56 protein-coding genes and 1 tRNA gene (1 of these 57 running past the window's edge) are annotated in these 57671 nt (G+C 59.9%); 38 read left to right on the top strand and 19 right to left on the bottom strand.

Features of this window, described 5'->3' with window-relative positions; translation table 11 throughout:
- On the bottom strand, positions 1-216 hold the 5' portion of the coding sequence (locus tag PH547_RS10945) for a site-specific integrase (protein WP_285168243.1). The gene continues 804 nt to the left of window position 1, outside the view; 216 of the gene's 1020 nt are visible here — the first part of the coding sequence; the start codon lies at positions 214-216; its stop codon lies beyond the left edge, outside the window.
- Positions 217-356: 140 nt separating this feature from the next.
- Between PH547_RS10945 and PH547_RS10940 the strand changes: the two genes are divergently transcribed.
- The 5 genes from PH547_RS10940 (at position 357) to PH547_RS10920 (ending at position 5797) form a co-directional block, all read left to right on the top strand.
- Entirely contained in the window at positions 357-1133 is a 777-nt protein-coding gene (locus PH547_RS10940) for an LEM-3-like GIY-YIG domain-containing protein (protein ID WP_285168242.1), read from the top strand.
- 326 nt (positions 1134-1459) lie between these two features.
- On the top strand, positions 1460-2425 hold the full coding sequence (locus tag PH547_RS10935) for an HNH endonuclease (RefSeq protein WP_285168241.1): 966 nt from the start codon (positions 1460-1462) through the stop codon (positions 2423-2425).
- 211 nt (positions 2426-2636) lie between these two features.
- Entirely contained in the window at positions 2637-2999 is a 363-nt protein-coding gene (locus tag PH547_RS10930; RefSeq protein ID WP_285168240.1) for a hypothetical protein, read from the top strand.
- A 229-nt stretch (positions 3000-3228) separates the two neighbouring features.
- Positions 3229-4917 (top strand): hypothetical protein, encoded by a 1689-nt coding sequence (locus PH547_RS10925; RefSeq protein ID WP_285168239.1) that lies wholly within the window; start codon positions 3229-3231, stop codon positions 4915-4917.
- A gap of 82 nt (positions 4918-4999) precedes the next feature.
- A complete protein-coding gene (locus tag PH547_RS10920; RefSeq protein ID WP_285168238.1) occupies positions 5000-5797 on the top strand; it encodes an NYN domain-containing protein in 798 nt (265 codons plus the stop codon).
- 117 nt (positions 5798-5914) lie between these two features.
- Here the strand turns inward: PH547_RS10920 and PH547_RS10915 are convergent.
- Positions 5915-6004 (bottom strand) — tRNA-Ser (locus tag PH547_RS10915).
- 308 nt (positions 6005-6312) lie between these two features.
- Between PH547_RS10915 and rplU the strand changes: the two genes are divergently transcribed.
- The 4 genes from rplU to PH547_RS10895 all read left to right on the top strand — a co-directional run bounded on the left by rplU (position 6313) and on the right by PH547_RS10895 (position 8281).
- The gene (gene rplU, locus PH547_RS10910; protein WP_028753733.1) at positions 6313-6630 is read left to right on the top strand and encodes a 50S ribosomal protein L21; all 318 of its coding nucleotides are present in this window, start codon (positions 6313-6315) and stop codon (positions 6628-6630) included.
- A gap of 32 nt (positions 6631-6662) precedes the next feature.
- The gene (gene rpmA / locus PH547_RS10905; protein ID WP_104824874.1) at positions 6663-6932 is read left to right on the top strand and encodes a 50S ribosomal protein L27; all 270 of its coding nucleotides are present in this window, start codon (positions 6663-6665) and stop codon (positions 6930-6932) included.
- A gap of 129 nt (positions 6933-7061) precedes the next feature.
- A complete protein-coding gene (locus PH547_RS10900; RefSeq protein WP_283048147.1) occupies positions 7062-7697 on the top strand; it encodes a GNAT family N-acetyltransferase in 636 nt (211 codons plus the stop codon).
- Entirely contained in the window at positions 7694-8281 is a 588-nt protein-coding gene (locus tag PH547_RS10895; RefSeq protein WP_285168236.1) for a GNAT family N-acetyltransferase, read from the top strand. Before PH547_RS10900 ends, PH547_RS10895 begins: the two co-directional genes overlap by 4 nt.
- A gap of 145 nt (positions 8282-8426) precedes the next feature.
- Here the strand turns inward: PH547_RS10895 and PH547_RS10890 are convergent, their stop codons facing one another.
- Entirely contained in the window at positions 8427-9278 is an 852-nt protein-coding gene (locus PH547_RS10890; RefSeq protein ID WP_285168235.1) for an endonuclease/exonuclease/phosphatase family protein, read from the bottom strand.
- A 180-nt stretch (positions 9279-9458) separates the two neighbouring features.
- Here PH547_RS10890 and obgE point away from each other — a divergent pair, with 180 nt between their 5' ends.
- The 7 genes from obgE to modC all read left to right on the top strand — a co-directional run bounded on the left by obgE (position 9459) and on the right by modC (position 16848).
- The gene (gene obgE, locus PH547_RS10885; RefSeq protein ID WP_260303240.1) at positions 9459-10553 is read left to right on the top strand and encodes a GTPase ObgE; all 1095 of its coding nucleotides are present in this window, start codon (positions 9459-9461) and stop codon (positions 10551-10553) included.
- On the top strand, positions 10550-11719 hold the full coding sequence (gene proB, locus PH547_RS10880) for a glutamate 5-kinase (RefSeq protein ID WP_283048155.1): 1170 nt from the start codon (positions 10550-10552) through the stop codon (positions 11717-11719). The genes obgE and proB overlap by 4 nt, the downstream gene beginning before the upstream one ends.
- Positions 11712-12995: a glutamate-5-semialdehyde dehydrogenase gene (locus PH547_RS10875; RefSeq protein ID WP_285168234.1), complete on the top strand. Its 1284-nt coding sequence runs from the start codon at positions 11712-11714 to the stop codon at positions 12993-12995. The genes proB and PH547_RS10875 overlap by 8 nt, the downstream gene beginning before the upstream one ends.
- A 37-nt stretch (positions 12996-13032) precedes the next feature.
- Complete coding sequence (locus PH547_RS10870; RefSeq protein ID WP_245464001.1) at positions 13033-13614, top strand: nicotinate-nucleotide adenylyltransferase; 582 nt, start codon at positions 13033-13035, stop codon at positions 13612-13614.
- A gap of 576 nt (positions 13615-14190) precedes the next feature.
- Positions 14191-14988 (top strand): molybdate ABC transporter substrate-binding protein, encoded by a 798-nt coding sequence (gene modA, locus PH547_RS10865; RefSeq protein WP_285168233.1) that lies wholly within the window; start codon positions 14191-14193, stop codon positions 14986-14988.
- 88 nt (positions 14989-15076) lie between these two features.
- The gene (gene modB / locus PH547_RS10860; RefSeq protein WP_283048160.1) at positions 15077-15778 is read left to right on the top strand and encodes a molybdate ABC transporter permease subunit; all 702 of its coding nucleotides are present in this window, start codon (positions 15077-15079) and stop codon (positions 15776-15778) included.
- Positions 15775-16848, top strand: a complete 1074-nt coding sequence (gene modC / locus PH547_RS10855) for a molybdenum ABC transporter ATP-binding protein (RefSeq protein ID WP_285168232.1) — start codon at positions 15775-15777, stop codon at positions 16846-16848. The genes modB and modC overlap by 4 nt, the downstream gene beginning before the upstream one ends.
- 6 nt (positions 16849-16854) lie before the next feature.
- On the opposite strand, the gene PH547_RS10850 is transcribed toward modC, so the two are convergent.
- The gene (locus PH547_RS10850) at positions 16855-17247 is read right to left on the bottom strand and encodes a winged helix-turn-helix domain-containing protein (protein ID WP_104824883.1); all 393 of its coding nucleotides are present in this window, start codon (positions 17245-17247) and stop codon (positions 16855-16857) included.
- 251 nt (positions 17248-17498) lie between these two features.
- Between PH547_RS10850 and rsfS the strand changes: the two genes are divergently transcribed.
- The 6 genes from rsfS to PH547_RS10820 all read left to right on the top strand — a co-directional run bounded on the left by rsfS (position 17499) and on the right by PH547_RS10820 (position 23491).
- Complete coding sequence (gene rsfS, locus PH547_RS10845) at positions 17499-17945, top strand: ribosome silencing factor (RefSeq protein WP_104825279.1); 447 nt, start codon at positions 17499-17501, stop codon at positions 17943-17945.
- Between the two features lie 116 nt (positions 17946-18061).
- Positions 18062-18544, top strand: a complete 483-nt coding sequence (gene rlmH / locus PH547_RS10840; protein ID WP_285168231.1) for a 23S rRNA (pseudouridine(1915)-N(3))-methyltransferase RlmH — start codon at positions 18062-18064, stop codon at positions 18542-18544.
- A 181-nt stretch (positions 18545-18725) separates the two neighbouring features.
- Positions 18726-20207, top strand: coding sequence for a murein hydrolase activator EnvC family protein (locus tag PH547_RS10835; protein ID WP_285168230.1), 1482 nt, complete (start codon positions 18726-18728; stop codon positions 20205-20207).
- Positions 20197-21525 (top strand): S41 family peptidase, encoded by a 1329-nt coding sequence (locus PH547_RS10830; protein WP_285168229.1) that lies wholly within the window; start codon positions 20197-20199, stop codon positions 21523-21525. The genes PH547_RS10835 and PH547_RS10830 overlap by 11 nt, the downstream gene beginning before the upstream one ends.
- Before the next feature lie 221 nt (positions 21526-21746).
- Complete coding sequence (locus PH547_RS10825) at positions 21747-22934, top strand: divergent polysaccharide deacetylase family protein (RefSeq protein ID WP_285168228.1); 1188 nt, start codon at positions 21747-21749, stop codon at positions 22932-22934.
- Positions 22935-22951: 17 nt separating this feature from the next.
- On the top strand, positions 22952-23491 hold the full coding sequence (locus PH547_RS10820) for an RNA pyrophosphohydrolase (protein ID WP_285168227.1): 540 nt from the start codon (positions 22952-22954) through the stop codon (positions 23489-23491).
- Positions 23492-23536: 45 nt separating this feature from the next.
- On the opposite strand, the gene bfr is transcribed toward PH547_RS10820, so the two are convergent.
- The 5 genes from bfr to PH547_RS10795 all read right to left on the bottom strand — a co-directional run bounded on the left by bfr (position 23537) and on the right by PH547_RS10795 (position 30270).
- Positions 23537-24022 carry a bacterioferritin gene (gene bfr / locus PH547_RS10815; RefSeq protein ID WP_028753752.1) on the bottom strand — a complete coding sequence of 162 codons (486 nt, stop codon included), beginning with the start codon at positions 24020-24022 and terminating at the stop codon, positions 23537-23539.
- Positions 23988-24299 carry a (2Fe-2S)-binding protein gene (locus PH547_RS10810; RefSeq protein ID WP_104824890.1) on the bottom strand — a complete coding sequence of 104 codons (312 nt, stop codon included), beginning with the start codon at positions 24297-24299 and terminating at the stop codon, positions 23988-23990. Before PH547_RS10810 ends, bfr begins: the two co-directional genes overlap by 35 nt.
- 142 nt (positions 24300-24441) lie before the next feature.
- On the bottom strand, positions 24442-27837 hold the full coding sequence (locus PH547_RS10805) for an error-prone DNA polymerase (RefSeq protein ID WP_285168226.1): 3396 nt from the start codon (positions 27835-27837) through the stop codon (positions 24442-24444).
- Positions 27834-29261, bottom strand: coding sequence for a Y-family DNA polymerase (locus PH547_RS10800; RefSeq protein ID WP_285168442.1), 1428 nt, complete (start codon positions 29259-29261; stop codon positions 27834-27836). Before PH547_RS10800 ends, PH547_RS10805 begins: the two co-directional genes overlap by 4 nt.
- Before the next feature lie 40 nt (positions 29262-29301).
- Positions 29302-30270, bottom strand: coding sequence for an ImuA family protein (locus tag PH547_RS10795; RefSeq protein ID WP_285168225.1), 969 nt, complete (start codon positions 30268-30270; stop codon positions 29302-29304).
- A 163-nt stretch (positions 30271-30433) separates the two neighbouring features.
- Here PH547_RS10795 and PH547_RS10790 point away from each other — a divergent pair, with 163 nt between their 5' ends.
- A complete protein-coding gene (locus PH547_RS10790) occupies positions 30434-30871 on the top strand; it encodes a metallopeptidase family protein (RefSeq protein WP_104824893.1) in 438 nt (145 codons plus the stop codon).
- A gap of 19 nt (positions 30872-30890) precedes the next feature.
- Here PH547_RS10790 and PH547_RS10785 read toward each other — a convergent pair whose 3' ends face one another.
- Positions 30891-31097, bottom strand: a complete 207-nt coding sequence (locus PH547_RS10785; protein WP_104825280.1) for a DUF1737 domain-containing protein — start codon at positions 31095-31097, stop codon at positions 30891-30893.
- A gap of 27 nt (positions 31098-31124) precedes the next feature.
- Positions 31125-32060, bottom strand: coding sequence for an HpcH/HpaI aldolase/citrate lyase family protein (locus tag PH547_RS10780; protein ID WP_285168224.1), 936 nt, complete (start codon positions 32058-32060; stop codon positions 31125-31127).
- 126 nt (positions 32061-32186) lie between these two features.
- Between PH547_RS10780 and PH547_RS10775 the strand changes: the two genes are divergently transcribed.
- Entirely contained in the window at positions 32187-32417 is a 231-nt protein-coding gene (locus tag PH547_RS10775; protein WP_104824895.1) for a hypothetical protein, read from the top strand.
- A 190-nt stretch (positions 32418-32607) separates the two neighbouring features.
- Positions 32608-33216 (top strand): 3-isopropylmalate dehydratase small subunit, encoded by a 609-nt coding sequence (gene leuD, locus PH547_RS10770; RefSeq protein ID WP_104824896.1) that lies wholly within the window; start codon positions 32608-32610, stop codon positions 33214-33216.
- A 25-nt stretch (positions 33217-33241) separates the two neighbouring features.
- On the opposite strand, the gene PH547_RS10765 is transcribed toward leuD, so the two are convergent.
- Positions 33242-33379, bottom strand: coding sequence for a hypothetical protein (locus tag PH547_RS10765; RefSeq protein ID WP_158704501.1), 138 nt, complete (start codon positions 33377-33379; stop codon positions 33242-33244).
- Between the two features lie 25 nt (positions 33380-33404).
- Here PH547_RS10765 and PH547_RS10760 point away from each other — a divergent pair, with 25 nt between their 5' ends.
- The 9 genes from PH547_RS10760 (at position 33405) to PH547_RS10715 (ending at position 42182) form a co-directional block, all read left to right on the top strand.
- Positions 33405-34223, top strand: a complete 819-nt coding sequence (locus PH547_RS10760; protein ID WP_104824897.1) for a sugar phosphate isomerase/epimerase family protein — start codon at positions 33405-33407, stop codon at positions 34221-34223.
- A 261-nt stretch (positions 34224-34484) separates the two neighbouring features.
- Entirely contained in the window at positions 34485-35597 is a 1113-nt protein-coding gene (gene leuB, locus PH547_RS10755; protein WP_104824898.1) for a 3-isopropylmalate dehydrogenase, read from the top strand.
- Positions 35598-35742: 145 nt separating this feature from the next.
- On the top strand, positions 35743-36525 hold the full coding sequence (locus tag PH547_RS10750) for a phosphatase PAP2 family protein (protein WP_285168223.1): 783 nt from the start codon (positions 35743-35745) through the stop codon (positions 36523-36525).
- 95 nt (positions 36526-36620) lie between these two features.
- Entirely contained in the window at positions 36621-37364 is a 744-nt protein-coding gene (gene lpxE / locus PH547_RS10745; RefSeq protein ID WP_104824900.1) for a lipid A 1-phosphatase LpxE, read from the top strand.
- Between the two features lie 321 nt (positions 37365-37685).
- Positions 37686-37979, top strand: a complete 294-nt coding sequence (locus tag PH547_RS10740; RefSeq protein WP_283048186.1) for a winged helix-turn-helix domain-containing protein — start codon at positions 37686-37688, stop codon at positions 37977-37979.
- Positions 37980-38141: 162 nt separating this feature from the next.
- Positions 38142-38891, top strand: coding sequence for a glucose 1-dehydrogenase (locus PH547_RS10735; protein WP_285168222.1), 750 nt, complete (start codon positions 38142-38144; stop codon positions 38889-38891).
- Between the two features lie 307 nt (positions 38892-39198).
- On the top strand, positions 39199-39708 hold the full coding sequence (locus PH547_RS10730) for a Dps family protein (protein ID WP_104824904.1): 510 nt from the start codon (positions 39199-39201) through the stop codon (positions 39706-39708).
- A 329-nt stretch (positions 39709-40037) separates the two neighbouring features.
- Positions 40038-41072 carry an aspartate-semialdehyde dehydrogenase gene (locus PH547_RS10720; protein WP_104824905.1) on the top strand — a complete coding sequence of 345 codons (1035 nt, stop codon included), beginning with the start codon at positions 40038-40040 and terminating at the stop codon, positions 41070-41072.
- A 288-nt stretch (positions 41073-41360) separates the two neighbouring features.
- A complete protein-coding gene (locus PH547_RS10715; RefSeq protein WP_104824906.1) occupies positions 41361-42182 on the top strand; it encodes a lytic murein transglycosylase in 822 nt (273 codons plus the stop codon).
- Between the two features lie 75 nt (positions 42183-42257).
- On the opposite strand, the gene PH547_RS10710 is transcribed toward PH547_RS10715, so the two are convergent.
- Both PH547_RS10710 and pdxY read right to left on the bottom strand, forming a co-directional pair.
- The gene (locus PH547_RS10710; protein WP_285168219.1) at positions 42258-42896 is read right to left on the bottom strand and encodes a carbonic anhydrase; all 639 of its coding nucleotides are present in this window, start codon (positions 42894-42896) and stop codon (positions 42258-42260) included.
- A gap of 71 nt (positions 42897-42967) precedes the next feature.
- The gene (gene pdxY, locus PH547_RS10705; protein WP_104824908.1) at positions 42968-43843 is read right to left on the bottom strand and encodes a pyridoxal kinase PdxY; all 876 of its coding nucleotides are present in this window, start codon (positions 43841-43843) and stop codon (positions 42968-42970) included.
- On the opposite strand from pdxY, the gene PH547_RS10700 reads away from it, so the two are divergent.
- The 3 genes from PH547_RS10700 to PH547_RS10690 all read left to right on the top strand — a co-directional run bounded on the left by PH547_RS10700 (position 43842) and on the right by PH547_RS10690 (position 50367).
- Positions 43842-44036, top strand: coding sequence for a hypothetical protein (locus PH547_RS10700; protein WP_158704502.1), 195 nt, complete (start codon positions 43842-43844; stop codon positions 44034-44036). The genes pdxY and PH547_RS10700 overlap by 2 nt on opposite strands.
- Positions 44037-44138: 102 nt before the next feature.
- A complete protein-coding gene (locus PH547_RS10695; protein ID WP_285168218.1) occupies positions 44139-48929 on the top strand; it encodes an NAD-glutamate dehydrogenase in 4791 nt (1596 codons plus the stop codon).
- A 49-nt stretch (positions 48930-48978) separates the two neighbouring features.
- Complete coding sequence (locus PH547_RS10690; RefSeq protein WP_285168217.1) at positions 48979-50367, top strand: MFS transporter; 1389 nt, start codon at positions 48979-48981, stop codon at positions 50365-50367.
- 184 nt (positions 50368-50551) lie between these two features.
- Here PH547_RS10690 and purH read toward each other — a convergent pair whose 3' ends face one another.
- The 4 genes from purH to htpX all read right to left on the bottom strand — a co-directional run bounded on the left by purH (position 50552) and on the right by htpX (position 56430).
- Positions 50552-52168, bottom strand: a complete 1617-nt coding sequence (gene purH, locus PH547_RS10685; RefSeq protein ID WP_285168216.1) for a bifunctional phosphoribosylaminoimidazolecarboxamide formyltransferase/IMP cyclohydrolase — start codon at positions 52166-52168, stop codon at positions 50552-50554.
- Between the two features lie 88 nt (positions 52169-52256).
- Positions 52257-53903, bottom strand: a complete 1647-nt coding sequence (locus PH547_RS10680; protein ID WP_285168215.1) for a heparinase II/III family protein — start codon at positions 53901-53903, stop codon at positions 52257-52259.
- 149 nt (positions 53904-54052) lie between these two features.
- Positions 54053-55453 (bottom strand): RsmB/NOP family class I SAM-dependent RNA methyltransferase, encoded by a 1401-nt coding sequence (locus PH547_RS10675; RefSeq protein WP_285168439.1) that lies wholly within the window; start codon positions 55451-55453, stop codon positions 54053-54055.
- A complete protein-coding gene (htpX, locus tag PH547_RS10670; protein WP_285168214.1) occupies positions 55444-56430 on the bottom strand; it encodes a zinc metalloprotease HtpX in 987 nt (328 codons plus the stop codon). Before htpX ends, PH547_RS10675 begins: the two co-directional genes overlap by 10 nt.
- Before the next feature lie 108 nt (positions 56431-56538).
- Between htpX and PH547_RS10665 the strand changes: the two genes are divergently transcribed.
- A complete protein-coding gene (locus PH547_RS10665) occupies positions 56539-56757 on the top strand; it encodes a DUF1674 domain-containing protein (RefSeq protein ID WP_285168213.1) in 219 nt (72 codons plus the stop codon).
- Positions 56758-57288: 531 nt separating this feature from the next.
- Here PH547_RS10665 and PH547_RS10660 read toward each other — a convergent pair.
- Positions 57289-57671, bottom strand: a 383-nt coding sequence (locus PH547_RS10660) for an AMP-binding enzyme (protein WP_483315539.1), incomplete at its 5' end; no start/stop codon positions are given.

Below are 57671 nucleotides of genomic sequence, written 5' to 3'. Positions count from 1 at the left end.
TACCTCTTGCTGGTAACGCTCTAGGAGCTGACCGAGCGTTGTTGTCTCGAGGATCTTTGTGTCCGGCGCGGCACCGAAGCGATCGACCTGGCTTTCCAGATCACGCGCCCACTTCTCGGCTTCGACCTTGCTATCGAATGACTTGCACCGAGGTTTCATACCACGCCGGCGCACCTGGGCTTGCCAGCGTCCTCTGAGTTTGCGGATTGTCGCCATTTGATCTCCAATCGATATTGAAGATCACGCGTAGGATACCCCTTGAGGGGCGCCAAGGATTATCCCCGCATAGACAAAGTTATTGCAACCATAGGAGGGCGCTGTCAGGTTACGTTGATCCTTTGCGGAAGGGGGCAAATTTGAACAGCTACGATAGATTTCCGGAAGAGGTTTGCCAAAAGCTTGGCAACTATGTCTACCGATTGATCGACCCCAGGAACGGCGAAACTTTTTATGTCGGAAAGGGGCGCAACAACCGGGTGTTCGACCATGCGGCAGGACTGCCGAGCGTGCTGGATGACGATACTCAACAACTTGGCGCAAAGCTGGACCGCATCCGAGCCATTAAGAACGCGGGCCTCGAAGTGATACATGTCGTCCATCGACATGAGATACCAGACGCGTCGATCTTCGAGGTCGAAGCCGCTCTCATCGATGCCTATCCCGGCCTAACAAATATCCAGGGCGGCCACGCCAGCAGTGATCGCGGCCCCATGAACCACCTAGAGCTAATCGACAAATACAGTCTTCCAGAACTCCCAGCTGTCCCCGAGCATCGGCTGGTGTTGATCAACATCAATAAGCTTGAAGAGCGCTTCGATCGCCACGCGATCTACAATCTAGTGAGATACTGCTGGCGTATATCGAAGACGCGAGCCGAACAGGCTGAGTATGTGCTCGCTGTGGTTCGCGGTGTAGTCGTTGGCGTGTTCAAACCCATCCGGTGGATGCGCGCGACGCCCGAGAACTTTCCCGATATTCCATATGCGGATGGATCAGAGTCTCATCGTCTTGGGTTCATAGGAGAAGGAGCATCGCCAGACATTTGGGAGCTATATGTCGGCGCAAGGGGCAAGAGAATCACTGATCCAGAATTGAAGCACATTCAAAATCCTATACGTTTCTGGAAGTGCTAGTGAAGTCTGACCGTCCTCCTCACCCGGGTTCAAATCATACAATCACTAGCTGAAGCCCTTTCCTGGTTTGAAAAGGAGATGAGTTGGGGCGTGAGTCCGGCGAGCTCAATCATCTCACAGGCCGCATCGGCGAGCTCTATGCAGCAATAATTACGTATGGGCAGATAGCACTGGATACCAACTAGCGCGGATGTGACCTTGTGTCCGCATCCAACGAGCGGATATCCGGGACCAAAAGTTCGACTTGAAGCAGCGCTGACCGTCCTCTATTAAAGGTTGAGTTCATACATGAATTCCACTCAACACTGAGACTCACGGGGCAAACTATGAGCATTTGGTGGGTAAACACTGGCGCGCGGTTTAAAGCACAGATGGAAGCCGGCGTGCTTTGGTGTCCCAACCGAACGGTGCGCAAAGATCAGGAACTCGGTCCACCTCAATGGCATTGGGCGACTATACAGGACGTGAGACCCGGCGAATTCGTGCTTGTGGCGAGAGATGGCTACATCGAAGGAATAGCGATCGCAAGAAGAGCCGCTATACCAGACAGTGCCCGTCCGGCCACGTTTCCGGAAACCGATACCTGGAATTCTGTAGGTTGGTCTCTCCCCATTGAGTTTGTTCGCTTTGATCATCGTGTTTCGAGAGCAAAGATGGTCGATGGGTTGTTTCGCTACAGGGCACATAAAAGCCCATTCTTCATGAATAAGGATGGCGTTCTCGAAGGCAATCAGGTCTACTTCGCGCCACTACCCGGCGCGGACGCACCAGATTTTTTTGAGCGCGTCCGCGTAGCTCTGGAAATACAGCGGCCCGGGCATCTTGACCGCGCACTAGAGAGAGCAATGACGGACGGACGCTCGTCAGAATTCCAAGGGAAAGCCACTGCAAAGGAAGCTCTCGTCAAAGCGCGGATTGGCCAAGGCCAGTTTCGGCAATCTCTTATAGACATGTGGGGAGGCAAGTGCTGCGCAACCGGATTGTGCGAGTCCAAATTACTGCGCGCATCGCATATCGTTGCTTGGGCGGCCGGCACCGATGAAGAACGTCTGAACCCCTATAATGGCCTTCTTCTGTCTGCAGCCTTCGACGCAGCCTTTGACGCGCATCTCATTACGCTATCAAACGATGGCGCATGGGAAAATGTCGCTGGTTTGAGTGCCGACGAGCTAGAGCGGGCAGGCTTAGGAAACATAGGGCTGCAAAAAGTCGTTGGTTTGCAAGCAAGCCATCATGAGTTCATTGCTCGGCACCGGCAGAACGCCTATGAAAAATGGAGCAATTCCGAGTAGCGCACTAAGGGATGGCCTTACGCTCGGAAGAGTGCTCGTTCATCATCGGTTGAATTTGTGCCGCGCCGGTCAGATTGCACGATCATTAATACATGCCATGAATTGTATTTTAATGAAAGATTCACACCCGGAGGTTACAGCTTTGGAGCGGATCGCAATACAATATTCTCTCACAACAATAAAACAAGCGTGAATTTTCGGAGTATTTTCAATGGCATTGCCGACTTGGTTTTATGTATCGGTGCTGATCGCCGGCGTTTTCTTATGTTATCTTGTTGAAAAGCTTCCCGCAAACCCCAAAGAAAGCCTCTGGGAAGCAATCTATAATAATTTCCGATCGATATACCCAGCGGTTGTTCTTAAGTGGATCCTGTTCTTTATTATTTTTGCAATTGGTATCTGGGCTCCTATTGGCGAACCCGCCAAGTTAATCATTACCGCTGTCATTGTTTTTGGCACCTTGTTTACGGCGGTATTATTTCGGCAGAACGAGTGGGCCAAGGCTGCAGCGAATTCCGCAGCGGGTGTCGGGGCACTTTATCTGGCCTGGCTCGCCAAATTCGTGATCTCATAAGCCTCCAAGTGCATCAAACTGATCCTCTACGCGAGAGCATCACGCCTCAGCACATCGATTCGCTGGATCTATCGGGTCGCACCACGCTACATCGGTGAACCCTTGCGCTGATCGCGTTCGAGCAAATCGCCGAGGATCTCTCAAGCGTATTTGAGTCAGTCGAGGTTTGAAGGTAAAAAGGCCGGGTTGCATGATTTGCATCAAACGCAGGCGTCGGTAGAGAACACGGATGAACAAGGTTCTCGAAAAACTTAAAATGTTGGCGCATTTTCCCGAGGAAAATGCTGGCGTATGGCTGGCTGGCGCCGAGGACGGTGTGTCTTTCCTAAAAGACCATCTGAGAAGTGATACGACAATCCTCTTTGCTTCGCTGAATGCCGTTTTGATTCATGGCGTTCTTGCACCTGAATCGGCACTACAAAACGCTGATCACGAACGATTAAGCCGCGAGTTCGTCACCCCTGATGCTAGCTGGATGATCCAGCACGTTTCGGGCGGCGGAGAACCTGATCGCGTTTATCTCGAAGGCCCCTTGCGTCGCATAGGAACGGACTTCAACGAAGGGGAAAAGCTGGTTTTCAAGCGCTTCTTTGCTAGCCGCCGCGATCCGACACCTATGGAGATCAGCCAGAAGCTGGTTCACGCGCTGGACCTGCATTTTATACCTGAGCGCAACGCATGGTGCCGTCTCGACGAGGACGGCGACATCGAGGACGTCATCAAAATTGTCGAGGAGCATTCAGGAGACTGGGCGCAGAATGTGACGCTCGTCACGATTGCGACCAAGGATTTCGCTGAATATATGCGCCTTTCAAACACCGTGCTATTCTACTTCTTTGACTTCACACGAACACAGCCGCGCTCGTTTAACGGCTGGACCGGCGTTAGGCCGATCAACTTCGACGCGCCGGATCTGTTTTATCATGGCGGCGTCACGAGTCAGTCCGGCAGTTATATCAATGGCCGGATGATCGTGCGGCCTGCCGTGACTTACGAGGAAATTGTCGCCGAGTATATGGAGCGGCGGAATCCGTCTGCGCGAAAATATGCAACCTTCAAGGCAATCGATCTCAAGACCCAGACGCGCATCGAGATTTCCGCTGACCCCGAAGGTCTCTCGAATTATTTCCAGCCGGAATCCGACTTGCCGCTTGAAATGTCGCCCGCGTTCTTCCGTGCGGAAGTTTTGCAACGCTACAAGTCGGACCCGGACAAATATGATCTTGATGACCGCAGCATCGCCTGCCGGGGTGCATGGAGCCTGCGCACCTACGACGTTAACAACGAGGGGCAGGTTCATACCTATCTTCGATATCTCGGCGAGCTGCCCTACAAAGAGCAGGTCTACTGGCAGGCATTTAACGAATGGCCAAAGGGCTGGCTTTCCGAGCGCTCCGTCACTACGGATTTCAGAGGCGAATTTTACCTCGAACATGAGCCGCTGGTAGAACTCAAACAGCTTGTAAAGGAACTCGATGACACACCACCCGCTTGGTGGCAGGTGCGCGGCGAGACATTGCGTAAAGCTGCTCGCTACCCGGTGACCAATTCGGTGTCCGAATGGGGTAACGAGATTCTCGCTCTTGATCAGCTCGTCAACGAGGGCGTCTTGATTGCTCCTTTGCGCAAGCTCGCGGAATCACTGGGAATAACGGTGAAAGATGAATGGCGCGCGCACAAACTTCTTGAAGAAGCCATAGCGAAAAAGAGCGGCGATTATGCGGAGGCCAAGACCGTGATCGATTCGCTTCGCCGCTTGCGGGAGCTGCGCAATCACCTGAAGGGCCACGCGTCGGACAAAAAACAGAGTTTGGCAAAGGAAGCGCTCCGCGTGCATGGTTCGTTCAAGGGTCACTATCAAATGATGGCTGACCAGCTCCTTGAAACACTCAAGGTCATAAGAGCTACCCTAGCGTAAGCCACATACCAATACCGTCGATCGCTGAACGCGTCAGCCCTAGTGGCCTTCTTCCAAGCAACATACCAGATGTAGTCAACACTTGACTCAAGTCGCAAAAAGAGTCCTCGATCCCGATTCGCCCTTTACTTTCTATAAGCAAATCGCATATAGAATCCCTATTAATCCCGTCGTGGCTTCGGCTGCGACGCTTCCCCCGGGCCACGGCTCGGGGGTTCGCATTTTAGGGGTCAGGATGGGGGATAGAGCGCGGATTCAATGCTTTGTTGATGGATTCAATCTCTATCACGCAATTGATAATCTCAAATTGCCGCACTTAAAGTGGCTTAATCTGAGAAAACTCATTGAAGGTTTTACCGACCCCACGCTGCAAGAAGTGCAGTCGATTTTTTATTTTTCTGCTTTTGCCACTTGGAGGCCTGATGCGCATCGCCGGCATCAGCAGTATGTTGAGGCCCTGAAAACAGTTGCGATAACCCCTATAATGGGCCGGTTTAAAGAAAAAGACGCCTACTGCCGCGTCTGCAAGAGCCCATACAAAACACACGAAGAAAAAGAAACAGACGTTAATATTGCCCTCTGGTTACTCAACGAAGCTTACAAGAATAATTTTGATGAGGCCTTCATCGTGAGTCGAGATAGCGATCTTACTCCGGCCATTCGTATGGTGCTTGCCGAATTTCCCCACAAGAAAATTAAAGTCATATCTCCACCAAACGCCGGACACAGCAAGGAAATCGGGCAGTTGGTTGGATCAAAGAAACTTGCTTCAATAAAACAGATTCACCTCGAACGTTCGCTTTTCCCGGCAACGGTGACCGATCCGGACAGTGGACTCGTAGTCGCTCGACGCCCGCCCTCTTACGATCCAGCTTCATAAACTGCCTTAGATGCGCCTTCAGCGTGGCCCTGCGATCAATTGTGTGCGCAAACAGCCAAATCCACGACGTTTGTCACAGGCGTTCACGTCGTAAATAACTGATAAATATACATTTTATGGCGGAGAGGGTGGGATTTGAACCCACGATGCCCTTGCAGGCATGCCGCATTTCGAGTGCGGTGCATTCGACCACTCTGCCACCTCTCCGGTTATGCTGGTCGGCGCGTTTCTCGGCGCGGGCGTTCTCATAGCGAGAGAAGGATGGGATGGCAAGGGTGAATATTCAAGCTTTTCATCCTTTTGCCTTGACAGATCACAGGCCCTTATATATCCCGTGCGACGCAATAGGTGTGGATAAGTCCGTGCCTTGGCCGCCTCGCTCTGTGCGGGGTTTCACCGGCAGATCTTTTTCGAGGCCGCAAGCCTTTGGAATCCCTGCTAAACTTAGACTGATAAAAAGACGGCCGCTTGTCCTTTCGGGCGAGAGAGCCGGAACGAACATGAAAGGATAAAAAATGTTCGCAGTCATCAAGACCGGCGGTAAGCAGTACCGTGTGGCAGCAAACGACGTGCTGACCATCGAGAAGCTTGAAGTCACCGCCGGCGACACCGTAGAATTCACCGAAGTCCTCGTTATCGGCGAAGGCGCCGACGCTGCGATTGGTGCTCCCTTCGTCAAGGGCGCTTCCGTCAAGGCCGAAGTGGTCGAGCACAACCGCGGCAAGAAGGTCATCGCCTTCAAGAAGCGCCGTCGTCAGAACTCGAAGCGTTCGCGCGGCCATCGCCAGCATCACACGGTCGTCCGCATCACGGACATCGTGGCTGCCAAGTAAGTAACGGGATCAAGGTTTAAAGGAGAACTCCAATGGCACACAAAAAAGCTGGCGGTTCCTCGCGCAACGGTCGCGATTCCGAATCCAAGCGCCTTGGCGTGAAGAAGTTCGGCGGCGAAGCCGTCCTCGCAGGCAACATTATCGTGCGTCAGCGCGGTACGCAGTGGCATCCGGGCGCCAATGTCGGCCTCGGCAAGGATCACACGATTTTTGCGCTTACGGCGGGCAACGTGGACTACCGTACGAAGGCCAATGGCCGCGTGTACGTCTCTGTAATGCCGAAAGCGGAAGCAGCGGAATAAGCCGGTAGCGCTCTAAAACAGCCGGCGTCTCATCGACCCGGCTGAAGCATCAGGTTCAGTCAAGAAAAAAGGGGAGATGGGGCGCCATCTCCCCTTTTTTCTTTACCCTCAACCAAGGAGGACTGAACCATGCAAGGCGAATTGTTAAGGGAAGGCCAATCGAGGTCTCCCGAAGAACGGCTGAGGCCGGAGCGGTTAAGGACCGATTGCCCTGTCTTATTGTCGGAAAGGCTCGTTCTGCGCGCGCCCCACGAAGAAGACATCGACGCCCTTGCCCATCTCGCCAACAACGCCAACGTCGCCACAATGGTATCGCGTATGCCGCACCCGTATACGACCAATGATGCCGCCGATTTCGTGCGACGCACGAAGCTTGGCGAGATTGGCAAGTGCGTCTATGCGATTACCAAAGCCGACAACGGCGCCTTTCTCGGTTGCTGCGGGGTCGAACCCACGGCCGATCCGCACACCGTCGAGATCGGCTATTGGCTGGGCGAGCCTTATTGGAACCAGGGTTATACGACAGAAGCCGCCCATGCCCTGATCGACATGGTCTTCCGCACGCGCGAAAATGTCGCCCAGATCGACGCCCGTTGCCGGGTGATGAACGTCGCCTCCAGGCGGGTCGTGCAGAAGTGCGGCTTCCAGTTCCAGGGATCCGGCCTTGCCGCATCGCTGGCACTCGGCAGCACGGTATCGGTCGAATGGTACCGGCTCGACCGCAAGACCTGGATGTCACTCAGAAGCTGGGGAGGCATGCGATGAACGCCGCCATCTTGCCCCGCCGGGACGTCAGGAGCCTGACGCCCGGACCGACGCCGGTCATCCGGACGGAGCGGCTGACGCTGCGCCCGCACCGGCTCGGCGATGCCGACGCAATGACAGAATCCCTGTCGGATTTCGCCGTCACCCGCATGCTCGCCCGCGTGCCGGTGCCGTACGACCGACAGGATGCGCTGGACTGGCTGGTCCCGCGCACCGCAGGCCTCGATAGCGACTGGATGCTGGCCATCACCGAGGGGGACGACGTCCATATCGGCTGCGTCGGCATCGACCTCCGGCATGGCCGCTGGCATCTCGGCTACTGGCTGAACCGCTATTACTGGCGGCGCGGCATCATGAGCGAGGCTGTCCCGGCCGTCCTCGAGCGCTTCGCCCGCCGCATGCCCGAAGTCGCCGTTTTCTCCGGCGTCTTCGCCGACAATCCGGCGTCGTTGAAGCTGCAGCAGAAGCTCGGCTTCGACATCATCGGCTGCGCCGAGGTCTACAGCTTCGCCCGCAACACCATGGTTCCGCATATCGAAACCGTGCTGAAGCCGGGCGCGCTGCGGCTCTCGCAGGCGGCGTGAGGCCAAGCATGTCGCGCAAAAGTGCGCAGCGGTTTTGCGATAATGACATCCGCAAAATCAAAGATCTAAAGCGCAAGGAGCGAATCTGAAAGATTGCAATGCGCTTTAAAAACCAGTCATCGCCGGCTCCACCGGCGATGACGCCCTATCCGTCGATTTCGACCCAGACCGGAAAATGATCGGAACCTTCCGCATCGATATCCACATGGGCCGAGCGCAGACGGTCACTCAACCCGCAACTGATGAAGCAGTAGTCGAGATGCATGCGCTTGTTACGATCCTTCGGATCCATCCAGCTATAGGCTTCGGGCTTCAGCGCGCCGACAACGTCGAGCGCGTCGGTCGGCACATCGAAACGCGGCATGCGCCCGTAGAAGGCGTCCTTCAGGCCGGCAAGCGCGCAATATTCCGGCGATTCCGGCACCATGTTGAAATCGCCCATCAGGATAAAATCCTCCGGCAGCGGCGGATCGTCGAAGTCGATCTCCACGGCGCCCGTCAGCGAACCGCCATCACGCACAAAATTGATCGCACGATCCTTGAGATAGTGGATCTGGCGGATGCGCTCATCCGGAGAGACGTGGTCGAGATGCACGGAATAGACCCGGACCGCGCCGCCTGGGGCATCGATCACCGCTTCGACGGCAACGCGCTGCAGATTGAGTTTGGAAAGCGTGCGGCTGCGCGGCAGAAGCAGCGTCCGCGTCGCAAGGATCGGCCAGCGCGACAGCACCATATTGCCGAACTGGAAGCGCAGATCGCGTGGGCCCGCTCCCGGCGGCAGCAGATCCAGCCCCGTTCCATAGATGGAGTAATAGTCCGGCAGCAACGCTTCGATCGCAGCGACCATATCGGTACGGCCGTTGCGGACAAAGCCGCGGGTTACTTCCTGCAAAGCGATGATATCGGCGCCCGCAAGGTTTCCGACGATGCGTTCAAGATCATATCTTTCATCGAGGCCGAAGCCGCACTGGATGTTATAGCTTGCCAACTTCACGATAATCTTTGACCTCCGGCTGAAGCGCCTATATCGAAGGCGACATGACGGGCAAATGACCGCGCCGCCTGTCCTGGCGGACATGCAGAGGACGCGGTAACAATTGAAAAGAGCGCATAGGCTTTCCTGACTCCATTCGTTGTAAGGGGTTATGCGCCAATACCGAGTGACGGAAGTAAAATGAAATTTCTCGACGAAGCAAAGGTCTATATTCGGTCTGGTGATGGCGGCGCGGGCAGCGTGTCCTTCCGGCGTGAGAAATTCATCGAGTTCGGCGGTCCGGACGGTGGCGATGGCGGCCGCGGCGGCGATGTGTGGGTCGAGGCCGTCAACGGGCTGAATACGCTGATCGATTTCCGCTATCAGCAGCATTTCAAGGCGAAGATCGGCATGCATGGCATGGGCAAGAACCGCGCCGGCGCCAAGGGCGACGACGTGACGCTGAAGGTCCCGGTCGGCACGCAGATTTTCGAAGAAGACGAGGAAACCCTGATCTGCGACCTGACACAGGAGGGCCAGCGCTTTCGTCTCGCCGCCGGCGGCAATGGCGGCTTCGGCAACGCCTATTTCAAATCCTCGGTCAATCAGGCGCCCGATTGGGCCAATCCCGGCCTGCCCGGTGAAGAAAAGACCATCTGGTTGCGGCTGAAGCTGATCGCCGATGCCGGCCTCGTCGGCCTGCCAAATGCCGGCAAGTCGACCTTCCTTGCCGCCGTCAGCCGCGCCCGGCCGAAGATCGCCAACTATCCATTCACGACGCTGCACCCCAATCTCGGCGTCGCCACCATCGATAGCCAGGAATTCATTCTGGCCGACATTCCCGGCCTGATCGAGGGCGCGCATGAAGGTGTGGGCATCGGTGACCGTTTCCTTGGCCATGTCGAGCGCACCCGCGTGCTGCTGCATCTGGTCTCCGCCCAGGAAGAAAAGGTCGGCAAGGCCTACAAGACGGTGAAGCACGAGCTCGAAGCCTATGGCAACGATATCACCGACAAGCCGGAGATCGTCGCACTGTCGCAAATCGACGTGCTGGACGAGGAGACGTTGAAGAAAAAGACGCGGGAACTGGCGCGAGCCTGCGGCAAGACGCCGTTCCGCATTTCCGCCATCACCGGCAGCGGCATGACCGAGGTGTTGCGCGCTTTGCGCGACGTGATTGTCGAGGCGAACGCTGGCACCCAGGAAGAGAAGCCGGCGAAAGCGCCGAAACTGCGCCATCGTGACATGGCCGTTGTCGATAAGGAAAGCGACGACGACGAGGAGCAGCAGGGATGACTGCCCGCAAGCCGCTCGACCGCTACCGCCGCATCGTCATCAAGATCGGCTCCGCCCTTCTGGTCGATCGCAAGGCCGGCCTGAAGAAAACCTGGCTTGACGGCATGTGCGCCGATATTGCCGGGCTGAAGGCCAAGGGGGCCGATGTCCTCGTCGTCTCCTCCGGCGCTATCGCGCTCGGCCGTTCGGTGCTCGACCTGCCCTCCGGTGCATTGAAGCTGGAGGAAAGCCAGGCGGCCGCGGCCGTCGGCCAGATTTCGCTGGCGCGCGCCTGGTCAGAAAGCCTGTCGCATGACGATATCGTCGCCGGCCAGATCCTGCTGACACTCGGCGATACCGAAGAGCGCCGCCGCTATCTCAACGCCCGCGCCACCATCAATCAGCTCCTGAAGATCGGCGCCGTACCGATCATCAACGAAAACGACACGGTCGCCACCAGCGAAATCCGCTATGGCGACAATGACCGGCTGGCCGCCCGCGTCGCCACCATGACCGGCGCCGACCTGCTGATCCTGCTGTCTGACATCGATGGGCTCTACACCGCCCCACCGCATCTCGATCCGCAAGCGAAATTCCTGGAAACGATCGCCGAGATCACGCCGGAAATCGAAGCCATGGCCGGCGGCGCGGCCTCCGAACTGTCGCGCGGCGGCATGCGCACCAAGATCGATGCCGGCAAAATCGCCACGGGCGCCGGCTGCGCCATGATCATCGCCTCGGGCAAGACCGACCGGCCGCTGAACGCCATCGAAAACGGTGCGCGCTCCTCCTGGTTCGCGCCTTCGGGCACGCCCGTCACCGCCCGCAAGACCTGGATTGCCGGGCAATTGCAGCCCGCCGGTGAGCTGCATGTCGACGAGGGCGCCGTCACCGCGCTCGGCGCCGGCAAGAGCCTTCTGCCTGCCGGCGTGCGCAGCATTGTCGGCAATTTCGGCCGCGGCGACACCGTTGCCGTTATCGGCCCCTCCGGTCGAGAAATCGCCCGTGGCCTTGTCGGTTACGATGCCGAGGAAGCCCGCCAGATCACCGGCCGCAAGTCGGCGGAGATCGAGGCGATCCTCGGCTATCCCGGCCGCGCCGCCATGGTGCATCGCGACGACCTCGTCATGACCGCGTCCGTCAAGACGAAGGCCGAGAAATTGAAGAAGGATGAAGCTCATGCTTGATACTGTCGCACAAAGCCCCGACATCGATGCGCTGATGAACGATATCGGCCGCAAGGCCCGGGCTGCGTCGCGACCTCTGGCCTTCGCTTCGACCGAAAGCAAGAACAAGGCGTTGAGCGCCATGGCCGATGCCATTCTTGCCCGCAAGGATCATATCCTTGCCGAGAACGCCAAAGACCTGAAAGACGTCGAAGGCACGGATATGCTGGCCTCCTTCGTCGATCGCCTGACGCTGAACGACAAGCGCGTCGCCGAGATGGCCGAAGGCATTCGCGCCATCGCCGCCTTGGCCGATCCGGTGGGCGAAGTCATTGCCGCCTGGGATCGTCCGAACGGGCTGAAGATCGAACGCGTGCGCACGCCGCTCGGCGTCATCGGCGTCATCTTCGAAAGCCGGCCGAACGTCACCGCCGATGCCGGCGCGCTGTGCCTGAAAGCCGGCAATGCCGTAATCTTGCGCTGCGGCAGCGATTCGCGCCGTTCCTCTCAGGCGATCCATGAATGCCTGGTCGAGGGGCTGAAGGCAGCCGGCCTACCCGAGCACGCCATTCAGCTCGTGCCCGTGAGCGACCGTGCCGCCGTCGGCGCCATGCTGCGCGGCCTCGAGGGCAATATCGACGTCATCGTGCCGCGCGGCGGCAAGAGCCTCGTCGCCCGGGTGCAGACCGAAGCGCGCGTGCCGGTCTTCGCCCATCTCGAAGGCCTCTGCCACATCTATATCGATGCCTCGGCCGATCTGGAGATGGCGAAATCCATCGTCGTCAACGCCAAGATGCGCCGCACGGGCATCTGCGGCGCGGCTGAAACGCTGCTGGTCGATTCGAAGGTGGCGTCCACCCATCTGAAGCCGCTGCTCGACGGGCTTGCCGCGGCAGGCTGCGAAATCCGCGGTTCTGCCGAGGTGCTCAAGCTTGTGCCGGGATTGAAAGCCGCGACGGAAGAGGATTGGTCGACCGAATATCTCGCCGCCATTATTTCCGTCGCCATTGTCGACGGTATTTCCGGCGCGATTGGCCATATCGGCAAATATTCGTCCAACCATACCGAAGCCGTCATCGCCGAGGATCCCGCCGTGGTCGAGCGCTTCTTCACCGAGATCGATTCGGCGATCCTGCTGCACAATGCTTCGACGCAGTTTGCCGATGGCGGCGAGTTCGGCATGGGCGCGGAGATCGGCATCGCCACGGGCAAGATGCATGCGCGCGGGCCCGTTGGCGTCGAGCAGCTTACCTCTTTCAAATATCGCGTGCGCGGCACCGGACAGATACGGCCCTGACGTGCTGGAAGAAGAGATCGATTACCGCTATCTGCGCATGCCGCATGCCGAACGCGGCATGGTAGTCGGTCTTTTCGGCGGTTCCTTCAATCCGCCGCATCAGGGCCATGCGCTGGTGGCTGAAATCGCCATCCGACGGCTTGGCCTCGACCAACTCTGGTGGATGGTGACGCCTGGCAATCCGTTGAAGAACCGCAATCATCTGGCGCCGCTTGCCGAGCGCATCGCGCTCAGCGAGGCGGTCACGCATGACCCGCGCGTCAAGGTGACAGCTTTCGAGCAGACGCTCGGCATGAGCTACACGGCCAATACGCTCGCCTACGTCAAGGCGCGCAATACCCATGTTCATTTCATCTGGGTCATGGGTGCGGATAGCCTCAACACGTTTCACCGCTGGCAGAAATGGCAGGAGATTGCCCGCACCTTTCCGATCGCCGTCATCGACCGGCCGGGATCGACGCTATCCTATCTCTCCGCGAAGATGGCCAAGACGTTTCACTATGCGCGCGTCGACGAGGATGACGCACGGGTATTGTGGAAAAAACCGGCTCCGGCCTGGACCTTCATTCACGGTCGGCGCTCGACATTGAGCTCAACCGCCTTGCGCGCAGCACAATGACGGCCTCGGCGCGATAACGAGTCTGATTTTCAGGAAAACCTCCAAAATGAAAAAGCCCGACGGGGGAGGAGATCCGTCGGGCTTTCAAACCTGATCAGCAACTGGGAGGAGGAGTGTTGCTGATCGATATCGAAAGGCTTTGGGAGGAGGAGATCGCCGTTTCGATGATTATGTTTTAGCAGATTTGACCAAATGATAAAACGCTGATAGCGCAATGCAGCAATGCATTTTCATCGTGGCTCCGAAAACAATCTGCCCAAAAAACGCTTCTTTTACATGATCTGAGCTAATTGCGTCGCGGCTTCCGGCGCGACCTTCTCCAAAATCTCCCTAAAATCGCACGATTCGTAACGTTACGTCTCATCCCGTGAGCGTTCGCCATCCTTTTGGGCGAATTCAGCCATGCATTTATGCAATGGCAATGCGTTCTTGTATGCGTCCCGGAGGCAAATCCCTATAAAATTCGTAGAGTTACGCTCCACCGTAACGCTATATTTTCTGGAACATATCCCCTAGCCAAGCATCGTCGGCCGTTATATCTGTCCAGATATGTCGATACTTTCCAGGAGAAATAGAATGGCCACGCGCCGCCGCCAATGGATCAAGCTTGCAACCGCCGCCCTTTCCGCCGCCTGGCTTGGCCTGTCGGTCATTCCGGCGCCGGCATTCGCCGCCGACAAGATCACCGTCTTTGCCGCCGCCAGCATGAAAAACGCTCTGGATAACATCGACGACGCCTTTACCAAGGAAACCGGCAAGCAGGTCACCGTCTCCTATGCGGCAAGCGGACCGCTGGCCAAGCAGCTCGAAAACGGGGCGCCGGCCGATGTCTTCATTTCCGCCGATACCGACTGGATGGACTATGTCGCCAAGAAAAAGCTGATCAAGGACGACAGCCGCGTCAACCTGCTCGGCAATCAGATCGTTCTAGTCTCCGCCAAGGACAAGGCCAAACCCGTTGACGTCAAGCAAGGCATGGACCTTGCCGGCCTGCTCGGCGACGGACGCCTGGCGATCGGCCAGCCGGAATCGGTACCGGCGGGCAAATACGGCAAAGCAGCGCTGGAAAAGCTCGGCATCTGGTCTTCCGTCGAGAAGAAGGTGGCCGGTGCTGAAAGCGTGCGCGCCGCGCTCGCGCTGGTTTCACGCGGCGAAGCGCCCTATGGCATTGTCTATAAGACCGATGTTTCCGCCGATCCGGGCGTTGCCGTGGTCGGCACCTTTCCGGAAGACAGCCATCCGCCGATCATCTATCCGATCGCGATCACGGCCAGCAGCACCAACCCTGATACACAGGCCTATGTCGATTATCTGAAATCGGCTAAGGCTGTTCCGTTCTTCGAGCACGAAGGCTTCACGGTTCTCAAGAAGTGAGCGTCATCGCTCGACCGTAGGCAAAAAAGCTCGTCTTTACAGGCTCGCCGGCTGATGGCGGGCCTGACATGTCTTTGCGAGGCCGAACTTGGACGCATTGGGTTTGAGCAGCGACGAATGGACGGCGATCGAGCTGAGCCTGCGCGTCTCGACCGTCGCCATGCTGGTGAGCCTGCCCTTCGGCATTGCCGCCGCGATGTTGTTGGCGCGTGGTAAATTCTGGGGCAAATCGATCCTCAACGGCATCATCCACCTGCCGCTGATCCTGCCGCCCGTCGTTACCGGCTTCATCCTCCTCATCCTCTTCGGCCGCAAAGGCCCCATCGGCGCTTTGCTCGATCAATATCTCGGTATCGTCTTCTCCTTCCGCTGGACCGGTGCGGCGCTTGCCTGCGGCGTGATGGGCTTTCCGCTGATGGTCAGAAGCATCCGCCTGTCGATCGAAGCGGTCGATCGCAAATTGGAAGAGGCCGCCGGAACACTTGGCGCCAGCCCGCTCTGGATATTCCTCACGGTGACCTTGCCGCTGATCCTGCCCGGCATCATCGCCGGCATGATCCTTTCCTTCGCCAAGGCCATGGGCGAGTTCGGCGCCACCATCACCTTCGTCTCCAACATTCCCGGCGAAACGCAGACGCTGTCGTCGGCGATCTACACCTTTACGCAGGTGCCAGGTGGTGATGCCGGCGCGCTGCGGTTGACGATCGTCGCGATCGTCATTTCCATGGTGGCACTGCTCGCCTCTGAATTCCTCGCCTATCTCGCCGGCAAGAGGGTGGATTGGGAATGACGCTGACCGTCGATATCCGCCATCGATTGGGCGCATTCTCGCTTGAAGCCGCCTTCACCTCCGACGGCGGCGTCACGGCCCTGTTCGGCCGCTCCGGCTCGGGCAAGACCTCGATCATCCGCATCATCGCCGGCCTGATCCAACCCGATCATGGCCGCGTCGACCTCGATGGCACGGTGCTCGGAGACACCGACGCCCAGGTCTTCGTTCCGCGCCACCGCCGCCGTTTCGGCTACGTCTTCCAGGAGGCGCGGCTGTTTCCGCATCTTTCCGTGCGGCAGAACCTGAATTACGGCCGCTGGTTCGCGCCGAAAAGCGGCCATAGCGAAAGCTTCGATGGCGTCGTTGATCTCCTCGGCATCGCAGCCCTTCTCGATCGACGACCGGCCAAACTCTCCGGCGGCGAGAAACAACGCGTCGCCATCGGCCGCGCCCTGCTGTCGTCACCACGGCTGCTCTTGATGGACGAGCCGCTGGCCGCACTCGACGAGGCCCGCAAAGCCGAGATCCTGCCTTATCTCGAACGGCTCCGCGACGAGACGAAGGTGCCGATCATCTATGTCAGCCATTCGATCGCCGAGGTGGCGCGACTTGCCAACCGCGTCGTCGTCCTACGCGACGGCAAGGTGGAGGCAACGGGACCGGCAGTCGAAATCTTTAGCCAGCTTTCCGGCCCGCAGGCGATCGACCGCCGCGAAGCCGGCGTTCTGCTCGAGGGCCGTGTGGAGCATATCGACCGCGAGCACCGCCTGACCATCGTGGCGCTGAAAGCTGCAAAGCTCTTCGTACCCGGGGAGGCGGCTGGAATTGGCAAGACCGTCCGCGTTCACATCCCAGCCCGCGACGTCATGCTGGCAACGGCGCGGCCCGAAGGTCTCAGCGCCCTCAATATCCTTGAAGGGCGGGTGCTTGCCATCGGCACGGCGGCCGATGGCACCGTGGAAGTGAAAGTGGATTGCGGTGGCGACACGGTCCTTGCCCGCATTACGCAGTTTTCCTCCGAACGGCTGGGTCTGCGCATCGGACTGCCCATCCACGCGGTCATCAAGACCGTGGCGCTCGAATCCTAAGGGCGATCAGGACTCCACCTGCGGCTCTGCGACGGCGTCGTCAGGGTTGCGATTGGCCTCCAGCCATTCGAGATCACCGGCAATGGCGGCCCGCACCGAACTCTCCATGCCGCGGAACCGCCGCAGCAATTCCTCGCCGAAGGGCGTCAATGCCGCGCCGCCGCCGTTCGGGCCGCCGCGCTGGGATTCGACGGCCGGCTCCTGGAACATATGGTTCAATTCGCTGATCAGCAGCCAGGCACGGCGATAGGACATGTCCATGGCCCGACCGGCGGCCGAGATCGAACCGGTTTCGCGAATATGTTCAAGGAGTTCCATCTTGCCGCGCCCAAGCCGGCCCTGCCCCGAAAAACTGATGCGGAGAATGGGTTTCAGGGATTGTTGCGGAGCTTTGGTCATGGCGTCTAAGCGTTTCGATCTGATCTTGTGTATACGCGTCCTTCGCGCACCTGTACATGGGAAGCGGGCGGCCGAGATCGAGGACGGGGCTCACCTCACCTTGCGTTACCCCGGCCGAATTGCCCACATATGGTGCGAAAGAGGCGGGAAATACCACAAAAGCTTGTCTTTACGTCCAATAGATGACAACCAGCGTCTTGAAACCTTAATGCTTTGGTGCCTATCTTTAAGGTGTGATCGACTCAGATCACGTGCCTGTTCTGTTACTCAAGGAAGGAAGAGCACTGACAACAGTACACGCCAAGGGAAGAACGCCTGTCGTTGTCCCGAAGAGCCCGGAACGTGGCGTCGATGCCGCTGCCCGCGCCCTGCAAGCCGTCCTCGTAAGCCTCGAGGACTCCAAGGCCGAAAATATCGTCACCATCAACATTGCTGGCAAGTCCGCGCTTGGAGACTACATGGTCGTCGTCTCCGGACGCTCGAACCGGCATGTCCTGGCGATCGCCGACCATCTGATCACCGACCTCAAGGAAGAAGGCCTGGGCAATGCCCGCGTCGAAGGCCTGGAAGGCGGCGACTGGGTGCTGATCGACACGGGTGACATTATCATTCACGTGTTCCGTCCCGAGATTCGCGAGTTCTATAACATCGAAAAGATGTGGGCCGCGCCCGATCTCGACGAGGGCACGCTGCACTGACCTATTCCGGGCATTATTCCCGGTCCCGGTTAGTAGGTTTGAATAGCCGGACATGATTGTCCGGCAACGGTCTATATTTTGTGCCGTCATGATGGCGGATATGCTTAGGAGCGGGAATGCGGATAGGCCTTTTTGCCGTGGGACGGCTGAAAACCGGCCCTGAAAAGGATCTTGCGGCCCGTTATCTCGACCGTTTCGCCAAGGCTGGTCCAGCAATCGGCCTCGAATTGGCGCGCATGACGGAAGTCGCCGAAAGCCGCGCATCCAACGGCGAGACGCGCAAGCGTGAAGAAGCGGTCCTGTTGCAGAAAGCGCATCCGGACGGCGGCGTTCTTATTCTGCTCGACGAGCGCGGCAAGGCGCTGGACAGCGAAGCCTTCGCCGCTTTGCTTGGCACGTTCCGCGACCAGGGCAAGCGCGATCTCACGATCGCCATCGGCAGCGCCGACGGTCTCGACCCCTCCCTTTACGAGAGAGCCGACGCAACCATCTGCCTGGGCAAGATGACCTGGCCGCATCAGCTTGTGCGCATTCTCATCGCCGAACAGCTCTACCGCGCCGTCACCATCCTCTCCGGTCACCCCTACCATCGGGTTTGAGATTCCGCTGCCCCGGATCGAATTGCTCGAAAACAGTTTGGCTTTCGGCTATTTTGCGTTAACGGAACGCTCACACAGGCGTGTTTTGATTCCCGCCGCAAAATTGATGATGCTTCCTGGATAATCGCGGCAAACCGGTTTAATTTCGCGCGATCTGAAGGGGCCGAGCCCAAACGACTGGATGAGAAAAACCCCACCCACGCTTTCCCGCTTGCTGCTGCCCTCACTGGCGGTGTGTCTTGGCGTCGGTGTCTATGTGGAAAGCCCGTTTCAGTTCCGGGACATGGCCCTGGCGCAGGAAGATGACGGCGCCTCGCCCGCGCAGACCCCCACGCAAACCAAGGACGACCAGCCCGGCGTCACCTCGACCGCACCCTCGACGCAGCCGGCCGAACAGGCGCCGGACCCTGCCGCCGATCTTGCCAAGAAGCGCGATCAAACCCGCGCCGAGCTGGAGGAATTGTCAAAGACGATCAGCCTTTCCTCCGACAAGACGAAAGCCCTGGAAGACAGCATCGCCTCGCTCGACAAGAGCACGGCCAGCCTGCGCCAGGCGCTGATCGACAGCGCGGCCCGCCGAAGGGATATGGACCGCAAGATAGAGCAGAGCGAAAAGAAGCTGACCGATCTCGCGGTCAAGGAAGACAAGATCCGCAAATCATTGCATGAGCGCCGTGCGCTGTTGGCCGAAGTTCTGGGCGCGCTGGAACGCATGGGCCGCAATCCGCCGCCGGCGCTGCTGGTAACGCCCGACGATGCGCTGGCTTCCGTGCGCAGCGCCATCCTGCTCGGCGCCGTCGTTCCCGGCATGCGCAAGGAGACGGACAAGCTCATCGCCGACCTTACCGATCTCACCAAACTGCATGCCGCCACCGCGGCAGAAAAGGCCGATCTCACCGCCACCATGACCAACAGTCTGGAGGAGGAACGACGCATGGACATGCTGGTCGCCGAAAACGACAAGCACAGCCATGAGAATGCCGCCGAACTGGACGCCGAACGCAAGCGTTCCGAAGAATTGGCGGGCCAGGCGACCAGTCTCGAGGGCCTCGTCGCATCGCTGGAAAGCCAGATCGGCTCGGTGCGCGATGCCGCCGCCGCGGCCCGGGCGGAAGAGGCCCGCCGGGAGCAGATGACCGATCAGCAGCGCGAACAGGCGAGGGCACTGGCCGAAAGCGGCGTGCCCGATAAAAACCGCATTGCGCCCGCATATCCGTTTTCCGACCTTAAACGGAAATTGGAGCTGCCTGTGGCGGGTGATATTCTCCGCCAGTTCGGCGACGATGACGGCACGGGACATACCGCGATGGGCCTGACCCTCGCAACCGGCGCCGACGCGCTCGTCACCGCTCCTGCCGATGGGACTGTCGTTTACGCCGGCGCATTTCGCAGCTATGGCCAGATGGTTATTCTGGATACCGGCGACGGTTATCATATGGTGCTGTCGGGAATGGACGCGATCAAGACGCGTCTCGGCAAATTTGTCTTCGCTGGCGAGCCGCTCGCTGTAATGGGCCAAAAAAGAGTCGCGAGCGCGACTGCATTGGCGCTGGAAACGGATCGACCAACGCTTTACATTGAATTTCGAAAAGATGGGAAGCCGGTCGATTCTCGGCCTTGGTGGACCTCCAAAGACACTGGAAAGGCACGCAATGATACGTAGGGCTTCTCTTGTTCTCGTTGGCGCATTGATGGGTGCGACCGCGATGAGCGTTATCTACACGGCGGTAGCGCCGGCGGAAGCCGCGGGCGCTTCCACGTACAAGGAACTGTCGATTTTCGGCGACGTCTTTGAACGTGTGCGCGCGCAATACGTAACGCCGCCCCAGGAAGACAAGCTGATCGAAGCCGCCATCAACGGCATGCTGTCCTCGCTGGACCCGCATTCGAGCTACATGAATGCCAAGGACGCCGACGACATGCGCACCCAGACCAAGGGTGAATTCGGCGGTCTCGGCATCGAAGTGACCATGGACAACGACCTCGTCAAGGTCATCACCCCGATCGACGACACGCCCGCCGCCAAGGCCGGTGTTCTCGCTGGCGACTATATCACCGCGATCGACGGCCAGTCGGTCCGCGGCCTCAAGCTGGAAGACGCCGTCGAGAAGATGCGCGGCGCCGTCAAGACGCCGATCAAGCTGACGCTGATGCGCAAGGGCGCCGACAAGCCGATCGAACTCACCATTATCCGTGACGTGATCGCCGTTGCCGCCGTCAAGTCGCGCGAAGAAGGCGGCGATGTCGGTTATCTCCGCATCATCTCCTTCACCGAAAAGACCACGCCAGACCTGGAAGCCGCGATCGCCAAGATCAAGAAGGATATCCCGGCCGACAAGCTGAAGGGCTATGTCCTCGACCTGCGCCTCAATCCGGGCGGTCTGCTCGACCAGGCGATCAACGTTGCCGACGATGTGCTGGAGCGCGGCGAAGTCGTCTCGACCCGTGGCCGCAATCCGGACGAAACCCGCCGCTTCAACGCCGGCCCGGGCGACCTGACCGACGGTAAGCCGATGATCGTGCTCATCAACGGCGGTTCGGCATCGGCATCGGAAATCGTCGCCGGCGCTCTGCAGGATCTGCGCCGCGCCACCGTTCTCGGCACCCAGTCCTTCGGCAAGGGCTCCGTGCAGACGATCATCCCGCTTGGCGATGGCAACGGCGCTCTGCGCCTGACGACGGCGCTCTATTACACGCCGTCGGGCCGTTCGATCCAGGGCACCGGTATCACGCCTGACATTAAGGTCGACGAGCCGCTGCCGGACGATCTGAAGGGCAAGCTGGTGACGGAAGGCGAATCCAGCCTGCCGGGCCACATCAAGGGCCAGAGCGAAACCGACCAGGGCTCCGGCTCGGCCGCTTACGTGCCGCCGGATCCGAAGGACGACGTTCAGCTCAACTACGCGCTTGACCTGTTGCGCGGCGCAAAGACCGACCCGTCCTTCCCGCCGAACCCGGAAAAGGCGGTTTCCTCCAAATAAGGAAATAGCGCCGGGCTGGAAACAGATCCGGCGCTTTCATATCCAGGGCGAGGTGATTGATCTCATCTCGCTCTAACTATTTGAATAAGCATGTCTTATTCGAAATCCATTTTGGATCTGCTAGAGTGTTTTGAATCTGCAGCGTCTCCCTGCTTTGATGGCTGCATGAAACTGGAATGCACGGGGGCGGACATTTTCCCATTTTGGGGTGGATACGGACTTTGGGAACGGATTTGCATGCACCGCTGGGCCAGAACCGCGGCTCTGGCCGCAAGCGGCGGCGTCCGCCCTTCGGGCGCATCCTCGCCGGCTTCTGTCTGATCGCGATCGCCAGTTTTTCCCTCTATTCAGCACTGTTGCGCGACCATCTGCAGAAGACTCCCCCGGTCGAGACTGCCGAAAAGGCGTCGCCATCGCCACAGGCCAGTGGCAAGCCGGCCACGGCCGATCAAACGACAGCCCTGAAGCAGGTCGATCCGCAATCCGGCGCCGATACGCATCGCATCGTCACCAGCGACGGTTCCGTCGTGACCATGTTCAGCCCGAATACGCGCGACGGCGACGGCCCTGTGCTGATCAATGCCAATCAGGTCGGCCAGGATCCGCGCATGGCGGCGACGCCGAACGACGGTCTGCTGGAGGATTCGCCTTTCGGCAGGTTGCCGATTATCGCGCCGAGCGGATTGAGACCGATGGATCAATATGCGCGGCCTTGGTCCGGCGCCCGCGGCACGCGTGTCGCCATCGTCGTCAGCGGCCTCGGCCTCAGCCAGACCGGTACGCAGCGCGCCATCGAGAAACTGCCGGAGGAAATCACGCTCGCCTTTGCCGCCAGCGGCAATAGCCTGCAGCGCTGGATGCAGGAGGCGCGGCGTGGCGGCCATGAAATCCTGATCCAGGTGCCTTTCGAGCCATTCGATTACCCAGGCAACAATCCCGGACCCGATACGCTTTTGACCTCGCAGCCCGCGGCCAAAAACATCGAAGACCTGCACAAGGCTTTGGCCGAAATCACCAACTATACCGGCGTGATGAACTATCTCGGCGGACGATTCCTGTCGAATGCCGATGCCATGGAACCGGTCATGCGCGATATCGGCAAGCGCGGTCTGCTGTTCCTCGACGACGGCTCCTCGGCACAGTCCAAATCCGGTACGGTTGCCAAGGCGCTTGAGGTGCCGCATGCCTTTGCGGATGTGCAGCTCGACGGAGAATTGAAGCAGGATGCCATCCTGAAGAAGCTCGACGAGCTGGAGCGCATCGCGCGCCGCAATGGCTCGGCTATCGGCGTTGCATCCGCTTTCGACGAGAGCGTCGACGCCATCAGCAAATGGAGCGAGGAGGCCGCCATGCGCGGCATCGAGATCGTCGCCGTCTCGGCGCTTGCCGACGACCCCAAACATCCCTGAAGGCTTAGAGGATTACCATGAGCAAGAGCCACGTCCCCATCAGAGCTGAAGACCTGCCTTATCGCCCCTGCGTCGGCATCATGGTGCTCAATCGCGAAGGGCTGGTCTGGGCCGGCAAGCGCATTCCGGACGGCAATTCCGAATATGACGGCTCGCCGCATCTCTGGCAGATGCCGCAGGGCGGCATCGACGAGGGTGAAGACCCGCTGGAGGCGGCCTATCGCGAGCTCTACGAAGAGACCGGCATGAAGACCGTGACGTTGCTCGCCGAAGCGAAGGACTGGATCAACTACGATCTGCCGCCGCAATTGATCGGCATCGGCCTCAAGGGAAAATTCCGCGGCCAGACCCAGCGCTGGTTCGCCTTCCGCTTCGACGGCGACGAAAGCGAAATCGCCATCAATCCGCCGCCGGGCGGCCATGAACCGGAATTCGAGGCCTGGGATTGGAAGCCTATGGCAGAGCTGCCCGGCCTGATCGTCGCCTTCAAGCGGTCGGTCTATGAACAGGTCGTCGCCGAATTCCGGAATTTGGCCGGGTTGAAGACAGAAGACTGAGCGCATTCCGGCCGCCTGAAAGGGCGGCCGGAAAATCGATGCTAATTATTCAGCAGAATCAGCGGAGTCGGCGTTGAGCTGGCCGTATTTGGCCTCGCCGATCTTTTCAAGCAGGTCGATCTGGGTTTCCAGGAAGTCGATATGACCTTCCTCATCCGCCAACAGCTCTTCGAACAGCTTCATCGAAACATAGTCGCCGGCATCGTGACAGATGTCGCGCGACTTCTTGTAGGCGGTGCGGGCGTCATATTCGCCGGCGAGATCGGCCTCCAGCACTTCCTTGACATTCTGGCCGATGCGCAGCGGCGCCAGTGTCTGCAGGTTCGGATGCCCTTCGAGGAAGATGATGCGAGCAACGAGACGATCGGCGTGGTGCATCTCTTCGATGGATTCCGCACGCTCCTTCTTGGCAAGCTTGGTATAGCCCCAATCTTCCAGAAGCCGGTAATGAACCCAATATTGATTGACTGCACCGAGTTCGAGAAATAGCGCCTCGTTAAGCCGCTCGATGACTTTTTTGTCGCCTTTCAATGTCCGCTCTCCTGTTTTCTTCATGGAACTTTTTCAAGCGGGACATGAAATCAAATATTTCCGCCTCCGTCGAGTGGCGGCGGGCATGATAGTCCTCGGTCGTCTGTATAATGATGTCGACGACATTCGGGAAGCAGCCGCAGCAACGGCCGCGCTTCGACATGGCGTGATAGACCTTGGCGGGGACGATGAGCTGCCAACAATCCTGATCGAGGAGCTCGATGATGACCTCCCGGATTTCCTTGTCGGTGATGTAATTACAACTGCAAACCAGCATTCTTCGCTCAGCCCGTCAAACATGACATCTGCTGTCTTGTTATCTGCGAAAGAAGACGATCTTTGTCAAGAAAAATTCGATTCATTTTTCATCGGGCGAGCCGGACAGGGTCACTTCGGCGTGAAGCACAATGTCCTGCGCATCAATGGAAGTTACGGCCTCGCGGCATGACGCTTGCCGTCTCGGCCGCATTGCTGCGGCCATCTGCCGCTATCTCGGCAGCCTCTCGCACGGACGCACTTGTTTCGGTAAGCCGCTTCTTCTGCCGGTGATCCATGGTCGGACGCAGGGCCTCATCCGCCCGATCGCTGACGCCGAACCGCCTAGCTTCGCGTTGCAGGATCCCCAGCGCCGAAGTCATATCCTCGATATAGTCGACCACCACATGGATGACGCCGCTTTCGCTCTGCAAACGGCCGCGGATCTTGACCAGGCGGGCGCCCATGACGATGGCGCGGTATTTCTCGAACATCTTCGGCCAGACGATCGCATTGGAAACGCCGGTTTCGTCCTCCAGCGTCATGAAGATCACGCCCTTCGCCGAGCCCGGCCGCTGTCGCACCAGCACCAACCCAGCAATCGTCACCATCCTGCCATTAGGAACATTGGGCAAATCCCTGTTCTGCACGATCCCCATTCTGGAAAAATCCGCACGCAGGAAAGACATCGGATGCGCCTTCAGCGACAGCGAAAGATAACGATAATCCTCGATCACCTGCTCGCCGGGCAGCATTTCCGGCAGGGACACCACCGGCTCGATTTGCAGGTCGGTGCGGTCGGCAAGATCGAAGAGAGGTAGCTTTTCCGCAGCGCTGCCGACATCGAGCGCCCGCACGGCCCAAAGCGCCTCGCGACGGCTCAAACCGATGGAGTGGAAGGCATCCGCATCCGCGAGGCGTTCGATCTGCGCTTTGGCAAGACCGGAGCGCAGCCAGAGATCGCGCACGGAACTGTAGCCATCGCCACGGCGCTCGACGAGCTGTTCCATCTCCTTATCCGACAGGCCTTTGACCTGCCGGAAACCGAGGCGGACCGCGCATTGCGTCTTGATCAGCGCGCGCATCGACGCATGACGCGGCTCGACGGCGTCCTGATCGAAGCGCGCCCTCTCCAGCAGGCAATCCCAACTGGAATGATTGACATCCACCGGTCGCATCTCGACGCCATGCTCGCGCGCATCGCGAACGAGCTGTGCCGACGCATAGAAACCCATGGGCTGGGCATTCAGGATCGCCGCACAGAAGACATCGGGATAATAGGTCTTGAGCCAAGAAGAGGCGTAGACGAGGAGGGCGAAGGAAGCCGCGTGGCTTTCCGGAAAACCATATTCGCCGAAACCCTTGATCTGCTCGAAACAGTTTTTGGCGAATTCCCGCTCGTACCCCCTTTCAGCCATGCCTTCGATCATCTTCTTCTCGAAAGTGTGGATGGTCCCCGTTCGTTTGAAGGTCGCCATCGCCCGGCGCAACTTGTCAGCCTCCGCAGGTGTAAACCCCGCTGCCGTAATGGCGATTTGCATTGCCTGTTCCTGAAAGAGGGGGACTCCCAGCGTTCGCTTCAGAACCTCCTTCAGCTCCGGGCTCGGATAGTCGAGTTCCTTTCCTGCCCGGTCTGCCTCTCGCCGCTTGAGATAGGGATGCACCATGTTGCCCTGGATCGGTCCAGGCCGGACGATCGCCACTTCGATGACCAGATCGTAGAATCTACGAGGCCTCAGCCGTGGCAGCATGCTCATCTGCGCCCGGCTCTCAATCTGGAAAACCCCAATCGTATCGGCGCGGCAGATCATGTCATAGACCGGCTCGCCGTCCGGATGATTGGCATTGCCGAGATCGGCGAGCGTCTTCTTCACATCATAGTGGAGGAGCAGCAGATCGAAGGCCTTGGCAAGGCAGGTCAACATCCCCAGCGCCAGGACGTCGATCTTGAGAATATCGAGGGAATCGAGATCGTCCTTGTTCCACTCGATCATGTAGCGGTCGTCCATCGCCGTATGCATGATCGGCACGACTTCGTCCAACCGATCCCTGGTGATGACGAAGCCGCCGACATGTTGGGTCAGATGCCGGGGAAATCCCATCAGCGTCGAAGCATAGGACAGAACGCGCTGCGTCGTCCGATCCCTGAGGTCGAGGCCAGCAATCCTTGCCTCGCGTTCGGATAATTCTTCTGTCGACCAGCCCCAGACACCGCTCGCCAGAGCCGATTGCACATCCTCCGACAGGCCGAAGGCCTTGGCCACCTCGCGGCCAGCCGAGCGCGCCCGATAGCTGGTGACTGCCGCCGTCAGCCCGGCATGCTCCTTTTTGTAATGTTTGTAGATATACTGAATGACGTCTTCGCGCTTCTCGTGCTCGAAATCCACGTCGATATCCGGCGGCTCTTCCCGTTCCGTCGAAATGAAGCGCTCGAACAAAAGCGTCGTGATCTCCGGATTGACCTCGGTAATTCGAAGGCAATAGCAGACCGTGGAATTGGCAGCGGAGCCGCGGCCCTGGCACAGGATATTTTCACTGCGAGCATGTTCCATGATGCGATGCACCGTCAGGAAATAGGGCTCGTACTGCCTCTGCTTGATGAGATCGAGTTCGTAATCGATCTGCTTGGCGACCTTCGCTGGAATGCCATTGGGATAGCGCCATTTGGCACCCACTCGGGTCAGGCGTTCCAGCGTTTCCGAGACAGTTTCACCGTCTACACTCTCATCGGGATAATTGTGCTTCAGCTCATCCAGCGAAAAAGACAGCCGGCTAAAAAACTTTTGCGTATTGGCGATGGCTTTCGGGTAGTTTTTAAAAAGCCGTGCCATTTCCGCCCCGCCCTTCAAACAGCGTTCGGCATTGGCCGCCAGCCTGAAGCCGGCCTCGGCGATCGGCACATGCTCACGGATCGAAACGACGATATCGGCAAGCGGTTTGCGCTCGCTCGCGTGATAAAGCGGCTGATTGGTGGCGATCAAGCGCACCCCGTTTCTGAGCGCGAGGATGGAGAGTGTCGCGAAGAACAGGTGATCGCGCCCGTCATAGGCGGGCGACAGCGCCATATGGAGCTTCCTGCCGAAGCGCATCCACAGCCGCGCCAGGCACCCTTCCAGTTTCGCCTGTCCCTCCTGCGTCTCCACGCTCGCAGCATCCGGCACGAGCGCCAGCATCATCTCGTCGCCCCATTCCAGGAGGTCGGCCTCGTGAAGCTCGCATTCCCCTTTCTCGGCCCTGAGATTGCCGGCGCTCAACAGCCGGCAGAGATGCGCCCAGCCCTTCCGATTCTGCGGGAAGGCGAGGATGTCGGGCGTCTCGTCCGAAAAGATCAGGCGGGCGCCGGGCTGGAAGCGATAGCCATGCTGCTTGGCGATGACATGCGCCCTGACCACGCCGGCGACGCTGTTCCGGTCAGCGATGCCGAGGCCGCTGAGGCCGGCGATCTTTGCGGCCAGAACCATTTCTTCCGGATGCGAAGCTCCTTCGAGAAAGGAGAAATTCGATCGTGCCCCGATCTCGAAAAAGGGCACGGTTTCGAGAGTTGGGGCAGGGGCACTCATGGGAAGATTCCATGCATGTACCAGCTCGGCCTTGTTGCACCCTGACCATAGAGACCCTTGCGAAACAGCCAGAAACGATGACCGGCCTCATCCTCGATGCGGAAATAATCGCGGGCCGGGGTTTCCTCCTCGTCGACCCACCATTCCGCCGCAAGCCGCTCCGGTCCTTCGGCCCGCAGGACTTTATGCGTGATCCGCCGCCAACGGAATTGCCGGGGCGGACCGTCAGGCACTTCGGTGGCAAAGGTTTCGATCGGCTCGGGCATGCGAAACAGCCGGAGCGGGCGCTCCCCGCGGAAGAAGCCATGACCGGCATGCTCGCTTCCTGTCCGTCTGTGGGCCGCAAGGATTTCTACGGCAGGTATCGATCGAACGGCCCGTTCGGGAATATGGCTTTCCTGCAGCTCGAAGCCCTGCAGGCAGTCCGGCCCCAGCCGTGCCGCGACCCGGTCGGCGAAGGCGGCGAGCGAGCCATCCTGCCGGCCCTCTTCGATGAAATCGTCTTGCGTCGCGTCGAAAGGCGCATGTTCCAGGACATTGAGGCGGACGATTTCGAAGCCGTATCCCACATCGAGATCGTCATGAATGGCAGTGAAGCGCTCCGTGAACAGGTTGGCGATCCGGCTCGGCTCCCGCAGCGGCTGCGACGCCCCGGCGGCGATGCGGAACACCATGCCGTCGATCCGGAACAGCAAAAGCTCGAACGAACGGCCGCCGACACCGCGGGCCTCCAGCCCCGGCTTCAAGGTTTCGGCAAGCTGGCGGGCCAGTTGCAAGATATCGGCCTCCGCCTGCACCGGTTCGGCAAGCCGCCGCTCGGCTGACAACTGCGCGACCGGCCGGCGCGGCGAGATCGGCTCCTCGTTCAGGCCGACGGCCTGATCGAGCCGCAACAGGAGTTGCGCGCCGAAACGGCGGGTCAGCGGCGCCCGCGGTGCGGCCAGGAGATCGCCCACCTGCTTCAATCCCAGCTTCTGCAATGCGGCGACTGTTTCCTCGCCAAGCCTGAGCGAGGCGACCGGCAGTGGCGCCAGCGCCTCTTCCATGGCTTCCGGAGGAACGACACGGCTCTCGTCGAAGCGGGCCACCGCCCAGGACAGACCCGGCGCAGAGGAGATGGCGCCACGGACATCGAGACCAAGCCGGGAAATCCGGATCAGAATATCCTCGAGCAGCGCTTCTTCGCCGCCGAAGAGATGGGCACAGCCGGTAATATCGAGGAAAAGCCCGTCCTTGCCGTCGATCGCCACCAGCGGCGTATAGCGATCGCACCAATCGGCGATCGCCTCCAGCAATTTGCGGTCCGCGGCCGGATTCTCTTCGACGACGTCAAGGGCGGGACAGATCGCCTTCGCCTCGGCGACGCCCTGTGCAAGCTTCAGGCCGATCGTCTCGGCCCTTTCATTGAGCGCGGTGAGCCGCATGGCATTGTTCAGCTTGCCGGCACAGGCGAGTGGTGGCGCCTCAAGCCGACCGGTCGAACGCCAGGACAGACCCCATCGCTTGCGAGCGATCCGGTCGGTCGGCAGATGCGGAAAGGTCAGCGCCAGAATGCGCTGCGTATTCGCCGGGAAAGGCAGGGCGCTGAGTGTCGAGGACAGGGGCAAACTGGCGGTCATGGGCATTCCACTCCAGGGTTATGGAAAAGGGTGCCGGGTTGCGGCTCTTTTCCAGGGTGAGACGAAAGGCCGGATGACCGATGCTGCCGCCAAGCAGCGATCCGTCCGGCAGGGGCCGCGCCAGGGCCGGCGCGGGTTCGACGGCGAGACGGAAGAGAGCGCTGCTCGCCTCCTCCTCGCCCGCTTGACGCAACAGAAACAAGGGCCGCCCCGCTGCCTTGGCCCGAAGCGCAAGCCGCCGGCTCTCCGTCAACCCGAAACGGGCCGGATTGCCGCGTACCTCCAGAATGACGACCGCGAAGGCCGCACTGACGAGAGCCGCCTCCGCCAGCCATAGCGCCTCTTCCAGCTTGCGCGGTGACGCCTGCAGAAAGCCGGCCGGCTCCAATCCGAAGTCCTGAAGCCCGATCGCATAGGGCAGGCCGGCCTCCATCGCCGCGACCGTATCGCCGATCCATAGAACCGGCGATACGGCCGCGGTTTTGCCGGCGGCTTGCCCCCCAGGCCGCGCAGCGAGAGCTCTAAGCCGTGCAGCGAGAGCAAGCGTGAAACCGCTGGCCGCTCCGGCATCCCGCAAGGCCAGTGAGCGGATCTCCGTCAGCGCATCGAGCGGCACGCCGCCCTGCATCGCCTCGTCGAGATCGGCAACCCCTATCGCAAGCGGCTGGACGGCATCGGCTGAACCAACCTCCGGCTCTGCTGCCCGTGCCTCATGCGCCACGGCAGCCAGCGCCGATATCGGCCTGCCTTCCAGTCGGGCAATGGTTTCACGCAGGGCAAAAAGCGTCTCCCGCGCCACGGCGGCCTCGGCCATGACGTTAGCTCCAGATCAATTATGTTCCTGTTATGTTCTTATGGATTCCAGAGGTCGGAAGAAGAGTCAACACCATTTTATGAGAAAATATTCCTCTGCCTCAATCCACTCTCGAAAAACCGAAACAAAGGCTCTATATGACCAGCTAAGGAAGGAAGCATTCATGGCCCGCATTGACCAGAGCGAGGATTGGCGGGACCGCCATGCCCCCTCGATCAGCACATTCGAATCCCTGGCCACGGAGGCTTACAGCCACCTGCCGGACGAATTCCGTTCGCTCACCGGCAATCTCATCATCCTCATCGAAGATTTCCCCGACGACGACGTGTTCGAGGACATGGCGCTGGAAACGCCCTTCGATCTGCTCGGCCTGTTCGAAGGCCGCGGCATATCGGAGCGTTTCACCGCCCAAACCGGGGAAATGCCGAACAAGATCCGCCTCTATCGCCGGCCGATCATCGATTACTGGGCGGAAAACGAGGAAACCCTCGGCGACATCATCACCCACGTCCTGATCCACGAAATCGGCCACCATTTCGGCCTGAGCGACGAGGATATGGAGCGCATCGAGGCGAGCGCCGAAGAAGCGACGGACCGGTGAGGAACCGATCCTGCTATGCTTACTGCTCGGAAAGCTTCATTTCCGGATCGTAATCCTTGCCTTCGACGTCCTTGACGACCGCCTGGCCGCATTGCATCAGGCCGGTCGCTGCATTGAAGGCATAGGTCGGCGAGCCCGACAGTTCCCAGCCTTTGTTCAGCGCCGCGGTCACCTTATGGCAGAAGGAAGCGTCGTCAGGGCCGGTGAGGAAGCGGTAGAGTTTCATCAAGTCGTCTTTCATACGTATCAGCCCTCATCCTGAGCTTGTCGAAGGACGATGGCGTTCTGCAATCAGGCGAGCTTTATGGACCAGTCTTTCCGCCTGGACAAGATGCAGCCGCTCGACCATGCGTCCGCCGAGGTTTACGACATTGAGGCCGGCCGCCGCCGGATCGGCGAAAGCGGCTATGATGGCTTCCGCCTCCGCAATGGCAGCTTCATCGGGGCCGAAATGCCGGTTGGCGGCTTCGATCTGGTTCGGATGGATCAACATCTTACCGGCAAAGCCCATGGCGCGGCCCTCGGCACATTCGGCGTCCACTGCCTGCATATCCTTGAAATCGTTGAAAACACTGTCGATGGCGTCGAGCCCGTAGGCGCTGACGGCCAGGATCACCTGCATGAGCCAGGGCACGAGATAGGCGCGGCCCGGCTGCGGCAACACATCGGTCTCCTTGCGAAGATCATTGAGGCCGACGACCAAACAATCGAGCCGGCTTCCCGCCGTGCGCCCGGCCTCGGCGATTGCCGCGGCGTTCAAGACGCCGCGCGGCGTCTCGATCATCGCCCAGATGCGCAGGCTCTCCGGCGCATCCGCCTCGGCAAACCTATCGCTGACAACGGTCACATCCTGCGGCTCGTCGATCTTGGGCAGTAACACCGCATCCGGCTCGAGCGCCAGCACCAACTCCAGGTCATCGGCACCGAAGCCCGACGATAGCGTATTGATGCGGATGATGCGCTCCTTGCCGGCCTTTTCTTCGCTATCAGGCGGCGAGCCGGCGAAAAAAGCCCGCAAATTCTCCCGTGCTTCCGCCTTTTTCTCCGGCGCCACGGAATCCTCGAGATCGAAGATGACCGCATCGCAATCGAGATCGGCTATCTTCTCCAGAGCCCGGCGGTTGATCGCAGGAACACTCAGCACCGAGCGGCGCAGACGGACGGAACGGGGAGGGGCGGGACGGCTCATGATACAGTTTTGCCGCGCTTTCGGCCATCAGGCAAGACAACAACAAGCAAGACAACAAAAAGCCATGCTCCTCTTGCAGAGAGAAACAGAGAGGACCACATTGCCATGAGTAGAGAGGTCTCGACCATGCAGAATATCCGTTCCTTGTTTATCGCGCTTGCCGGCATCACCGTGTTTGCAGCCCTGGCGCTGTTTACCGTTTCACTCACGCTCGCTGTCGGCGGCATCCTCACCGTGCTTATGGTGGGTCGCGCGATTTCGTTGCGGATGAAGCCTGCTCCGGTGCGCGCCAAGGCGAACGGTCAGCGCGAAATGCGCATTTGGAACGACGGTCGCGGCACGATCATCGATCTCTAGGCCAAGGTCAGGGCAGGGCGGCGCCTCGCCGCTCTCCAGTACGCTCATCCACGCGTAATTCCTGAATTGCGGAACTGCGGCCGAAGCGCCCGGTTTCAGAGCATTTCCAAGATTCCCCTTCATTTTTGCAGGGATTTGCTCTATTGGCAGGATAATTCGTGCATAGACGAAAATTGAAGGCAGGACCCCCATGGACAAGTTCGTGAAGTTGACCGGTGTCGCGGCACCCCTCCCGGTCGTCAATGTCGATACCGACATGATCATCCCGAAGGACTATCTGAAGACCATCAAGCGCACCGGTCTTGGCACAGGGTTGTTCGCCGAAGCCCGCTACAATGAGGATGGCTCGCCGAACCCGGATTTCGTGCTGAACAAGCCGGCCTATCAGAATGCTAAGATCCTCGTCGCCGGCGACAATTTCGGCTGTGGTTCGTCGCGCGAACATGCCCCGTGGGCGCTGCTCGACTTCGGCATCCGCTGCGTCATTTCGACGAGCTTCGCCGACATCTTCTACAATAACTGCTTCAAGAACGGCATCCTGCCGATCAAGGTCAGCCAGGAAGAGCTCGACAAGCTGATGGACGACGCCTCGCGCGGCTCCAACGCCATTCTGACGATCGATCTGGAAAACCTTGAGATCACCGGCCCGGACGGCGGCTCGATCAAGTTCGAGCTCGACGAATTCAAGCGCCATTGCCTGCTGAACGGCCTCGACGATATCGGCCTGACACTGGAAAAGGCCAAGGCGATCGACAGCTTCGAAAAGACGAACGCCGCATCCCGTCCCTGGGCTGCCTGATCGATTTCATTATCACATTTGCGTGTCAGAGCCGGGCTGAAAAGCCCGGCTTTTTCTTTTCATGCCATGGAAAGTTCATGAGGTTGCCGGCTGTAATATGCCCGACAAAAAGGGGGATCATATAGTCTTTGCGGAGCCCTTCAGGCTGCTCCCGCTCCTCCATTTCCTCCTCCCAATCGGAGCATTTCATGACCTCCCTTCCAATTCTTGGCGCAGCCATGACGCTTGCCGATGTCGAAGCCCATCGTGATTGGCTGCTCGAAAAACCGCGCGATCTGGAACTGCAGAGCTTCGTCGAAGCCGAAATCCTGAATGGCGACTGGGCGCCGCTCGCCGAGCACGCCAGGAAATTGCTCGACGGTCACCAGGGCCGGCTCGGCATCCACGGACCATTCTGGGGCTTCATCATCGCCTCGCAGGATCCGGAGATCCGCGCCGTCGTCACCAAGCGCCTCACGCAGGCGCTCGACGTCTGCGCCAATATCGGCGCCACGCAGATGGTCATTCATAGCCCCTATACGTCCTGGTCCTACAACAACCTCGACAACAACAAGGGCGAACGCGAGAAGATCATCGAATACACGCATCTGACGTTGAGGGACGCTGTCAGACGCGCCGAGAATATCGGCCTGACCATGGTCATCGAGAATATCGAGGACAAGGATCCGCATATCCGCGTCGGTCTCGCCGACAGCTTCAATACACCCGCCGTCGCCGTTTCGATCGACACCGGCCATGCCCATTACGCCCATGGCTACACCGGCGCACCGCCGGTTGACTACTATGTCCACGCCGCCGGCAACCGCCTGCAGCATGTCCACCTGCAGGATGCCGACGGCTATGCCGATCGCCACTGGAGCCTTGGCGAAGGCAATATCCACTGGCGCGCCGTCTTCGCCGCCCTTGCCAAACTCGACAGCAATCCGCGCCTGATCATCGAGATCAAGGACAAGTCGAAAATCCCGGCATCGGCCGCCTATCTCGCCTCGCTTGGATTGGCGGAGTAAGGATAAAGCAACGCAAGCCATCCGCCCTCGTGGTTCGAGACGGCCCTTTGGGCCTCCTCACCATGAGGGCTCATGCTCTCGCCTGGCTTATAGTTCGCTCCGCCCTCATGGTGAGGTGCGAAGCCCAAAAGGCGCAGCCTCGAACCACGAGGGTCGGCCGCAAAAGCCCCAAACCGTACCGTTTCCGCTCCTTCCTCGCTTGAAAAGCCGCATCTGCGGGTCTAAGAACCCGCAACTTGTTTCTTTTGCGGAGGCTTTCCCATGACAGTGCGCAATCTTTTCCTCCTGCCTGGCGACGGCATCGGTCCCGAAGCCATGGGCGAAGTCCGCAAGATCATCGCCTATATGAACGAGGCGAAGAATGCCGGTTTCGTCACCGACGAAGGTCTCGTCGGCGGCAGCGCTTATGATGCGCATGGCGCCGCCATCTCCGAAGAAGACATGCAGAAGGCACTTGCGGCCGATGCCGTGCTCTTCGGCGCCGTCGGTGGCCCGAAGTGGGATAGCGTTCCCTATGAAGTGCGTCCGGAAGCCGGCCTGCTGCGCCTGCGCAAGGATCTCCAGCTTTTCGCCAATCTGCGCCCGGCCATCTGCTATCCGGCGCTGGCATCGGCCTCCTCGCTGAAGCCGGAGCTGGTTGACGGCCTTGATATCCTCATCATCCGCGAGCTCACCGGCGGCGTTTATTTCGGCGAGCCGAAGGAAATCATCGACCTCGGCAACGGCCAGAAGCGCGGCATCGACACCCAGGTCTACGACACCTACGAGATCGAGCGCATCGCCGGCGTCGCCTTCGAACTGGCGCGCACTCGCAACAACCGCGTCTGCTCGATGGAAAAGCGCAACGTCATGAAGTCGGGCGTGCTCTGGAACCAAGTCGTCACCGCGACGCACAAGGAAAAATATGCTGACGTGCAGCTCGAGCATATGCTCGCCGATGCCGGCGGCATGCAACTCGTTCGCCAGCCGAAGCAGTTCGACGTCATCGTCACCGACAATCTCTTCGGCGACATGCTGTCCGACGTTGCCGCCATGCTGACCGGCTCGCTCGGCATGCTGCCATCCGCTTCGCTCGGCGCTCCGGATGCCAAGACCGGCAAGCGCAAGGCGCTCTACGAGCCGGTACACGGTTCCGCACCCGATATCGCCGGCAAGGGCATTGCCAACCCGATCGCCATGATCGCCTCCTTCGCCATGTGCCTGCGCTACTCCTTCGGCCTGGTTTCCGAAGCCGATGCGCTGGAAAAGGCAATCGCCAACGTGCTCGACAGCGGTATCCGCACCGGCGACATCATGTCCGCCGGCAGCCGCCAGGTCGGCACCGCCGAGATGGGCGATGCCATCCTTGCCGAATTCAAGGCTCTGTCGGCATAATCGCCGCCTAGAGCGCCACGCGTTCATCTGAACGCCCAAAGCTCGCTCTAGTATTTCACGTGAAACATTCAAAGCCCTCGCTCTTTGCTTGCAGAGCGGGGGCTTTTTGTTGAACTCAACGCGACGGACTCCTATTTCCCATCGCATGAGCACGGAAACGACATCGTCGCCGGGGGGCACGATCCAGAGACAATCACGACCTTGGCAGAGGCTGGCGCGGCGCTATGACGTTCGCCGCAACCGTCATAGCGGCCTTCCCTGGCTCGGCTACACGCTCACCGCCATCAACATCGTCGTTCTCGCCTTCCTCGTCTTCGACACACCGCTTGGGCAGGCTGCAAAAAACCTCTCGCCGCGACTGATTGCGGTCGCAGGCGCCGTCACCGATATCGGCAGGCTGGCCTGGATCCTCGCCGCCATCGCCGTCGTGTTTGCCGTCGGCCTTTTCGTCGTGCGACGATCGCCGACGCATGGCGGTTACCGCACCGTCCTTCTCATCCGGATGGTCGCCTATGTCGGCCTGTCGGTTCTTTCCACCAGCATCATCGTCAATCTTCTGAAATACGCGATCGGACGGGCGCGGCCCCTGCTTTATGACCAATATGGCATTCTCGGCTTCGAACCGTTTCATGGTGACTTCCTGTTTCAGAGCTTTCCCTCGGCGCATTCGGCCAATGTGGGTGCTCTCTTTACCGCGCTGGCTCTGCTTTTCCCGCGATTCCGGCTGCTGTTCATCGGCATCGGCCTCTGGCTCGGCGCTTCTCGCATCATCATCGGCGTTCATTATCCAAGCGACGTCGCCGCGGGGCTGGCGCTCGGCGCCTGGATCGCCTTCGCCGTCGCGATCCTCTTTTCCCGTTTCGGCCTGGTCTTCTCCACAGGACAAGACGGTTGGCCGCGGCCGCGGCTGAACCATGGGCTTCGCTGAACTGCCGATCGTCTTAAATTTGTAAAAAAACTGTAGCAGGAGCCTGCTACGCGTGATCGTCGACTGGGGTGGAGTATCGACGACAGGCGGTGGGTATGCAGGCGATCTTGACGTCTCTGGACAGGCGGTGGCGGCGCAATAGGAGCGGTTTCGCTCCTTCGCATTGGAAGATCTGCCTGTTCCTGACCGCCAATATCGTATTGCTGGCGGCCTTGCTGTTCGATTGGCCGGTCGGCGCGACCATCAAGAACATTGCACCGCCCATTCATTTCTTCGGCAAGCTGCTCACCAATTTCGGCGAATCCGGCTGGATCATCTTGGTCAGCGCCTTCCTGTTCTTCGAAGGCTGGGCCGGCAGCCGGCTGCTGCAGTCGCCGCGCTGTCGCTGCCAGGCCCTGCGCATCTGTCAGATCGGCGGCTATCTGCTGACGACCATCGCGCTTTCGGGCATCATCGCCAATCTCCTCAAGCGCGCCATCGGTCGTGCCCGCCCCACTCATTTTGAGGATTGGGGTCCTTTCGGTTTCTCCCCCTTCAACGGCCATGCCAGCTTCGAAAGCTTCCCATCCGGCCATGCGACCACCATTGGCGCCTTCTTCGTGGCACTTGCCTTCCTCTTCCCCCGCTATCGCTACATCTTCGTCGCCTGCGCTCTTTGGCTCGCGACGACGCGGGTGATGATCGGCGCGCACTATCCGAGCGACGTCATCGCCGGCCTCGCGCTTGGCGGCTGGTTCTCCTTCATGACGGCGATCGTCTATTCCCGCTACGGCCTGCTCTTTCGCATCGGCGAGACTGGCTGGCCGGTGCCAAAATTACCGCTGCTGAAGGGGAAGTAGGGATCATTTCCCTCATCCGCCCTCGCCCTTCGAGGCTCCACCCTTCGGGTTCCGCTCCTTAAGGGTGAGAGCTCTCCTTGAGCTGGCCCGCGTCATCGCTCCGCCCTCATGGTGAGGTGCTTTGATGTCAGAGCGTCAGCGAAGGCAGCAGAGCCTCGAACCACGAGGGTCGGCCCCCACAGCTCTCGAAAAATCATTCGTGAACTACCTTGGTCCCGTCCATCGCTGCACCCTGAATGGTTGCCAAGCATCCCCTGCATTCATATATCTGAGGCGGCGAATTTGCGGGAAACCAATCCCCGTTTGAATGTGGCGAAGACAATGACCGATGCAGGACAGACGAGGCTAAGCGAAAGGCAGATGGGATTGATTGCCCGGGCACTCGCCGAGCCGCGCCGCGTGCAGATGCTGAAGGAAATCGGCGGTCGCGGCGAGCCTATGCCTTGCAGCGTCCTGACGCAGTGCCACACCGTCAGTGCCGCGACGATATCGCATCACATCAAGGAACTCGAAAACGCCGGTCTCATCGAGATCGTGCGGGAAGGCAAGTTCGCAAACCTGGTGCTTCGGCGCGATGTCCTGAATGCCTACATGGCGGAACTCGCCAACATCTGACAATCATTTTCCCCACACGCCGCGCCGGCTGCTCTTGTATCAGTTAGATGAGTATCTAAATATCAAAGTGACGCAGCGAAGACCGCCGGTGTAAGGCCTCGTCTGCGCCATCAGTTCGATATTTATAAAATCATCTAACAATCATCTCGACAGGAGCTAGACATGAGCAAACTGGCAGGTAAGGTCGCAATCGTGACCGGAGCATCGAAGGGGATCGGCGCAGGCATCGCCAAGGCATTGGGCGAGGCGGGTGCGGCTGTGGTGGTCAACTATGCCTCGAGCCGCGAAGGTGCCGACAAGGTCGTGGCCGAGATCACCGCCAAGGGCGGCAAGGCGATCGCAGCTCACGGCGATGTTTCGAAATCCGCCGACGTGAAGCGGCTTTTTGCTGAAACGAAGGGAGCCTTCGGCGGCGTCGACATCCTCGTCAACAATGCCGGCGTCTATCAATTCCAGTCGCTGGAAGAGATCACCGAAGAGGAATTCCACCGGCAGTTCAACATCAACGTTCTCGGCACATTGCTGACGACGCAGGAAGCGGTGAAGCATTTCGGTCCTGAAGGCGGCAATGTCATCAACATCGCCTCGACCGCCGTCACCATGAACCTGCCAACCGCCACGGTCTACACGGCGACCAAGGCCGCCGTCACCTCGATCACCCAGATCCTCGCCAAGGAGCTCGGTCCGCGCAATATCCGCGTCAACACCATTTCGCCTGGCGGGGTCGAAACCGAAGGCGTCATTGCAGCGGGCATCATCGGCAGCGATCTCGAAAAGCAGATGGTTTCCCAAACGCCGCTTGGCCGCCTCGGACAGCCGACCGATATTGCCCCGATCGCCGTTTTCCTCGCCTCGAAGGACTCAGGCTGGCTGACGGGCGAAACCCTCTATGCCGGCGGCGGCCTGAAGTAACCGCCTATCCGCAGAACCGCTTCCCTCCTTGGCAAGGGAAGCGGTATTGCCCGCATGTCATGGCCCCGATCCGCGCGGCCACCTCCGGCGAGAATTGCCAAACCGTCTCCGTCTTCATAGTATCATTGCCGTTCGGGTTTTTCCGAAGATCTCCGCAGCTGCTTTTGCTGCAAAACGACATCTTGACCGCGGAAACTTTCAAGACAGATCCCTGTCTGCAATGCGACCCCTCGCGAGCGAACGCCATGAATTACTGCGAAAATCTCTGAGGATCGCTGTTGCGACCAACGAAACGGAGCACGTCATCATGAATACCGCCAACACCAAATCGAAACTGGGCACGCGCACCAATCTCAGCGAAGAAGCGACACGCGATATTTCCGCAGCACTGAATGCGCTGCTGGCCGACGTCTTTTCCCTTTATCTCAAGACCAAGAATTTCCATTGGCATATGAGCGGACCGCATTTCCGCGATTACCACCTGTTGCTGGACGAGCAGGGCGAGCAGATCTTCGCCATGACAGACCCGATGGCCGAACGCGCCAGAAAGATCGGCGGCACCACGCTGCGTTCGATCGGCCACATCGCCAAGCTGCAGCGTATCCCCGACAATGACGCCGAATATGTCGACGCCCAGGACATGCTCGCCGAACTGGCCGACGACAATCTCAGGCTTTCCGCCGAAATCCGCGCCGCCCACGATGTCTGCGATGAATATGGCGATATCGCCACCGCCAGCCTGCTTGAAAGCTGGCTGGACGAGACGGAACGCCGCACCTGGTTCCTGTTCGAATCCACCCGCAACACCAACCGCTGAGGGCTGATGTTGATTTCCGCGTTCCCGCATCGGTCGGAACGCGGAAATCCTTGACTCCTGTGGAAAACCCCGTAGAACCGGCGACGGAAAAGGAAGACCTCCATGGTTCGCTTCGAACAGATCGATAGCTTCGGTCACCTGGCAGACTATGCCGGGCAGGAGTTCCGTTTTCCGGTTTCTTCCAAAACCAAGGCCAAAACGACGACGAAAACCGTCTGACGTCTCTGGCCTGCCGCTCTCTCCCCGGCTCGGCTGGGGACAGGAACCGGCCGTTATGGCCGCGGTTCCCCCCTCGCCCAAGAGGAGAGAAGAGAAAGAGAGCTTGAGAAATGGGTTTCAAAGTTGCAGTTGCGGGCGCGACCGGGAATGTCGGCCGCGAAATGCTCAATATCCTGTCCGAACGCGGTTTTCCGGCTGACGAGGTCGTGGCCCTCGCATCGGCCCGCTCGCAGGGCACCGAAGTTTCCTTCGGCGACCGGACATTGAAGGTTTCGAACCTGGAGAACTACGATTTCTCCGACACCGACATCTGCCTGATGTCGGCCGGCGGCGACGTCTCCAAAAAGTTCTCGCCGAAGATCGGCGCCCAGGGCTGCGTCGTCATCGACAACTCCTCCGCCTGGCGCTACGACGCCGACGTGCCGTTGATCGTGCCGGAAGTAAACCCGGATGCCGTCACGCAGTTCACCAAGCGTAACATTATCGCCAACCCGAATTGCTCGACCGCGCAGCTTGTTGTGGCGCTGAAGCCGCTGCACGACTTCGCCAAGATCAAGCGCGTCGTCATCTCGACCTACCAGTCCGTCTCCGGCGCCGGCAAGGACGGCATGGACGAGCTTTTCAACCAGACCCGCGCCGTCTTCGTCGCCGATCCGATCGAGTCGAAGAAGTTCACCAAGCGCATCGCCTTCAACGTCATTCCGCACATCGATGTCTTCATGGAAGACGGCTACACCAAGGAAGAATGGAAGGTGCTGGCCGAAACCAAGAAGATGCTCGATCCGAAGATCAAGGTTACCTGCACCGCCGTGCGCGTGCCGGTCTTCATCGGTCATTCGGAATCGGTCAATATCGAGTTCGAAAACGAGATCACTGCCGATCAGGCCCGCGATATCCTGCGCGAAGCCCCGGGCTGCCTCGTCATCGACAAGCGCGAAAACGGTGGCTACATCACGCCTTATGAGTCCGCCGGCGAGGACGCGACCTACATTTCGCGCATTCGCGAGGACGCGACGGTTGAAAACGGCCTCAACATCTGGGTCGTCTCCGACAATCTGCGCAAGGGCGCGGCGCTGAACGCCATCCAGATTGCCGAACTCCTGATCAACCGTGGCCTGGTCAAGCCGCGCAAGCAGGCGGCATAAAGGGTTTATAAACCATTTACGGTTTTTCAACCTTTGCTGGCTAAGTAGGAACCAAATAAAAGCCTCGCTATTTCCGATCGAATGGCGAGGCTTTTACAAAGCTGCGTCAGGTATAGTGTTTCACGTGAAGCGAAAATATTGATCGCTTAACCGTGATAATGACAGAATTGCCGGATACTGGCATGGTCCGGTCACAGTAAGACCGCGCGTAGGCCTCAAAAATGGAAGGCTTGTGCGCCATCAAAAACCATTACCGCGCCTCGCGCGGTAAGAATTCGGGGACTCTGAATGCGCATGACAAAGTCTGGAATGGCAGCTCTCGTGGCAGGCGGGTTGCTGTTGGTAACGCCGTTTGCGGCGAATGCGGCAGCTTGCGGCAACTCGTCGGCCGGTTTTGAGAACTGGATGCAGGAATTCAAGCAGGAAGCACAGGCTCAGGGCGTCAGTGCCTCTGTTCTCGACCGAGCCTTCGCCAACGTGCATTACAATCAACCGACCATCCGCGCCGATCGCGGCCAGAAGAGCTTCAAGCTCTCCTTCGAAGACTTCATGAGAAAGCGTGGCGGCCAGGCGATTATCACTCGCGGCAAGAACATGAAGCAGGCTAATGCCGCTCTGTTCGCGAGAATCGAGAAGCGTTATGGCGTGCCCGCCGGCCCGATCATCGCCATCTGGGGCATGGAAACCGGTTTCGGCGGCTTCATGGGCGACCAGCATACGCTCTCGGCCGTGTCGACGCTCGCTTATGACTGCCGCCGCTCCGACTATTTCACCGATCAGCTCTATGCCGCCCTCAAGCTCGTCGGCGAAGGCTATCTGAGCCCGACCGCCCGCGGCGCGGCCCATGGCGAAATCGGCCAGACACAATTCATGCCGAAGAACGTCGTCAATTTCGGCGTCGACGGCGATGGCGACGGCAGGGTCGATCTGGTCGGATCCCGCGCCGACGCGTTGGCCTCGACTGCAAACTTCCTGAAGGGCCATGGCTGGCAGCCAGGTCTTGGCTATCAGCCCGGCGAACCCAATTTCGCGGCGATCGGCGGCTGGAACGATGCAGCGGTCTACCAGCAGGCGATCGCCTATATCGGCAAGCAGATCGACGGCCAATAACTACGGCAACAAATCGACAAAAGGCGCTCGGCCAAATGGCCCGGAGCGCCTTTTTCGTTTGTCCTTATCGTAGTCTCAGATTTCCGGCCGGATAAAATCGCGCGTCGTCGGGTCCATCACCCACAGCTCGCCGGTCGAGATATCGAACCATGCGCCATGCAGGTTCAATTTCCCTTCCTCTTCCAGCGCCTTGATATCGGGAAAGCTGCGTAGATTGTCGAGCGAATTGCGGATGGAGATGCGCTCCAGCGCCGTCTGCCGCTCGGCCGGCGTCATAACGTCATTGCTCTGGATCTGCTCGGCGGCCGGCTTTACGAGGCCCATCCACCGGCCGATGAAATCGCCCGGCGACAGCGGCTCGGCATTCGGATCCAACGCTGCGCGGATGCCGCCGCAGCGACCATGTCCCATGACAACGATATCCGAGACCTTCAGGGACTGCACCGCGAATTCCAGAGCTGCGGACGTCGAGTGAAAATGGCCATCCGGCTCATAGGGCGGCACCATATTGGCGACGTTGCGGATAACGAAAAGCTCTCCGGGACCAGCGTCGAAAATGGTCTCCGGCGCCGAACGGCTGTCGGAACAGGCAATCACCAGGGTTCCGGGCTTCTGCCCTTCCTCCGCCAAATTGCGATAGCGATCGCGTTCATCGACGTAACGCCCGCTCATGAAGTTGCGATAGCCGTTCAGAAGGGAGGTAGGAAAGCTCATGACATTGAATTACAGCGCACCGCCGCCAATGGCAACTATTGCAACGCAAAAAGCTATCGCATCGGCGACCGCTATTTTTTCCGTCGCTGCGCCGGATGCAGCAGGCGCCGCATCTGCACCATTGCCATGGGGGTCGAGAGGCTGGAAGCATCGGCGGCGAGCGTCAATTCGTCGCTGCCGCGCTTGACCGCCCGCGCCAGGACTTCATAGACGCTGGCCGTGGTCAATTGCAAAGCCCTCTCTTCGTCCATGCCCGACAGAAGCCGCGACAGGAACACGGCCGAGAGCAGGTCGCCAAGCCCGTTCGGCGCGTTGTCGATGCTGCGATGTTCGGCAAACAGCGCATTTCGGCCGCTGAGATAGAGATTGCCGGTGCCACCGGTCATCATCGGCACGGCCGACGTCACCAGCATGCGCGGCGGCCCCAGCGCCAGGGCAGCCTCCATGACGGCGTTGTTGTCCTCCAGCGGCGCGCCGGCAAGCCAGGCAAGCTCGTAGCGGTTCGGCGTCGCCAGCGATGCGAGCGGGATGAGCTGATCGCGGATCGCTTCGGCGGTTGCGTCGGGCACATAGAGCCCACCGGCATCGCCGATAACGGGATCGCAGGCATAGAAGAGATCGGGGTTCTTTTCCCTGAGTGCCGTTACCAGCCGCGCGACGGAGCGTGCCTGCGCGGCATTGCCGAAATAACCCGACAGCACCGCCTTCACCTCCGCGAGCCAGGGCGCGGCGATAAGATCGTCGATCGCGTGGTCGAAATCCGCCTCGGCAAAGGTCAGCCGGGTCGAGCGGCCATGGCCGGGATGCCAGGGCAAAACGACTGTTGGCAGCGCCCAAACGGGGTGGCCCAGGGTTTCCAGCGCGAAGACGGCGGCACGATTGCCGACGGAACCTCTGACGACATGGCTGGAGATGACGATAACGGCGCCCGCCGCGATATCCGACATGATGCTTGCTTCCAGTTCCGATCTTCCGGCCTTGATTGCGCCGTTTGATGATCTTTTTATCGTCACTCTGTCAATCGCGCTTCACAGAGTCATGAAAACCTCTGTTGACTACGCAATATCGCCAATTCTGCGCCAATTTTTACACGGATTGCATCAAGATCATCGCAAATCAGCAAGATTCTTCAAAATTTGAGACCGAATTGGTCGAAAAGCGATGAAATTCGCATTCAATTTGCCAGTTTTTTCGATAAACCTTCTGATAAAGTGACCAAACTTGGAATAAGGGAGGAATTTCATGGCACCCAGGACCAATCCGAAACGGGAAAAACAGATCGAAGCGGCCCGCAAGATCGCCGCTGCAACCGGCGAGGCGCATCTCGATCCGGAAATCCTGTTCGGCCGGGCGAGCAATGACGATTTGGAGCGCTACAGCCCGGAAATGCTTGCCCTTGCCGCTGTGCATGCGGCTGGGGAACTGGCAGCCTGGAACGGCGATTCTCCCCGCGTCACCATCGAACAGGTCGCCAATATCGACCCCGAAGGCGTGCCGGTTTCGATCCTCTCGATCACCGATCATAACATGCCGTTCCTCTACGAATCGGCCATGGGCGAGGTGACCAGCAGCTACCGCGATCTTTTCATGGCGGTGCATCCGATCCTCGTCATCAAAGACGGCAAGCAGCCGACGCTTTACTCTGCCGATCATCCGAGCGATCCCGCCGATCGTGTCAGCCATATTCAACTACATCTGTCACCGCTGACCGCGGCGCAGGCGGCGGACCTGATCAAGCGCGTGCAAATCGTGCTCGATCAGACGCATTTGACCGTTTCCGACTGGAAGCCAATGCTGACGCGGCTCGATACAGTGATAACGGAGCTTTCCACTTATGAGACCGCCGCCCGCCGCAAGGCGGATCGTGATGAGGCGCTGGCCTTTCTCGCTTGGCTGCGCGACGGCAATTTCACCTTCCTCGGCATGCGCGAATATGTCTATTCCGGCAAGGGCGCCAGCGCCAAGGTGGAGCGCGACCGTGGCGCCGGCCTCGGCATCCTCTCCAATCCCGACGTCCTCGTCCTGCGCCAGGGAAAAGACGCCGTCACCACCACGCCGGAAATCCTGGCCTTCCTCGACGGGCCGGATTTCCTGATCGTCACCAAAGCCAATGTGAAGTCGGTCGTTCACCGTCGTGCCTATATGGATTATGTTGGCGTCAAGCGTTTCGATGCCGACGGCAATGTCACCGGCGAACTGCGCATCGTCGGCCTCTATACGTCCACAGCGTACACCAGCGCCGCCGGCGAGGTGCCGTTGCTGCGGTCCAAGGTGCAGAAGGTCAAGGACCATTTCGGCTTCGACCCGGCCAGCCATTCCGGGCGCATGCTGGACAATACGCTGGAATCCTATCCGCGCGACGATCTCTTCCAGATCGACACGACGCTGCTCGCAAGCTTTGCCGAACAGATCAACGACCTTGCCGACCGCCCGCGCGTGCGCGCGCTGCCGCGCATCGACCATTTCGACCGCTTCGTCTCGGTGATCGTCTATGTTCCGCGCGAGGAATATGATTCCGTCGTCCGCGAGAGGATCGGCAATTACCTGAAGACCGTCTATGACGGTCGCGTTTCCGCCTACTATCCGGCCTTCCCGGAAGGCGGCGTCGCGCGCGTGCATTTCATCATCGGCCGCAGCGGCGGCAAGACCCCGCATGTTCCGCAGGCGAAGCTTGAAGCGGCGATCCGCGCCATCACCGCCCGCTGGGACGACCGCTTCGAAATGCTGGCCGGACCCAAGGCCCCGCATATCTCCGTCAGCCAGGCCTTCCAGGAGGCCTTTTCGCCGGAGGACGCCGTTGCCGACCTGCCCGATATCACCTCCACCGCTGGCCCCGATCAGATCCGAATCGCCTTCTACATCCGCAAGGAGGAAGCGGGCGATATCCTGTCGTTGAAGATCTTCCACGCCGAAGACAATCTGGCGCTGTCGCGCCGCGTGCCGCTGCTCGAAAATCTCGGCTTCAATGTCCTCAGCGAGCGGACCTTCGACATTTACGTCACCGGCAAGAACGGCGCGAACGGCCGTGTCGTTCTCCACGATATGGAACTCGAAGCCCGCGGCGGCGTGACGATCGATCTCGCGCGCCACGGCGCGGCGCTGGAGGAAGCCTTCCTCGCAGCCTTCGGCGGCACGATCGATAACGATGCTTTCAACCGGCTGATCATCTCCGCCGGTCTTTCGGCTCGCGAAACCAACGTCCTGCGCGCCTATGCCCGCTATCTTCGCCAGGCTGGTATCGCCTATTCGCAGGATTATATCGCCGCGACGCTGGACAAATATCCGCGCATCGCAGCCTCGATCTTCCGCCTGTTCCACGACACGCTCGCCCCCAAGCTCAACGACAAGAACCGCACGAAAAAACTCAGCGAATTGCATGCGACGATCGAGACCGAACTCGCCGATGTTCCAAGCCTCGACGACGACCGGATTCTCCGCCGCTATGTCAACGCCGTCGATGCGACGCTACGCACCAACTATTTCCAGAAAAACCCGGACGGCACACCGAAAGCCATGCTTGCCTTCAAGCTCGATCCGAAACTCCTGGATGGCCTGCCGGAGCCGCGGCCTTTCCGCGAGATCTTCGTCTATGGCGTCGAGGTAGAGGGCGTGCACCTGCGCTTCGGCAAGGTCGCTCGCGGCGGCTTGCGCTGGTCGGATCGCGCCGAAGACTACCGCACCGAGGTTCTGGGCCTTGTGAAGGCGCAGCAGGTTAAAAATGCCGTCATCGTGCCCGTCGGCGCCAAGGGCGGCTTCTATCCGAAGAAACTCCCGGTCGGCGGCAGCCGCGACGAGATCTTCAATGCCGGCCGCGAGGCCTACAAGACCTATATCCGCACCCTGCTGTCGATCACCGACAATATCTCCGGCGCCGATATCATTGCGCCACCGGACACGGTGCGGCAGGATGGAGACGACCCCTATTTCGTCGTCGCCGCCGACAAGGGCACCGCGACGTTCTCCGACACTGCCAATGCCCTGGCGCAGGAAGCCGGCTTCTGGCTCGACGACGCCTTCGCCTCGGGCGGCTCGGCCGGCTATGACCACAAGAAGATGGGTATCACGGCCCGCGGCGCCTGGGAGACCGTCAAGCGGCATTTCCGCGAAATGGACATCGATATCCAGACGACGCCCTTCACTGTCGCCGGCGTCGGCGACATGTCGGGCGACGTCTTCGGCAACGGCATGCTGCTGTCGCCGAAAATCCGCCTTCTCGCCGCCTTCGATCACCGCGACATCTTTATCGATCCCGATCCGGACATGAAAAAGACGCTCGCCGAGCGGCAGCGGCTTTTCAATCTCGCCCGCTCGAGCTGGCAGGATTTCGACAAGAGCGTCCTGTCGAAGGGCGCAATGATCATCTCACGTTCGGCAAAATCGGTGACGCTGACTCATGAGGCCGCTGCCACTATCGGCATCGACAAGACCGTGGCGACACCCTTCGAGATCATGACGGCGATCCTGAAGAGCCCGGTGGACCTGCTCTGGTTCGGCGGTATCGGCACCTATGTGAAGGCACCGGCCGAAACGGATTCGGAAGTCGGCGACCGTGCCAACGATCCGATCCGTATCACCGCGGAAGAGGTTCGTGCCAGAGTGATCGGCGAAGGCGCCAATCTCGGCGTTACCCAGAAGGGCCGCATCGCCTATGGCCTCAAGGGCGGGCGCTGCAATTCCGACGCCATCGACAATTCGGCAGGCGTCAATACCTCCGACGTCGAGGTCAATATCAAGATCGCCCTGGCATCCGCCATGTTCGACGGCCGCCTGACACGCGCCAAACGCGATACGCTGTTGGCCTCGATGACCGACGAGGTGGCGGCGCTGGTGCTGCGCAACAACTATCTGCAGTCTCTGGCGATTTCCCTGACGGAACGCAAAGGCACCAGCAACGGTCTGGAACTCAGCCGTTTCATGAGCGTGCTGGAGGGGGCGAAGCAGCTCAACCGCAAGGTTGAGACGCTGCCCGACGACCAGACCTTTGCCGAACGCTACGCCAATGGCCGGCCCCTCAGCCGCGCCGAGATCGGTGTCCTGCTCTCCTACGCCAAGATCGTCCTGTTCGATGCCCTGGCGGCGAGCGACCTACCGGACGATCCCTATTTTGCCGCGACGCTCAGCCAATATTTCCCGGTAAAAATGCAGCGCTCGCATGCCGCCGATATCGCCGGCCATCGTCTGCGCCGCGAAATCATCGCGACGGTACTGGCAAACGAAGCGATCAACCGCGGCGGACCGGGCTTTGCCGTCAGCATGATGGATGCGACGGCCGCGTCTGCCGCCGAAGTGGTCAAGGCTGCCGTGCTCGCCCGCGACGGCTTCGATCTCGATCGCCTCTGGAACGAGACCGATGCGCTGGATGGTAAGGTCGGCGGCCAGACGCAGAACCGCGTCTATGGCGAAATCACCGAAGTCTATACGGTGCTGACCCGCCTGTTGCTGAAAACCGGAGCGGCGAAGGGCGATATCGAGGAAACCGTTAGCCGGCTTCAGGCGGCATTGAAAAAGCTGAGACCGGTCTTCCTCAGCCAGATCCCGGCGGATTTCGCCGCCGAGATCGCGACCCGCCAGGCGGATTATCAGGCCGCCGGTCTGCCTGAAAAGCTCGCTTCCGAGATCGCGACGATCTACGCGCTCGTCCTCGTGCCGGAAATCATGCAGATCGCCGAACGGACAGGCGATACGCTCAACCGCGCCGCCGAAAGCTACTTCACGGTGTCGCAGACCTTCCGGGTCGGCCGTCTGCTGCTCGCCGGCAGCCGGATCATCACCGGCGATCACTATGAAAGCCTGGCGCTGGCCCGCAGCCTCGACCAGATCGCTGGGGCCCGCCGTGATATCGTCATCTCGGCGCTCAGCAATCATCCGAAGGACAAGCAGCCGATCCTTGCATGGCACGCCGAAGACCGCATCCGCATCAACCGCATTGCCGAAGAGCTTGCGGGCCTCAGCGAAAGCGGCGATCCGAACCTTGCCCGGATCACCGTCGCCGCCGGCCTCCTGACCGACCTTGCGCACGATCGGGCGAGATGAGACAGTCCGCCCCGCGTGATAGACGCACTATCGAATCAGGGGCAGGAATTTGGTGGCCACAGAGATAAGGGACGACGCGCCGGCGAAAGTGCCGGCGCGGGGCATCTGGGGATGGATGTTCTTCGACTGGGCGGCGCAGCCGTTCTTCACCGTCGTCACCACCTTCATCTTCGGTCCTTATTTCGTCGCGCGCCTGACGGCGGATCCGGTGGCCGCGCAGGCAATGTGGAGCAATATGGCGACGATCTCCTCGGTGATCATCGCCGTCTTGTCGCCGGTGCTCGGTTCGATCGCCGATCAGTCCGGCGCCCGTAAACCCTGGATCGCCTTCTTTGCCGTCATCAAGATCGCCAGCCTGTTCTGCCTTTGGGGTGCGGCACCCGGTTCGCCGGTGATCTACCCCGTCATCTTCATGATCCTTGCCTCGATCTCGGCAGAGTTTTCAATCGTCTTCAACGATTCGATGATGCCGCGGCTCGTCAGCAAGGACGATATCGGCCGGTTGTCGAATGCCGCCTGGGGACTCGGCTATCTCGGCGGCATGATCGTGCTTATCGCCGTGGTGGCGCTTTTGGCCGGCAACCCGCAAACTGGCAAGACCATCCTCGGCCTGACACCGCTCTTCGGCCTGGACGCCAGTCTCGGCGAAGATGCGCGCATCACCGGACCGATTTCCGCCGTCTGGTATTTTCTCTTCATTCTGCCGATGTTTTTCTTCACGCCGGATGCCGCCCGCGGTCTGCCGCTCGGTACGGCGGTTCGCTCCGGCCTGCATGAGCTGAGAATGACACTCGGCGAACTGAAACGCCGCCGGGGCATCAGTCTTTTCCTGATTGCCCGCATGGTCTACCAGGACGGCGTTAACGGCCTGCTGATCCTCGGCGGCACCTTCGCCGCGGGAATGTTTGGCTGGGCGACCATCGAGATCGGCATCTACGGCATCATCCTCAACGTCGTCGCGATTTTCGGCTGCTTTATCGCTGGCTATGTCGATCGCTGGCTGGGTTCGAAGATAACCGTCGTCATCAGCCTGACCATGCTGCTCCTCGCGGCCCTCGGCATCATCTCCACCGGACCGGGTTTTACGCTTTTCGGCCTCGTGCCGCTCTCGACCGCCGATTCCGGCGGCCTGTTCGGCACGGCGGCCGAGAAGGCCTATATTGCCTATGGCCTGCTCGTCGGCCTCTCCTTCGGCCCGGTCCAGGCCTCCTCGCGCTCCTATCTCGCCCGCAGTGTCAGCCTCGCCGAAGCAGGCCGCTATTTCGGCATCTACGCACTTTCCGGACGCGCCACCAGCTTCATGGCGACGCTGTTTTTCTCGCTGATAACCTATTGGAGCGGCTCCGCCCGCCTCGGCATGGCGACCTTGATCATCTTCCTTGCAGGCGGATTGCTGCTCCTGCTGCCGACGCCCTATCCGGCCGATAAAGCGAAGTGAGATATCCCTCCATTTAATTAGGGATATACCAGCAAGCGAGAGGATCAGCCCTCATGGTGAGGCGCGGAGGCCTGAAAGGCCGAAGCCTCGAACCACGAGGGCGGGTGGTTGCCTATGGGCCACCCTCGTCCTTCGACAAGCTCAGGATGAGGGTGGACGAAACGACGACGAAGCGAGCTATGGCTCAATGCCGGAAATGACGTACGCCCGTAAAGACCATCGCAACACCATGCTCGTCGGCGGCGTCGATGACTTCCTGGTCCCGCATCGAACCACCCGGCTGGATGACCGCCGTCGCGCCGGCGGCAATCGCCGACAGCAGGCCGTCGGCGAACGGCAGGAAGGCTTCGGAGGCCACGGCAGAGCCGCGCGTCAACGGCTCGGCAAGACCCATGGCCCTGGCAGCCTCTTCAGCCTTGATCGCGGCGATGCGGGCCGAATCGACGCGGCTCATCTGGCCGGCGCCGATACCGGCCGTCTGGCCGTCCTTGGCGTAAACAACAGCATTCGATTTCACATGCTTGGCGACGCGGAAGGCAAACTTCATGTCTTCCAGCTCCTGTGCCGTCGGCGCACGCTTGGTGACCACCTTCAGCTCCATATCTTCGACCAGCGCATTGTCACGGTTCTGGACGAGCAAACCGCCGGAGACGGTTTTGGCGGTCAGGCCGGTCGCACGCGGATCGGGCAGGGCGCCGACCGACAGCAGGCGAAGGTTCGGCTTGCGGGCGATGATCGCCTTGGCTTCCTCACTGACCTCTGGCGCGATGATGACCTCGGTGAAGAGCTTGACGATCTCCTCGGCGGTTTCCGCATCGAGCAGGCTGTTCAGCGCAATGATGCCGCCGAAGGCCGAAACGGAATCGCAAGCCAGCGCCCGCTTATAGGCCTCAACCAGGGTAGGGCCGGTGGCAACACCGCACGGGTTGGCATGCTTGATGATCGCGCATGCCGGACCCTTTTCCGGCAGGAACTCGGCAACAAGTTCGTAGGCCGCATCGGTATCGTTGATGTTGTTGTAGGAAAGCTGCTTGCCCTGGATCAGCGTCGCGGTCGAGACACCAGGACGGTTTTCGCCGGTGACGTAGAAAGCCGCCTTCTGATGCGGGTTTTCGCCATAGCGCATCTCCCCGCGCAGAACGCCGCCGATAACGCGGTGGCGCGGTGTTGCGATATCAAGAGCCTCGGCGAACCAGTTGGAGATCATCGCATCATAGGCCGCGGTGCGGGCGAAAGCCTTGGCGGCCATGCGCTGGCGGAAGGCATAGGCGGTCTGGCCGGCATCGGCCGAAAGCTGCTCCAGCAGCTCCGGATAGTCGGTTGGATCGGTCAGAATCGTGACATAGGCATGGTTCTTGGCCGAAGCGCGGATCATCGCAGGGCCGCCAATGTCGATATTCTCGACCGTCGTCGGATAATCGCCCCCGGCCTTGCGGACATCTTCGAAGGGGTAGAGATTGATGACGACCAGGTCGATACCCTCGATGCCATGCTCCTTCATCGCCGCCTGATGTTCGGCGTCATCGCGAATAGCGAGCAGGCCGCCATGCACCTTCGGATGCAGCGTCTTGACGCGGCCATCCATGATTTCGGGAAACTCCGTCACTTCAGACACATCGGTCACGGCAAGACCCGCCGCCGCAATGGTCTTGTGCGTGCCGCCGGTCGACAGCAGCCGCACGCCCTTTTCGCTGAGCGCACGCGCCAGCTCGACGATGCCGGTCTTGTCGGAGACGGACAGAAGCGCGGTCTTCACCTTCACTTTGTCGGGGGCGGGGATTTTTTTGGAAACGACGGCCATGGCTTTCTCCAATCGAGCGTGAGGAGATGTCCGGCAAAACGGCGCGGGACAATATGCCCGCCCCGTTAACACAGCTTAAGCACTTAGCCTATGGCCGATGGGATAAAAACCAGCGGATTTCCGGCTTTTCGGTGATCGGGAAAACGATCTCGAGCTGGTCGGAGGAGCGCATGCCGGAAGCGTCGGCAAAAAAGATATCCTCAGTCACCAGCACCTCGTTGCCCGGCGAGGAGAACACCCAGGTCTCGCCGTCCGGCGCAATCAACAGCGCGGCGTCGGTCTCGGTCTGCAGCAGGCTGATGGAGGGATGAACGTGAAAGCGGGCGGAGGCAAGACCCTCGCTCTTCAGCAGCGATTTCTTACCCTCCGGTACAAAAAAGCGGTCGCGGCCGGCAAGAATGGTGCCGGCGGCATTCAGGCTCACCTCGCGCTCATGGGCATAACCGAAGGTCGAGAGATAGCCGTCATGCACCGCCCGGACATAGTCGCGGCCATCCTCGGTCTCCGCACGCTCAACAATGACCTTCTTGACGCCGCCGACCATCACAGGCCCGAGCGCTTTGGACCTCGAAAACAGGCTCGACGAAGTGTCATCGAGCGTCACGGTCGAATGCGCCGCGGTGGCGCGCGCCGCCTGGACGTAGCGGTCGCCGGCAAAATTCGGCGAGCCGGAATTGACGATGAAGCGGGATTTGCCCGAAGACATTTCGAAGGACAGGCAGCCGGCATGCGCCGTGCGGCTGAGGTCGGCGGAAGCGGGCGCCCCGGTATCGATGATGACCACGGCCTGTCCGGCCGCCAGCCGATGGTATTTGGTATGCGGCAGCGCCTTGAACACCTGGCCGGCGGTTTCGTCATAACGCAGGACGGACATCAGCTCGTTGGCCAGCGTCGACGTCGCGCCATTGAACAGCGCGAGATCGCCATCCTGATGCCGGAAGAAGCGCAAGGCCGGATACATGCGGTCGATGCCAGGAATCAGACGCGCCGGCGCGTCGTGGCCAAGATTGACGTAGGTCTGGCGCAGCGGCAGCAAGTCGAGCAGCAGTTCCAGCGCCACGCGGGGATTACGCGAGATATGCCCACCGTCGGGGAGAATCTGCCGGTCGATTTCGCGATCGAGCGCCTGGCCGGCACGCTTCAGTGTCGAGCTGCCGTTCGGCATGGCAACCGAGGACATGGCGAGCGCGATCCGCACCCGGAACCGCGTCTCGCCGTCACGCGTCGTTGCCGCCACACGGCGGAGATAGCAGACGTGGAAAACCAGCATGCGCATGAAACGGCGATAAAAGCCGCCATCCGTGCCCTGCAGGACCACGGGCGAATGCGACAACCAGGCGATCAGCCGCTGTGCCGCAATATCGGGCGACCAGGCTATCCCATGCAGCCGACGGCCATGCACGGCCATCCAGTCATTGAGGATGGCGCGCGCCAGCGCCGAAGCCTGATCGCTTTTTTCCGCCCGCAAATGCCGCAGCCAGCGGAAGCTATGCAGGCGGGCCGCAAAGGCCTGCGACGGCAGCTCCAGCGCGAAGGGAGATTTCCCCTCCGTTTCCAGCACCCGGCCTGCCAACAGGATACGGCCGTTCAAAAGCTCTTCGACAAAAAACGGATCGATGCTGCGCAGGTCCGTCGGAGCCACGATCAATCGTTCCGGCACACGCATCGTGTGGCGGGTGAGACGCAATCGCGTCAGTGCCGCGCGGCGCGACATTCGCCGCCATGCTTCCCGCATGTGTAAACTCACCGAACCCTGCCGGAAAACTGCATATTTGCTTATGCTTACTCTCTATATCGGTGGTTAAGAAGAGGTTAGGAATATGCCAAATAAGGACATTGTGCCCGATTTTTGAACAAGTCGAGCGTAACCCCTCGGAGCCGCTACTATCGCGTGCGGCGCAGCACCACTGCGAAGAACCCATCTAGTCCGGATGCGAAACCGCCGGAAAGCGGCAGCATGTCGGGCGTGGTGCGGAAAGCACCGAGAGGCGAGATCGCGGCCTCGAGACCTGGCCAATCCTCCGGCTTGATCGGCACGCGCTCGGCCATCTCCGTCTCGGCCAGAACGCGCGCGACAAGATCCTCGCCCTCTTCCGGATCGAGCGAACAGTTGGAGAAGACCACGAGCCCGCCAGGCTTGACCAGGGTCAAAGCATGGCGAAGCAAACGCTCCTGCAGGCCGGCAAGCTTGGCGATGTCCTCCGGACCCTTGGTCCACAGCACATCGGGATGGCGACGCGTCGTGCCCGTTGACGAGCAGGGAGCATCGAGAAGGGCCGCGTCGAAAAGATCGTCGGGTTGGAACTTTGCCATGTCGGCGGCGATGGTTTCCGCCTCCATCCCAAGTCTTGCCAGATTGGCGGAGAGCCGCTTGAGGCGATTGGCGGATTGGTCGAGCGCGGTCACCTTGCCGCCGGCGAGAATGAGCTGCGCGGTTTTGCCGCCCGGCGCGGCGCAGAGATCCACCACCTTACGGCCAGAAAGCGAACCGAACAATTTTGCCGGAATGCTGGCGGCGGCATCCTGGACCCACCATTCGCCGTCCGAAAACCCATCGAGCGAAGGAATGGAGCCTTCGAAAGCGGCTAGCCGCACGCCGCCGGTCGGCAAGACGACGCCATTCAAGCGTTTCGCCCAGCCCTCGGCATCGGATTTCACCGTAACGTCAATCGCCGCCGGCTCCAGTTGCGTATCGGAAATCCTTGCCGCAGCCTCCGTGCCATAGGCAGCCTCGAGACGCGCCAGGAACCAGGCCGGCATGGCTGGCACATTGGCAACCCGGCTCAGAATCTCTTGCTTCTCCCGCCCTATCCGCCTGAGAATCGCGTTGACCAGCTTGGCGAAGCGGCGGTTGCGCGGGTCTTGGTTGGCCTGCTCGACGGCAATATCGACCGCGGAATGATCCGGCACGTCGAGATAGAGCATCTGTGCCGCACCCACCACCAGGACATGATGCAGGGCGCGGGCGCCCTCCGGCAGTGGTGAGTCCAGCAGGGAAGCGATCGCCGCCTCGATGCGCGGCAAATGCCTAAGCGCCGAATTCAGAATGGCGCGCACCAGCGCCCGGTCGCTCTCGCCAAGCGCTCTATAGGCAGGATTGCCGCCTTCGGCATCCAGCATGCCGTCGAGCGGCGTCTTGCGATCGATGACCGCCGCCAGAATCTTCGTCGCAGCGGCGCGCGCCGCAAATCCTGGCTTGGCGGGAGCCGAATCATGCGGCGGCCGATTGCCCGATTGCCTTCCGTCTTTGTTGAAAGGCTTCTTATTGTTGGAATTCAAGACCAGGGTCCCTTCGGCGGTTGCGAACCACCGCGACCCGTATTCGGTACGGAGCGCGATTTGCGCACCGGATTATCAGTCAAGATCGGTCCCGTCGAGCCAAAGCCGGCCTGCATGTCGGCAGCAGGGCCGCCACCACCGCCGTAGCGCGCCATCTCGTGAAGTGCGGCGATCCGGTTTTCCGTATCCGGGTGCGTGGAGAACAGATTGTCCATGCGCGCGCCGGAGAGCGGATTGATGATGAACATATGCGCCGTCGCCGGATGACCCTCGGCCTCTTCATTGGGGATATGCTCCGCCCCGCGGGCGATCTTGCCGAGCGCCGAGGCGAGCCAGAGAGGATTGCCGCAGATTTCAGCGCCGCGACGGTCCGCCGAATATTCACGCGTACGGCTGATCGCCATCTGCACCAGCATGGCGGCGAGAGGGGCGACGATCATCGCCACCAGCACGCCGACGACACCGAGGGGATTGTTATTGTCGCGGCGCCCGCCAAAGAAGAAGGCGAAATTGCCGAGCATGGAAATGGCGCCGGCGAGCGTCGCCGTGATGGTCATCGTCAGCGTGTCGCGGTTTTGCACATGCGCCAGCTCATGCGCCATCACACCGGCCACTTCCTCCGGTGTCAGCGCATTGAGCAGGCCCGTCGATGCCGCGACAGCGGCATTTTCGGGATTGCGGCCGGTGGCAAAGGCGTTCGGTTGCGGGCTGTCATAGAGATAGACCTTCGGCATCGGCAGGCCTGCATTCCGGGCAAGGTCGCGGATGATGCGATAGAATTCCGGCGCGCTGCGCTCGTCCACTTCCTGTGCGTGATAGGTGGAGAGCACCATGCGATCGGAATTCCAATAGGAAAAGAAATTCATGCCCGCAGCGACGACAAGCGCGATCATCATGCCGGCTTGACCACCGATCAAATAGCCGACGCCCATGAAAAGGGCGGTCATGAAGGCAAGCAACATGGCAGTGCGCATGAGGTTCATCTGATGTCTCCATCACATCGTCAGTCCGAACCTTTCTCTTTGCGGCCGGACGCTCTATGATTTGGCTATTCACCCGCCTATTTCAACGGTTCCAGGCCGCATCACGCCATGCAGATTGCAGATAACGATAATAAAAATGACATCGACGCCGGCACGGCGCCACGCAAACCGCTCTCGCCAGCCGCCAAACGGGCGCTCGCGGAAGCGGAGGAGCGCCGCAAGGCCCAGGCGCAGCCCGATCTCCCCCCCGAAACCGGCGGCCGCGGCGGCGCCGAGCCCTCGCGCTTCGGCGATTGGGAGATCAATGGGCGTGCGATCGATTTTTGAGCCGATACATATTTCGGCAAACTCAATGAGAATCACTTAAATTGGAATCTCTGATTTGAAGGGAGATGCCAATGCCGAAACCTTCGAGCTGGAATAACTCTGTTTGGCCGAAGGCCGCTAAACCGTTTAAGCCGAAGAATTCATCACAAGCGGAATCGAATAAACTGTTAGCCCTATCAGCTTTAGGAGCGGGCGTTTCACTTAGTCTGACTTACGATGGGTTTCCCCGCACAGTTGAGGTTCATACTGTAGGAGTAACTACTGCTGGCCGCCCCGCTATGTGCGTCTACCAAGTAGACGGTCAAAGTAGCACGCCTCCTATACCTGATTGGCGACTCTTTTGTTTTGACGAATGTTTTGACGTAGCTCTTACCACCATTAAGGCGAATTCACCGCGCGCCGGCTACAAAAGGGGCTCAAAGCAATTTCGCAGGATTGACGCCGAAATTTAGATTCCGGCGCCAAAAAAATTCTGCTTCGTTCCGTCGATTGAAGTGAATTATCACTCGGTCATGTGTGGCGGCTTTTTGATCAAGCCGCATCCGCCCTGTTCTGCCGGTTGGCGATCAGATCATCGACAACAGCGGGATCGGCCAGCGTTGAGGTATCGCCGAGTGCGCCGAAATCGTCTTCGGCGATCTTGCGCAGGATGCGGCGCATGATCTTGCCGGAGCGGGTTTTCGGCAGGCCCGGGGCGAACTGGATCTTGTCGGGCGAGGCGATCGGGCCGATTTGGGCACGAACATGTTTGACGAGCTCCTGGCGCAACGCATCCGAACCCTCCTGACCCGCCATCAGCGTCACGTAGCAATAGATGCCCTGACCCTTGATCGCATGCGGATAGCCGACAACGGCGGCCTCCGAGACATGCTGGTGCGAGACGAGGGCCGATTCGACCTCGGCCGTGCCGAGGC

Source organism: Rhizobium cerradonense, assembly GCF_030182455.1.
Classification (GTDB): Bacteria; Pseudomonadota; Alphaproteobacteria; order Rhizobiales; family Rhizobiaceae; genus Rhizobium.
This window is presented reverse-complemented; position numbering and strand designations above follow the sequence as displayed.

Bases quoted from the DNA above. Each gene is read 5' to 3' on its own strand.
- PH547_RS10790 (WP_104824893.1), top strand. From the start codon at position 30,434: ATGGCCCGCATTGACCAGAGCGAGGATTGGCGGGACCGCCATGCCCCC.
- htpX (WP_285168214.1), bottom strand. From the start codon at position 56,430: ATGAACCTCATGCGCACTGCCATGTTGCTTGCCTTCATGACCGCCCTT.
- PH547_RS10900 (WP_283048147.1), top strand. From the start codon at position 7,062: ATGCAAGGCGAATTGTTAAGGGAAGGCCAATCGAGGTCTCCCGAAGAA.
- PH547_RS10925 (WP_285168239.1), top strand. From the start codon at position 3,229: ATGAACAAGGTTCTCGAAAAACTTAAAATGTTGGCGCATTTTCCCGAG.
- PH547_RS10700 (WP_158704502.1), top strand. From the start codon at position 43,842: ATGATGCTTGCTTCCAGTTCCGATCTTCCGGCCTTGATTGCGCCGTTT.
- PH547_RS10715 (WP_104824906.1), top strand. From the start codon at position 41,361: ATGCGCATGACAAAGTCTGGAATGGCAGCTCTCGTGGCAGGCGGGTTG.
- PH547_RS10785 (WP_104825280.1), bottom strand. From the start codon at position 31,097: ATGAAACTCTACCGCTTCCTCACCGGCCCTGACGACGCTTCCTTCTGC.
- PH547_RS10765 (WP_158704501.1), bottom strand. From the start codon at position 33,379: ATGGAGGAGCGGGAGCAGCCTGAAGGGCTCCGCAAAGACTATATGATC.
- PH547_RS10695 (WP_285168218.1), top strand. From the start codon at position 44,139: ATGGCACCCAGGACCAATCCGAAACGGGAAAAACAGATCGAAGCGGCC.
- PH547_RS10895 (WP_285168236.1), top strand. From the start codon at position 7,694: ATGAACGCCGCCATCTTGCCCCGCCGGGACGTCAGGAGCCTGACGCCC.
- PH547_RS10730 (WP_104824904.1), top strand. From the start codon at position 39,199: ATGAATACCGCCAACACCAAATCGAAACTGGGCACGCGCACCAATCTC.
- PH547_RS10740 (WP_283048186.1), top strand. From the start codon at position 37,686: ATGACCGATGCAGGACAGACGAGGCTAAGCGAAAGGCAGATGGGATTG.
- PH547_RS10800 (WP_285168442.1), bottom strand. From the start codon at position 29,261: ATGCGGCTCACCGCGCTCAATGAAAGGGCCGAGACGATCGGCCTGAAG.
- pdxY (WP_104824908.1), bottom strand. From the start codon at position 43,843: ATGTCGGATATCGCGGCGGGCGCCGTTATCGTCATCTCCAGCCATGTC.
- PH547_RS10720 (WP_104824905.1), top strand. From the start codon at position 40,038: ATGGGTTTCAAAGTTGCAGTTGCGGGCGCGACCGGGAATGTCGGCCGC.
- PH547_RS10680 (WP_285168215.1), bottom strand. From the start codon at position 53,903: ATGCGGGAAGCATGGCGGCGAATGTCGCGCCGCGCGGCACTGACGCGA.
- PH547_RS10830 (WP_285168229.1), top strand. From the start codon at position 20,197: ATGATACGTAGGGCTTCTCTTGTTCTCGTTGGCGCATTGATGGGTGCG.
- rpmA (WP_104824874.1), top strand. From the start codon at position 6,663: ATGGCACACAAAAAAGCTGGCGGTTCCTCGCGCAACGGTCGCGATTCC.
- PH547_RS10850 (WP_104824883.1), bottom strand. From the start codon at position 17,247: ATGACCAAAGCTCCGCAACAATCCCTGAAACCCATTCTCCGCATCAGT.
- PH547_RS10875 (WP_285168234.1), top strand. From the start codon at position 11,712: ATGCTTGATACTGTCGCACAAAGCCCCGACATCGATGCGCTGATGAAC.
- PH547_RS10775 (WP_104824895.1), top strand. From the start codon at position 32,187: ATGCAGAATATCCGTTCCTTGTTTATCGCGCTTGCCGGCATCACCGTG.
- PH547_RS10810 (WP_104824890.1), bottom strand. From the start codon at position 24,299: ATGCTGGTTTGCAGTTGTAATTACATCACCGACAAGGAAATCCGGGAG.
- leuB (WP_104824898.1), top strand. From the start codon at position 34,485: ATGACAGTGCGCAATCTTTTCCTCCTGCCTGGCGACGGCATCGGTCCC.
- PH547_RS10760 (WP_104824897.1), top strand. From the start codon at position 33,405: ATGACCTCCCTTCCAATTCTTGGCGCAGCCATGACGCTTGCCGATGTC.
- modA (WP_285168233.1), top strand. From the start codon at position 14,191: ATGGCCACGCGCCGCCGCCAATGGATCAAGCTTGCAACCGCCGCCCTT.
- obgE (WP_260303240.1), top strand. From the start codon at position 9,459: ATGAAATTTCTCGACGAAGCAAAGGTCTATATTCGGTCTGGTGATGGC.
- PH547_RS10805 (WP_285168226.1), bottom strand. From the start codon at position 27,837: ATGAGTGCCCCTGCCCCAACTCTCGAAACCGTGCCCTTTTTCGAGATC.
- modC (WP_285168232.1), top strand. From the start codon at position 15,775: ATGACGCTGACCGTCGATATCCGCCATCGATTGGGCGCATTCTCGCTT.
- rplU (WP_028753733.1), top strand. From the start codon at position 6,313: ATGTTCGCAGTCATCAAGACCGGCGGTAAGCAGTACCGTGTGGCAGCA.
- PH547_RS10820 (WP_285168227.1), top strand. From the start codon at position 22,952: ATGAGCAAGAGCCACGTCCCCATCAGAGCTGAAGACCTGCCTTATCGC.
- PH547_RS10870 (WP_245464001.1), top strand. From the start codon at position 13,033: ATGCCGCATGCCGAACGCGGCATGGTAGTCGGTCTTTTCGGCGGTTCC.
- leuD (WP_104824896.1), top strand. From the start codon at position 32,608: ATGGACAAGTTCGTGAAGTTGACCGGTGTCGCGGCACCCCTCCCGGTC.
- PH547_RS10835 (WP_285168230.1), top strand. From the start codon at position 18,726: ATGAGAAAAACCCCACCCACGCTTTCCCGCTTGCTGCTGCCCTCACTG.
- PH547_RS10795 (WP_285168225.1), bottom strand. From the start codon at position 30,270: ATGGCCGAGGCCGCCGTGGCGCGGGAGACGCTTTTTGCCCTGCGTGAA.
- PH547_RS10750 (WP_285168223.1), top strand. From the start codon at position 35,743: ATGAGCACGGAAACGACATCGTCGCCGGGGGGCACGATCCAGAGACAA.
- PH547_RS10935 (WP_285168241.1), top strand. From the start codon at position 1,460: ATGAGCATTTGGTGGGTAAACACTGGCGCGCGGTTTAAAGCACAGATG.
- proB (WP_283048155.1), top strand. From the start codon at position 10,550: ATGACTGCCCGCAAGCCGCTCGACCGCTACCGCCGCATCGTCATCAAG.
- PH547_RS10735 (WP_285168222.1), top strand. From the start codon at position 38,142: ATGAGCAAACTGGCAGGTAAGGTCGCAATCGTGACCGGAGCATCGAAG.
- PH547_RS10930 (WP_285168240.1), top strand. From the start codon at position 2,637: ATGGCATTGCCGACTTGGTTTTATGTATCGGTGCTGATCGCCGGCGTT.
- rlmH (WP_285168231.1), top strand. From the start codon at position 18,062: ATGCGGATAGGCCTTTTTGCCGTGGGACGGCTGAAAACCGGCCCTGAA.
- PH547_RS10710 (WP_285168219.1), bottom strand. From the start codon at position 42,896: ATGAGCTTTCCTACCTCCCTTCTGAACGGCTATCGCAACTTCATGAGC.
- PH547_RS10780 (WP_285168224.1), bottom strand. From the start codon at position 32,060: ATGAGCCGTCCCGCCCCTCCCCGTTCCGTCCGTCTGCGCCGCTCGGTG.
- purH (WP_285168216.1), bottom strand. From the start codon at position 52,168: ATGGCCGTCGTTTCCAAAAAAATCCCCGCCCCCGACAAAGTGAAGGTG.
- lpxE (WP_104824900.1), top strand. From the start codon at position 36,621: ATGCAGGCGATCTTGACGTCTCTGGACAGGCGGTGGCGGCGCAATAGG.
- PH547_RS10665 (WP_285168213.1), top strand. From the start codon at position 56,539: ATGCAGATTGCAGATAACGATAATAAAAATGACATCGACGCCGGCACG.